Below are 55,283 nucleotides of genomic sequence, written 5' to 3'. Positions count from 1 at the left end.
CCGATAGAGGCCGGGAAATACCTGCTGGCCTTTGCGCGGGCCGCTGTTGATTCGACTGGGGTGGATAAGGGGCGCGTGGCCGTCACCGTCGCCCCCCGCCTGAGCCTCAGCCTGACCCGCGAGAAAACGCCGTGGGCCGTGGGAGAAGCCTGGGGCAACCGCCAACTCTCCATGCCTCGCCCCGGCACCTACGACAACCTGCTGACCGGGCAAACCGTGCGGGTGCGCGGCGACAAGGTGGCGCTGGGAAAAGTACTGGAAGACTTCCCGCTGGCTCTACTGGTGCGGCGCTGAGCGGGAAAAACAAATCAGGCGGTCAGAATCAGGGGCTGGCCCTTGGTGATCATGACGGTATGTTCAAAGTGAGCGGCCAGACCGCCATCGGTGGTGCTCAGCGTCCAGCCGTCGCGCAAGGTTCGGACGCGGTGTGAGCGCCCGGTGGACACCATCGGTTCTACGGCGATGACCAAGCCCTCGTGCAGCTTCATTCTGTCCCTCGGACGGTAATAGTTCGGCACATTGGGTTCCTCATGAATGGCGCGGCCAACGCCATGCCCGAACAGTTCCCTCAGAACGGTAAAGCCCCGGCGGTTGACCTCGTGCTCGACGGCCTGACCAATCGCATGTACGGGCCGCCCCGCTCTGGCCGCCGCTATCCCAGCCTGAAACGCAGCCTCTGTACATTCGATCAGGCGCATGACCACTGGTGAGGCGGGGGGCACCGCCACCGTAACCGCAGCGTCGGCAATATAGCCATCTACAAACGGCGTGACATCGATGCTCACCACGTCGCCCGCCGCCAGCGGGCGCTGGGTCGGCAGCCCATGCACAATGTCGTCGTTGACGCTGATGAACACGTTGACGGGGGCGTTGTAGGTCATGCGTGGGGCGGATTTGGCCCCATGCTGCTGGAACACTTGCCCAGCAAGGGCGTCAAGTTCGGCGGGGGTCACGCCGGGACAGATGGCCGCCTTCAGTGTCCGGAGCGTTTCGGCAACCACGCGTCCTGCACGCTGCATCCCTTGCAGGTCGGCTTCGGTATTGATCGTCATGCCTGACTGTAGCCCACCAGCCTCAGACAACGAAGGTTGAGGGACTCAGAGCGTCTGGCCCAAATCTTCCAGCCCAGAACGCAAGGACAAACTGCCCGGTCAGACTCAAGGCCGCTTCACGCATTTTGGGAACTTTTCTGGAATAAAGGTCGTATCTTAAGGCGTATGCAATCCTATCCAACCACCAATGTACAAACGGAAAATGTTGTCCGAACCTTTATGGCCAGGACGTACTCGTGGATGACTGCCGGACTTGCCCTGACCGCCGGAGTCGCCTATTTCACGGCCCAGAATGAAACGCTGGCCATGCAGGTCATGGGCCTGCGCCTGCCGCTGATGCTGGCACAATTGGCCCTGGTCTTCGTGCTGGCGGGCTTAGTGCAGCGCATGAGCAGTGCCCTTGCTGGCGTGCTGTTCATGGTGTACGCCGTCCTGACCGGCCTGACCTTCAGCGCCCTGCTGTTCGCCTATAGCCCCGCCGCCGTCATCAATGCCTTTGCCACCACCGCCGGAACCTTCGCAGTCATGAGCATCATCGGCTTCACCATCAAACGTGACCTCAGCGCGATGGGCCGCTTTTTCATGTTCGCCATCATCGGCCTGTTCATCGCCATGATCATCAACATCTTCTTCATTAGCAGCACCCTGAGCCTGATCATCAGCGTTGTGGGTGTGTTGCTGTTCGCGGGCCTCACCGCCTACGACACGCAAATGCTGCGCAAGATGGCCCTCAGCGGCGTTACGGGCGAAATGGCCGAGCGGGCTGCCATCAACGGGGCGCTCTCGCTGTACCTCAACTTCATCAATATGTTCCTGTTTTTGTTGAGACTGTCCAGCAGCCGCTAACACCAGTAGGGGCTAGAAGCTTCTCAATCGGTTCAAAGTCCACCATTACCCGGATAGATGCTGTCCGGGTATTTTGCTGTCTATCGGAGAAGTCAGCCATGAACCGTAGCCCTAGCTTGTGCATGGTGCGGTTTACCCCATCGTAGTTATCCGCTTCCAGGTCTTCAGATAGCTTGGCTAAAGTGGCCTTGATCCCCTCTGCTTGCTTGCTGATAAATGCCGCATGTAGCTGCACTGCCTCTGCCTGCTTGAGTTCCTGTATCAAGCTTCCCTCTGGCTTAAATCTATCGCCATACGCTTTTAGCTTCTCAGGCGATAAGTCAGACAGGCTGAGGTTAGTCACCACAGGCTGAGTCACATGCTTGTTGAGTTCATCCAGCGAAATATCTAGAGACTCAAACACCCTAAATTTCGTGGCTAGGTCAGCTTCACCAGCTTTAACGTCAAGGTCTATCTGTGCCAACTCACGCTGTATCTCTTTCAGGGCTTCGGAGTAAGCACCTACCAGCACAGCAAATTCATCATTACCAGCAAGCTTGATGGTTGCATCGACTAGCTTAGACTGCTTCACCTTGAGTTCATCACGCCTAGCTACACCCTTAGATACAGCAGCCTGTATCCGCCTAAGCTGTGCGATCTGCTTTGACACCTCATATTCAAACTGTGTCTCTATGTTCTCTATGTCTACGTTGACGAGGAACTGCTTCAGCGCCCTGATAAAGTGGTTTAAGGCTATCTGAGACAGACAAGCAGTCCCTTTGTCTACCACTTTGCCTAAGAAGTTGACCTCATTCCTCTGCTTCCTGAGTGATGCGCAGGTAAGGCCATACGTGCCTTTCCTCTCCCGCTTCCAGCCCGCGCTACCGCTGGCATGACTCCCACAGCAAGCACAGGTAATCAGCCTGTAGAACGGCTGTATCTCTAGGTCTGACCCTCTCACCTTCTTGGGAGTCACAGCAAGCAGTTCCTTCACTGTGTCTGCTACTACCCCTGTGATGATTGCTGGGCTAGTGGTGTATCGAGTCACACCCTGATAGACCTCCTCTCTTGGTCTACCCGCGTACATGTCCACTCTTAGCAGCATGTCCTTAAGCTGTATAGCAGTGAATACGCCATTACGCTTGGTCTTAATACCCTCTTTGTTTACCAACTGCACAGTTTGCATGATAGATCTAGTTTCTATGTATTTATCGAGTATTAGCCGTACTTTAGCCGCTTCATACTCGTTTATATCTAGGTAGTTAAACTTGAGTTTTTGGTTACCGTGTTCTACACGCTTACTTCTGATGTTGTAACCATACGGCGGGGCGAAGATAAAGCTTCCTAGTTCTAGAAAAGCGTACATCTTGCCTTCTTGCATCCGATCTACGATGGTGCTTCTTTCCCACTCTGCTACTGCTACATCGAACAGTGTGTCTTTTTTGATCTCGTTAAAGCTTTTGTAGGTCTTACCTTTAGTGATGATGGTAATTCTTCCACCACGCAAATACACGTCCCTAAAGAAGCTTTGGATGACCATAGCCTCTCTACCTGTCCGATCCACGCTATAGCAGATAACGTCCGTGACTCTCCCTGAGTCCACTAGGCTAAGTACCCTCTGGATACCAGCACGTGCCTCATAGCTTTTACCCGTTTGGGTGTCGTGGATATGGTCTATGCGTGTCCACTCGTGTTCTATACCCCACTTCTCACAGGCCTCAATCTGCCGTGACTGGCTATTGATCTCGGCTGAAGTAAAAGACGATAGATTGTGTGGGTGACCGACCATTGGCGACCCTCGCACCTTACGCGAGCTCAACTTGAAGAACGTCGACTGCACTTCCTCCAGCTGCTCGAGACCCAGCAGCATAGTTCCAAAGAGCTGGCTGAGTTCCTAGGGGTCTCGATGAGTACCCTCCGCACTTGGAGACAACGCCTGCGGCAGCAGGGGTCAGACGCCCTGCAGGCCACCGTCACTACGGGGAGAGCGCCGGCGCTCTCCCCAGAGCAACGGGAGACGCTGAAGCGCCTCCTCAACGAAGGGGCGCAGGTTCACGGCTTCCCGGACGTGAGTTGGACGACGCTCCGGGTCAGGGACGTCATCGGTCGTCAGTTCAACATCTGGCATCATCGCGATCACGTCCGCAGAATCTTGCACCAGCTAGGTTTTTCTCGTCAGAAACCCGATAAACGCGCTCTGGAACAGAACCCAGAAGCCGTGGCGACTTGGATCCAAACCACGGTTCCGGAACTGAAAAAGTAGCTGCGGGCGCGACTTTAGTCTTTCTCGACGAAGTGGGGTTCAGTTTGAAAGGCACCGTGAAGCAGACGTGGGCTCTGCGTGGGCAGACTCCGGTGGTCTTCGCCAAAGCCAGTTGGGACAAGGTGTCCACCTAGGGGCGATCACCAGTGCCGGCCAGTTTCTGCAGCACACGCAGCAGGGGGCCTTCACAGGCCCCCAGGTAATTCGCTTCTTTCAACACCTCTTGACGCACATTCCAGGCGATCTCCTGGTGGTGTTGGACAATGCCAGCATCCATAAAACGAAGGCCGTCACGGCCTTCGTTGCTGCTGAAACACGGCTGTCCTTGTCGTATCTGCCGCCATACGCTCCGGAACTGAATCCTATTGAACTCGTCTGGGCCTACGTGAAGCGCAATATTTTAGGCAATTTCTGCGCGCAAACCTTGAAGGTGTTGAAGGCACGACTCCGGGTCGGTTGGCAGCGCGTTCGATATATCCGGCTGCCAAAACAGCTGCTTCATAGCTACCTTCCGTCGTAAACTTCAGCCGAGATCAATAGTGTTCTCATCCTGTGCGCCTGTGCTAACGCGGGTGTAGATCAAATATGTCCTCACATCTTCCATGTTACACAGCATAGGGTATTTCTCTTTTAGTAGAGAAAGGCAGAAGGCGTACCGGATAGTGTATCTCTCTGGCAAATTGCTACTAGAGGTAGAACGGAGAAGTCTGCTAAAAGAAGTCCTATTGATTTTCTGCGTGGTACAGCAGCTTGACGGCTTCATGACTAGCCTCTAGGCTGTCCTCGTCACCATAGACACACCAGCAGCAGACAGGGCTACAGGGTGATCTACGCTGCCACTTCTTGTGGGAGTAAGGACATATCGCCTCGCTAGACTGAGAGGGTGAAGAAGCCCCTGCTACTTGCTGCCTTCCTGATGGGAAGTGCTTCCGCCGTGAACCTATCTGATGTAAGTGCCAAGGATGTTTGCTTTAAGCAAAGCATCTCAGCAATCAAGATTTATCCCATTGGAGGTGAGGAGTATGCAACTCCTCAACAGCCTCTTAAGGTAGTAAATACGCTATTGGAAATGGGATTTGTACCTGGTGAGAAGGAAGACTGTGAATATCATCTGAATAACTACGTCACATATGACTACTCAGATTTCGGAAATGACTATCGCTTAGAATCGTTTGTATTCCTTGAGGGTAATCCAACCAAAGAGAATCCTTACAACTATGCCACAAGCTATATGGCTACCAAAGGAGGTAAATACAAAGATAAACGTAGCTTTGACGATGAGATTAGCAAAATAGCTGAGTCTGGATATCAGCAATTTATAAAAGACTGGAAAGCCAGCCACAAGTAAAGAGGTCTTTTTCAAGCATGGGTTTTCCGCCCCTGCTTTTGCTATGGCATCTATGGCTTGTACCAGCCTATGTACCGTTGATAATACGACTTATCATCGCTGACCGTACTGTTTGTAGAGGTCATTGAGGTAGCTAAGCGTCTCAGCAACTCGTTCCAGTAGATACAGACTGTCTTCATTTACCTCTCCCTGTCCTATGAGTTCATAAGCTTCACGGGCATGGATAGCGAGTAGACCGAGTTTGTCTCCCTGAATAGCAAGGCTAGGATAGCCCCGTAGATCAGACTCAAAGATGATGGCCGTAGAGTCCTGATAAACCACTTCAATCTCAGCCTTCATAACCTCACTCTAGTGGGTTGATGCCACGCAAAGGCACGTTGCCCGCTTGTCGTCTCCAGTAGAGCAAGGTGTGTCTGAATAGCCGGGAAGTTGCCTCTGTAAGCCAAAATAAGGGCTTGAAAATCCCCAATGGTAGAGAATGCCTGACACGCACTCCTTGCCCGTGTGGTGGCTGCTATGCGCTTCTAGGGCTATGTTTTAGACTAAATTAAAGCAAATTATACGTAAAAAACAGAATAACGCGCGGGTACTTCCTACCCCCTATGGAAAAACACTGTCCAGAAAAACAACCCCCGGGGGGTATAGCAAAACAGACCCGCCTCGACAGGTTGTTTTCACTGTCATAGACGGGTTGTATTGGTTGTACTCGTTCCACCGCTGCGGGCCTGCTGGGGCCGGGGGCGCGGCGTATGGCCCTACGGGCCGGTAAGGAATTTTTCTTGTTTGTGCTGTTGTCGTTATCGGCTTACCCCTACCCCAAAAGTGCCGCTTTTTTGGCGGTTTGTCAAGAGGCAAGCCTACATTTCAGTAAATATCGGCAGAATTCAGGAGAAATCCTCTATTTTTGCCGATATTTGCGCGTGCGTGTGGGTTTATACCGCTGTTAAGGCGCATCTCCCTTTCACGTCCTATAAGTCCTCCCTCTCAAGCATAGCCACATGCGTTAAATCGACGACCGAAAACGTGTCTCTCCATGTGTACTTATCTATTAGGTAAAGCTTAGTTTCACTACTGTTAGAAGTATTCTTGACGCTGATATAGCTTCTTGGATTTGAATCTAGCCACTCCATTAATTCACCAGATTTAGCTACGTAAAATGCCTGATCTTCGATGCAGTACACCACAAAATAGAAACCTTCTGTTGACACTATTCCTGATGCTTTGCCTCTGGATTCGTATTCTATAGGTACATCATTTGATACACGTGTGCAGGTCTTTACTTCAGCAGATGTTCTAATACCATTCTTATCTATAAATCTAAAATCATGTTTGGGTTGATAGCCACTTGAACGTTCCAGCACTTCTCTCTTTTTATAGGCAAGATAGTCATTGAATCTATTCTCCACTTTCATACCGATTACGTATGTTTCACAAAAGTTGTCTTCTTTGTACTTAGTCATGTTAAATCTCCTATTAATCCTATCTAGTATGTTTATCTAATTAGACCTCCCACCCCTACGGGATAGTCAATGAGGCCTCCACTAAAGCATATATCTTATATAACACTTATCCATCAATACTGCTTCTAATCATCTCTCGTATGACTTGACTCACTGCTACACCTCTTATAGCTGCTTCCTTCTTAACAGCCTCCATAGTCTCGTCATCAAGATATATGTTTACTCTTCCTTTCTTCATACTCACCTCCTTATAGTTGAGTTGTATCAAATCTTAGTTAGCAAACCTCAGAATTAGGCTTTGTTGTCTCTGCTGTAGCGCTTGCATTGTCTGATCATAGTAATCATAAGCTAATCTCTCGTATGAACTTAACCACTTATCTTTGTCGATAGACGTAATTGTTGTATAGTTAGCCGTCACAGCTAAATCATAAATCTCTCCAGCAAGCATCATCAAAGCATCCATATCTTTTACAGCTTCATTCGCACACTCAGCAGACTCACCATCACCACCAGCAGGTGCTACTGCTACCGCCTCAGCTAACTCCACAGGTGTTGTGTCCACTGAGTTACCCAATAGAGCAGGGTGAGTTAGTACAGGTGTTGATACAGCCGCCGATGGGTTATGACTCTTTACACCCAGACTTACCACTTTGTACGTGTTAGCCGTACTCTTCAGGTTGTTACCTTGACTCGACATGCTAACTACACCCAACTTCACAAGTTCATCAATACCTTTCTTTACACTGCTGTCGCTGCCTAACCCAGCGCATTCCCGCAGTTTAGAGTAACTAGGCCATGCCGTACTCTTACCACTGTTACTGAACCTCACCAGCGCTATATAGATCTTTGTTGTTGATCCACTCATAGCCGCTAGAGTTCCACCATCTACCACATTGTTATCTATCATAAAGAATCCATCATTCTTACCTTTAGTCATTACCTTATCTCCTATACTTTGTCAATCTGCCTAAATATGCTTTACTTACCTAATCCTTAAATCACGTACTTTTCTAAACTTAAGCCTCTACACTTTCTGTAGTCTATATATTATTTTTTATAATATTTATTTATTATATTTCTTTATAGTCTACAGTTTCTGTAGAGGTTATCTACACTTTCTGTAGAGGTCTACTACAATAATTGTAGAGGCTATCCTAGACCCTCACTGTTTACCTCCCCTAATGTGCTGCCTCACTGCTTCCCTGATAACCATGCTGTATGCCTTATCGTTAGCAGCCGCGTATGCCTTGAGTTCTTCTAGTAGTTTGCTGTCCAATCTTATGTTTACTCTCTGCTCTTTCATGTCTTCTCCTTTGGATGTACTTTGTACATCTCATACTTCTATTAGACCTCTTGCGAAAGTCAGGCGGGACGTGCGCGGGTGAGGTTACAGAGCGCAGCGATCAGCTGAACCCGGAGTGCAAACCGACGTCGCCGATGTCGGTACACGCCCTTCAACACGCGGAAGATTTTCATGCGACGGATGACATGCTCGATCCCCTGCCGGGTCTGCGCCAGCACACGATTATCCTGGCGCTGTTCGGCTGACAGAGGCGACGCTCGCGTCGCCTTATGGGTGGTGATGGCATGCCCGTGGCTCCGCCAGAGTCCCTGGTATCCAGCGTCCCCGATCAGCGCCGTCTCGTTGGGCAGCCGCACGCCAGACTGACGGAACAGCTTCAGATCATGAACGGCCCCAGCACTCGTGGCGGTGCCCAGGATGCGCTGTGTCACCGTGCACATCAGCACCTGAAACTTCAGGGTATGGCGCTTCTTCTTCCCGCTGTACCAACCGCCCTGCTTTTTTTGGGCCGTTCACACGGGACCTCAGAAGCATCAATCGCGACAATGCTATAGACGAGCTGCGCTTCCTGAAATACGCGTTTCTTGGGCATCTGGAAGTGCGCACTGGCGATCAATGCCGCTTCCACGCGTTGCACCGTGCGGTGCACGGTGGTTTCATGCACACCCCAATCGTCACCCAGGTGTGCAAAGGTTCGATACTCACGCCAGAATTCTAGGGTCATCAGCAGCTGTTCAGCCACGCTCAGCGCGGCTGGGCGGCCAGATTTCTTCTTCCGTCCTTCGCGGAGGGTCAGCACCTCTTCCATCTCGGCAAACGTTTCCGGGGAAACCCCGGTGCGTCGACGAAACTGCTTGCGGTTCATCTTCAGCGTGCGTGTCAGACGGTCTCGCTCCACGCTACCAGCTTAGCCCACGACTTTCGCAAGAGGTCTATTATACGGCGCACCTAGGGTTTTTACTTTCCAAAAGTAGCGATGCACTACAACTAGTGCAGTGCATTTAAAGTACGGAAGGAGATTTTCGTAAGACCAGATCCTAGCCGACCTTTAATTGGTTTAGCCTATTTATAGTACGGGAGGAGATTTGCCTTAGGGTACGATCCTGGCCCGGTCTTTAATTAATTCCAGTCAAGTAACCAGGTGGAGTATTTAAAGTACGGCTAGGAGATTTCTAAAAGTAGTGATCCTACCCGTACCTTAATTGGTGTATCGATACGTGAAAGGGAGAAAGCCCGTCAGCCGCTGTAGCATCGGTTTTACGAGAGGGTACTGTCTATGGTTCATGCCGCTGCTATTGATCTCGGCTGAAGTAAAAGACGATAGATTGTGTGGGTGACCGACCATTGGCGACCCTCGCACCTTACGCGAGCTCAACTTGAAGAACGTCGACTGCACTTCCTCCAGCTGCTCGAGACCCAGCAGCATAGTTCCAAAGAGCTGGCTGAGTTCCTAGGGGTCTCGATGAGTACCCTCCGCACTTGGAGACAACGCCTGCGGCAGCAGGGGTCAGACGCCCTGCAGGCCACCGTCACTACGGGGAGAGCGCCGGCGCTCTCCCCAGAGCAACGGGAGACGCTGAAGCGCCTCCTCAACGAAGGGGCGCAGGTTCACGGCTTCCCGGACGTGAGTTGGACGACGCTCCGGGTCAGGGACGTCATCGGTCGTCAGTTCAACATCTGGCATCATCGCGATCACGTCCGCAGAATCTTGCACCAGCTAGGTTTTTCTCGTCAGAAACCCGATAAACGCGCTCTGGAACAGAACCCAGAAGCCGTGGCGACTTGGATCCAAACCACGGTTCCGGAACTGAAAAAAAAGTAGCTGCGGGCGCGACTTTAGTCTTTCTCGACGAAGTGGGGTTCAGTTTGAAAGGCACCGTGAAGCAGACGTGGGCTCTGCGTGGGCAGACTCCGGTGGTCTTCGCCAAAGCCAGTTGGGACAAGGTGTCCACCCTAGGGGCGATCACCAGTGCCGGCCAGTTTCTGCAGCACACGCAGCAGGGGGCCTTCACAGGCCCCCAGGTAATTCGCTTCTTTCAACACCTCTTGACGCACATTCCAGGCGATCTCCTGGTGGTGTTGGACAATGCCAGCATCCATAAAACGAAGGCCGTCACGGCCTTCGTTGCTGCTGAAACACGGCTGTCCTTGTCGTATCTGCCGCCATACGCTCCGGAACTGAATCCTATTGAACTCGTCTGGGCCTACGTGAAGCGCAATATTTTAGGCAATTTCTGCGCGCAAACCTTGAAGGTGTTGAAGGCACGACTCCGGGTCGGTTGGCAGCGCGTTCGATATATCCGGCTGCCAAAACAGCTGCTTCATAGCTACCTTCCGTCGTAAACTTCAGCCGAGATCAATAGTGCCTCTATGACCTTCCTATGCGCTTCCACACCATCTACTCTCACACTGCTCTATTGAGATGGACTATGACCAGCGTAGCGGGCATAGGACATGTGCAGCAGGAAGCACGGGCTAGGCCGGGTAGAGTGGGGGTGTGTCCTTCCAAGCACTCTTAGAAGCCCTATTACCCTATGCAACAGCTACAGCTGCAATTATTGGCGTTCTTCTAACAATCATATACAACGGCATACTCAAGACTAGGGAATTTAATAGGCAGGAAGAGACTTTAAACAGACAGAGGATACAAGCTTCTGGAGACAAAAGTATGGAGTCTCTCGCCTCGTTAAATAAAACCTACGTTAACTTCCTCAAGAAGAACGAGAGTAGTCTAAACGATATTATATCGATTCTTGAAGCTGCACACGCTAATAAGGTTATGCCAGCTGAACAAATTCACAAAATACTATTAATAGCATCCGAATACGACGAAAAGACATATAGCTGGATCAACTCCGAAGAATTTAGAGGATTGAACACAGCCCTAGAAAGTACGATTATCCTTGAAATGAATCACAGCATTGTTTGGTTCAATGATGAACCCTTTATAAAGTACAAAAATGATCTACTTGTCTCCAGTAAAGAGACTCATAACAAGCTGTATAGTTTGTATTTTAAGATACATATATTCTTTCAGAAACAAAGTATAGAAAACGCCATTACTTTTCCTGATTTGATAGAGAGTATAATGGATATCTCGAATAGCCTTCAGAAAGAGGCAAAAGAGTGTTTGTTAGCTACTAAGGATGAAATCAGCAAGCTTGAGACCGGAACATCTCAGTTGATAGCGCACATCAAAGCAGAATATGACGCTGTAGGCAAATCAAAAAAGAAGAAGCCTCGACTACCGTGGGGCAGAAGAGGCTAAAGCAGGTAGGGTAGCTTTTATGCTGTCATAGACGCTAAGAACCAGCTAGCAGCTATATCTCTACCATCTAAGGAAGATGAATATGTTCCTGTTTATCCTGCGACTGTCTAGCAACCGCTAAACGCAGCCCCGCACTCAAACGCCCCGGCCAATGCTGGGGCGTTTTTCTTTGGTCAGAAAGAGCGCTTAGCGGTAGAACTCGCGGTAGTACGCCCCCTGGGCGTTGGCATCGGCTTTCAGGCTGGCAAACGGCACCACGACAGTTTCGGCACACGCCCCCACCACATGCGGCAGGCCCGTCGGCGTCAGGTTCAGGCCCGCACGGGTCAGGTGGGCGGTAAATTCGCTCCCCATCTCACGCAGCACATCGCGGCATTCAGCGTCTACCTCGGCGGGCAAACGGTTCAGATACAGCGCCTTTTGGCGGGCGGCGGTCAACCTGGGCCAGATGGCCGGCAGGGGCACGGCACGCCCAGTCGCGCGGTCTAGCATCACGCCGACACTGAAATTGTCGGGATGTGCGCCGCCGCAGTAATACCCGGCATCCTCGCGCAGGCTGATCAATTTAACCGACGTGTAGGTGATGGCCGCGTTCAGTTCGTAACCCTCGGCCATGTCGCTGCTGCCCAACCTGTAGGCACAGTCCAGCGCGTTGGCGGCGTGTTCCAGCTCGCGGTCTTGCAGGGCGGCGTTCAGGCCAGCACTGGCCCCCGGCATACGCGGATAAACCACGCCCGACAACGGCTCGCGCACGCTTTTGCCCCCCGCCTGCGTTGTCCACGCCCGGTTCAGTTTCAGGAAGGCCAGCGGGTCAGCCGTCTTCAGCTTCAGCAGGCCGGGGGAAGGCGGCAACTTCAGGGCCACGCCCACGACATTCAGCGGGGCAAGGCGCACCGGCAGCGTGCCTAGCCCGGTGGGTTTGGCCCAGGTGCCCGTGAATCCTGCGGCGTTGTTGTCCAGGGTCAGGCGATTCAGCGTCAGGCAACCTGTGACCACGCGGCCTGCCATTGGGCCATCCCAGACCTCTTCCTGCAAGATCAGGCTCTCTCCGCTGCGAAACGGGGTCAGTTCTATATTGATGCCCTTGCGTTCGTAGTAATACCGCGCTGCACCACCATCCAGCCCCTCACCCAGTTGCAGCACCACAGACAACGTGCCCACCGTGCCCCGGTAGATGGCTCCTGCCTTGGCGGGTACCGCCGCCCACGCCGGAGCGCCCGCTGTGCCTCCGCAGGCCCGCAATTCTGGAGTCTGGGCCGCCGCGCCGGAAACCAGGCCCGTACAGAGCAGGAAGGCCAGAGACTGGCAGGCTTTGACCGGGTTCCGATGGAGTGAGAACGGTTTCATTCACCCCAGCGTACCGCCTGTATTTCGCCCGTCAACGCCCCTCCCCCACTCCGCGCCCATCAAAGGTGGCGTTGCGGAGCATGCCGCCCACAAAGGCTCCGAACGGAGAATGGGTTTCGGCCCAGCGCACGGCGGCCTCTACGTCATAGGGCACGGCGCAAAAATTCACCGACCACGCGCCTGCACGCCGCTCCAGCAGTGTCCAGCGGGCGCGGGGATCGCCATCTACCTGATCGCTGACGGCTCCAGCATTGACCAATAGTATGTTGCCCACACGGGTTGCGCCGGGGCGGTGGGTGTGGCCGCAAACCACCACGCCCGTGCCCCGCCCCCCCAAATACAGTGGTTCGAGCTGCCTCAGCACCCGGCGCGGGTCACGGGAGCGGTAAAAGCCCCTGCCACTTTGACCATGCGGGCCTGCCCCTTCAGGCTGCCATTCCCAGAGCAGGCTGTGCCACGCGCTATCGGGGGTGCCGTGACAGGCCAGCAGTTCGCCGTCCAGCGCAGAAACCGTGAGAGGCAGGGCAGCCAGGCGTGCCAGAGCGGGGGCGTCCACCTGCCCGCTCAGCCACTCGCCAAAGGAGCGCGACAGGGCCGAGCGGCGACCCTCCGGCCAGAGCTTTTCCTCGTTGTTGCCGCGCACTTCCAGCGCCCCGGCGGAAGCGAGTTCAGCCTGTACTTCTGCGGCCTGCGCCGGGTCGGCCACCCCCTCCACCTGATCGCCCAGATTGAGGATCAGGTCAGGAGAAGCCTGCCGAAGCTCTGCCAGCACGGCGTCCAGCGCAAACGCATTGCCATGCACATCCGAAATCACTGCCACACGCACCCGCACAGCCTAGCCCGCCCGCACCCTACCCGTCACCCGCTACCATGCAGCCTATGAGCATTCTTCCCGACTGGCGCATCCGGCAACTGGCCCTGGAGGGCATGATCACGCCCTTTGAAGACCGACTGGTCCGCACTTCAGACAACGCGCAGGTCATCAGCTACGGCCTCAGCAGCTTTGGCTATGACCTGCGCTGCGCCGACGAATGGAAGGTATTTACCAATGTCCACGGTGCACTGGTCGATCCCAAAAACTTTGATGACCGCTCGTTTGTGGATATTCAATCAGAAACAATTATCATTCCACCCAACAGTTTCGTATTGGCAAGGTCATTGGAATACATGAAAATTCCGGATAATGTCATGGTCGTAGCGGTGGGTAAGTCAACTTATGCGCGTTGTGGCATAGTCGCCAACGTGACCCCTTTAGAGCCCGGCTGGGAAGGTCATGTGACGCTGGAATTTAGCAATACCACGCCGCTTCCCGCCAAGATGTACGCCAACGAAGGTTGTGTGCAGCTTCTTTTCTTTGAAGGCGAGCGCCCCGAAGTCACGTATGGAGACCGTAAAGGCAAGTATCAGGGCCAAACAGGTGTGACCCTGCCGCGCCTTTAATCGAATGAAGCTTCCGCCTAAGCTCACGCCTGATCTGCTGTTCCTGGCTGCCCTGTTTACTTTTGCGGGCGTGATGCATTTCGTTCGGCCGCAACCGTTCGACACAATCGTGCCGAGTTGGGTGCCGATGCCTGCACGCACAGCCACACTGCTCAGTGGAGCCGCGGAAATCGCGGGCGGGTTGGGGTTGCTGCATCCGGCCACGCGCCCCGCCGCACGCCTGGGTCTGCTGGCGCTGCTGCTGACCGTATTTCCCGCCAATCTGAATATGGCCGTGAACGCCGAACGCTATCGCCCGCTGCCGGAATGGGCGCTGTGGCTGAGGCTGCCGCTGCAACCCCTGTTGATGTGGCTGGTGTGGCGGGCAGGAAAGGGCAGAAAAGTCGGCTAGCACGTTCTACAGCCCACACATCGCTTCCCAAGCAGTGCACTTACAGCAACACCACGTCCACATCCTCCCCCACCGCCACGCCGCCGCCTTCCGGCACCACCACCAGCGCCCCGGCTTCACTGAGAGACCGTAGAACACCGCTGCCCTGTTGGCCGTAGTCATGCACCCCGCCGCCCACGATATTGGCCCGCCAGAAGGCCATTTTGTCGGGGATGCCGCGAAAGGGTGTGGCCGCCCGCAGGCGGAGTGTCTGCACGGGCTGTCCGGTCAGGGCGGGACGCACGATGACATGAAAGACCACGAGGCTGCTGACTGGATTTCCCGGCAGGCCGAAGACTGGAAGGCCGTTCCAGCCGCCGAGGAGCGCGGGGCCACCGGGCCGCATCCGTACCTTCCAGAACGAGACGCGGCCCTGACCGATCAGCAGGTCACGCATAAAGTCATATTTGCCCATGCTGACGCCGCCGCTGGTGAGCAGCAGATCTGCGCCGCCGATGCTGTCTATGGCCGCCTGAAGCGCTGCCGGGCTGTCAGGCGCGTGGCCGAGGGGCAGCACTTCGCAGCCGGAGTCGTGCAGCATGGCACTCAGACCAATGCGGTTGCTGTCGTACACCTGACCGGGCAGCAGCGGCAGGCCGGGTTCGATCACTTCGTCTCCGGTCGAAAGGAGCGCCACACGCAGTTTGCGGCGCACTGGGATGCGGGCGTGGCCGAGCGCGGCAGCCAACGCCACACGCGGCGCGGTCAGGAGCAGTCCAGCAGGCATGACCTGTTCTCCGGCGCGAAAGTCGCCGCCTTCCGGGCGCACATCGGCGGGGCTGGCGGGACGCTGCACCATTACAAATTCGGGGCCGTCGTCTAGCAACTGTTCTACGGGCGCAATCGCGTCGGCTCCGGCGGGCATGGGCGCACCCGTGTAAATGCGGATGCACTCGCCAGGGCCAACCGTTCCGGCAAAGGGCACTCCGGCGCGGCTTTCCCCGGTCACTTGCAGGCGCGTGGGCGTGGACTGGGAGGCCGTCAGCGTATCGGTGGCGCGGCAGGCGATTCCGTCCAGCGCACTCTCGGTGGCGCTGGGATGGCTGACCAACGCGGTCAAAGGCTCGGCCAGCGTGCGCCCATGCGCCTGCCCCACACCCACCCACTCGGTTTCGGGCGGCGGCAGCAGGGCGGCCAGCATCCGGCGGGCTTCGTCCACACTGACGAACATAGGAAACTCAGGCGGGCGGGCGGCAGTCATGCGGGCAGGATACGGCAGAGCGGATTTATGCTGGCTGAATTCTTGAAGGAGTTGAGATGCAATTTCTCACGGTTCGGCCATACGCCGCCCAGTCAGGCACCCCAGAGGGTACACTTTTGGGCAATGCCCGCAGCAAGTCAGCGGGGGAACGGAGAGCGCATGAAGATTACTCAGGACAAAGTGGTGGAAGTGGAGTACAAGCTCAGGGTGAACGGCGAAACTATGGACGCCAGTGAACCCGGCGACCCGCTGACCTACCTACACGGACACAACGGCATCATTCCCGGCCTAGAGCGTGTGCTGGAAGGCAAAGGCGTGGGCGACAGCCTACAGGTGACGGTGCAGCCCGAAGACGGCTACGGCCTACGCGACGAAGACAATATAGACGTGCTGGGCCGGGAAGACTTTGACGACGATATCGAAGTCGGAGCGACCTACTACGCGCAGGACGAGGACGGCCAAGTGGTGCCGTTTACGGTGCTGGAGATAGACGGCGACACCGTGCGGGTGGACTTCAATGTGCCTCTGGCCGGAGAAGTGCTGGACTTTGACGTAACGGTGCTGACGGTGCGCGGCGCCACGCCCGAAGAACTGGAACACGGTCATGCCCACACCGCCGGAATGCACGACCACGACGACGAACGAGACATTTTGACTATTGACGCCTCGGAGTTGGGCGAGCCGGAACCAGCGGCCACAGGAGACCTCATGACCATGAAGATTGCCCAGGACAAAGTGGTGGAACTGGATTACCAACTCACCGTAGACGGCGAAATCGTTGATCGGAGCGAGCCGGGCGAGCCGCTGACTTACCTGCACGGCCACAGCAACATCATTCCCGGCCTGGAGCAGGCCATAGAAGGCCGCTCGGCAGGCGAAACGCTGCAAGTGACGGTGCAGCCCGAAGACGGCTACGGCCCCCGCGACGAAGACAACGTGGATGAATTAGACCGCGCCGATTTCGAGGACGACATTGAAGTGGGATCCACCTACTACGCGCAGGCTGAGGACGGAAGCGTGCTGCCCTTCACGGTCATGAGCATGGATGGCGACACCGTGAAAGTGGACTTTAATCCGCCGCTGGCAGGCCAGGTGCTGAACTTTGACGTGACGGTGATGAGCGTGCGCGACGCTACCTCCGAAGAACTGGAACACGGCCATGCCCACAGCGCGGGGATGCACGAGCACGATTAAAGTCTGAGCGCAGTACACCGAGAAACAGTTCTGGGGGCGACCTCAGGGCTGTTTTTTTCGTGGGCATCAGGCTGATCAATTCACCAGCGCCGCCAACCATTCGTGCCCCGGCGACGTGAGTTGTAAGGCACCTTCCAGCCATGCGCGGGCTTCGGTCTTCAGCGTGGGCAGGGTGCGGGCAAAATCGCGCTGGTCTTTGCCTCTGGGATCACGGCCTGCAGTGCGGCTCTTAAACAGAAGCACGGCTTCTGGGGCCAGATGGGGCAGGCCCTGTGCGCCGATCAGGCGGGCCTGCCCCATTGGCAAGGTCACGCGGGGGTCGCGGCGGTAAATCCACGTTTCATCATCAGAGTCGGTGAGCAGCACATCCAGCAGTTGGACGTGGGGCAACCCTGAATGGCGTGCGTGGGCCTGGTGGTCGGGGGCCTCTATCGGAGCTGTCCAAGCGTGATACGTCCCAGCCCGGCAGGCGTCCAGCCGCCATCCTGCAGACGCCAACGCTTCCCGCACTTCGCCTTGCCTGTGCCGGGGCAAAGTCACGTCTATGTCTTAATGTGGGCGCGTGACCGTGCCATGCCACGCATCCAGCGCCCAGCCACCTGCCAGCATCCAGGGCAAGTTCAGCGGGGCCAGCGTCTGGGCAGCAAACAGCGCTGGAGCAAACCCCACCGTTTGAGCATGGTAGGCATAAGCATCGGGCAGCAACACAGCATCTGCATGGGTGCGGCCAGACTGCAGAAAAGCGGCGCGGTAACGCTGAGCCGCGTCGGGCACAGTCAGGAGCAGATCACGGAGCGCCGCCTGGTCGGTGGCCCAGGCCGTGCCTTCCTCCGCAACAACGACTCGCCAACCGCCGGGATGCAGGAACGTGCCGCCGGGTTGCTGCGTGTAGCCCAGTCCAATAAGCGCCGCCTCGGCGGGCGTACCGGGCCACAGATCCAGATGCAGTTCGGGCCTGTCCAGATCGGTGAGCGCAGGCACACTGCCAGGGCCACCCAGCGAAAGGGCGAAAATGCCGGTGGTTCGGCCCCGTTCTAGGACAGAACCCAGGGCGTCGGTCAGGCGTTGGGTGGCAAGCGTTAAAGAATCCATGGTCTCTCCCCTATTCCAGATCGTCGTAGTGGTGCAGCAGCGCGGCATCCGGATCGCCTACCGGGTGATGATGGCGGGCCACCAGTCGGGCCACACGCGGCCTTGCTCCGGCGCGGGCCAGCAATTGTGCGCCCAATTCCGGGTGATTGGCCCGGATGCCGATGGCCCCCACAGGCGGCAGCAGCCGTGCCAGGCGGTTGGGAATCAGGCCCACCAGCACGCGCTCTATCACGTAATACGGGCGCAGGCTTTTGCCGCAGTCGTGCAGCAGGGCGGCGGCCACTACTTCTGGCTCGGCTTGGGGATAATCGCGCAGCAGGTGGCGGGCCACACGGCAGGCATGTTCGCGGTCACGGGCGTCCATCCCGCCGTACACGCGGGCTTCTTCGGGCGTCAGATATTCGGCGGCCCAATTGTCTTCGGGCTGGGCCGTGCGAATGCTCAGGCTCCGGCTCAGGCGAAGCGCCTTGCCCGCGTAGCCGCGCACCTTGCGAATCAGCCGCTGGAGGGGCGAGAGGTGCAGCATGGAGACAGAATAAGCGTAAACGCAGGTTTGTAACAAAAGTCTCAGAGAGTGGGAAGTCGGCCGGATGGAAGAAAGAAGGGGAAGCTGGACGCAGTGGCCCGGCCTCCCCTCTGCAACAACTGCGTCCTCAGTCGGCAGCTGTCACCGTTTCCAGTTCCAATGCGGCCAGGGCGCGTTCGGCGCTCATGGCGGCGCGTGTGCCTGCGCCGACACTGGTCGCCAACTGGCGGTACACATGGTCACTCACGTCACCTGCTGCAAACAACATCGGGACGCTGGTGTAGATCTCGTCGGTCACGTCCACGTAGCCGTCGTCGCGCAGTTTGACCGTACCCTTCACGAAGTCGGTGTTGGGAATGTGGCCGATAAAGATGAAGACGCCGTCGGTGGCAAAGTCGCTGACGGCTCCGGTCTTCAGGTTCTTCAGGCGCACATTGCTGACGCTACCGTCGCCCTGAATTTCTTCGACGGCAGTGTCCCAGATGAACTTCATTTTGGGGTTGGCCAGGGCGCGGGCCTGCGCGACTTTGTTGGCCCGCAGGGTGTCGCGGCGGTGAATCAGGGTGACTTCATCGGCAAACTTGGTCAGGAACAGACCCTCTTCCACGGCGGCGTCGCCGCCACCCACCACGACCACCTTTTTGCCGCGGTAAAAGAAGCCGTCGCAGGTGGCACAGGTGCTGACGCCCCGGCCCCAGTAGGCTTCCTCACCAGGCACGTTCAGGCGCTTGGGGTTGGCCCCGGTACTCAGGATCACGCTTTTGGCGCGGTAGGTGCCGCTGTAGCCGCGCACCGTAAACATATACGGATGGTGCTGGGGCGTGGATTCGATGGATTCCACCTCATCCATTTCAATGCGTGCGCCGAACTTTTCGGCCTGCTTCACCATGCGCTCGGCCAGTTCCATCCCGGGAATCGGATCGGGGAAACCGGGGTAGTTTTCGACTTCCTCGGTCTGGGCAATTTGGCCGCCCGGCAAGCCCTTTTCCAGAATGAGGGTGGACAGGTTGGCGCGGCCCGTATAGATGGCGGCGGTCAATCCGGCGGGGCCGCCCCCCACGATCACCACGTCAAGGTCTTGGATAGGGTTTTGGGCACTGGTCATGGCCTGAGCGTACCACCAGTCACGTTTAGAGATGGTCAGCAAGACACAGTTTACTTTATAAAGTGATTTGCGTTTTCAATTTACTTTGACAGGCATCCGGACTGTCTCAGACACAAAAAAAGCCCCCGCCGAAGCAGAGGCTTTTTCTTGTTGGTTGGGGCGTATGGATTCGAACCATAATTGACGGTGTCAGAGACCGGAGTCCTGCCGTTAGACGACGCCCCACCGTTAGCAAAACTGGATCGGCCCGCAGACCTCTACAGTTGCCCTGCCTACAGCGTCAAACGCAGCGCACGAGCGTTAGGGAGTATAAGGGGCGCGGCGGCACGCGTCAACACCCACAGCATCAGAAAGGCGTCAGGCGGGTGTGCGGGCAACATGCCCGCATAGACCAAACATTGAATGGACTGCGTTCAGACGCGGCCCTAAGCGCACGAATACACGCAAAATTCGGTTGCTGTACCCCCCCCACTCTGATACACTGAGGTGTTGCCGCGCCGACGCGCAGGTATCAGGATTGTGGTGACGGTATGTCAAGTGCCGCCACACAGGAGGACAGGAGTTCATGGAAGACAACACCCAGACCCCCGCCCATCAGGACGGGACTCAGCCCACGACGGGCACCGAAGCGATGGACACTGCAACGACGGATACGGCCACTGTAAATGAGGCTGCGCCTGCTGCCGAAGTGGTCGCCGCACCCGCCGAAACGCCCGCCGCACCCGCCCCCAGCGAGGAACGCGAATACCCCGCCATGACCATGGAGGACATCCTCGCCAGTGAGGCGCAGGAACCCCAGAGCGTCTCGCGTGGCGATATCGTGGACGGCACCATCGTGTTCATCGGTCAGGACGGCATTGCCGTAGACATCGGCGCGAAGGTTGAAGGCGTCATTCCCCTCAACCAGATCGGCGAAGAGCCCGTGACCCTCGAGCAAGCGCAGGAGCTGTACAAGTCCGGCGACAAGATCGAGGCTTACGTGGTTCGCGTAGACCTGCCCAACAGCCAGATCGTGCTGAGCAAAAAGCGCGCCGATCAGGATAAGGGCTGGCGCGTGCTGGAAAAGATGGAAACCGAGAACGAGGCCTTTGAAGTCGACGTGCTTGAAAAAGTACGCGGCGGCTTGGTCGCGCAGGTGGAAGGCATTCGTGCGTTCCTGCCCGCCTCACAGGTGGATACCCGCCGCGTGAACGATCTCGATCCCTTTGTGGGACACCCCCTGATGGTCAAGCTAATCGAGCTGAACCGCAAGCGCAACCGCGTGATCATCAGCCACCGCGCCATCATGGAAGCCCAGAAGGCCAAAGCCCGTGAAGCCACGGTTGGTCAGCTGGAAGCCGGAGCGCAGTTCGAGGGCGAAGTCGTCGAGATCACCGATTTCGGTGTGTTCGTCAACCTCGGCGGTATCGATGGTCTGGTTCACCGCAGCGAACTCACCTACGGGCGTTTTAACCACCCCCGTGACGTGGTCAAGGTCGGGGACAAGGTTCAAGTTCAGGTCATCGACGTGGACGAGGGCCGTGAGCGCATCAACCTGAGCATGAAGGCCCTGACGCAAGACCCCTGGGAAGGTGCCGTAGACCGCTACAGCATCGGCCAGAAGGTCACGGGCAAGGTCACCAACCTGACCAACTTCGGCGCGTTCATCGAGCTGGAATCGGGCCTTGAGGGTCTGGTTCACGTCAGCGAAATGAGCTGGACGAAGCGTGTGCGTCATCCCAACGAAGTCATGAAGGAAGGCGACGAAGTGGAAGCCGTCATCTTGCGAATTGATCCCAAGGATCGCCGCATCAGCCTCGGTATTCGTCAGACCACGGATGATCCCTGGAGTGCGCTGCCTGACCGCTACCCACCCGGTACGCAGGTGAAGGGCAAGATCACCGGCATGACCGATTTCGGCGTGTTCATGGAGATCGAGGAAGGCATTGAGGGCCTGATTCACATCAGCGAACTCGATACCGCCCGCGTCAACAACCCCGCCGACCTGTTCAAGAAGGGCGACGAGATTGAGGCCGTGATCCTGAACATCGACCCCGTGGAGCAGCGTGCGAGCCTCAGCCGTCGCCGCTTCCTCGGTGGCGGCGCGCCCCCACGCGACTACGTCAGCCAGGGCGGCGGCACTCGCAGCGACCGCTTCGGCGCATCCCCCGGCGGCGCTCCTGGCCGTGGTGGTCAGGGTGGCGGCGCAGGTGGACGCGGTGGCCGTCGTGGCGACAGCGACTACGCTTTCAATGCGAAGGACGCCTCTCAGGGCGGCAAGATCAGCACCAAGCTCGGCGACGTATATGCCGACTTGTTTGCCCAGTTCGGCCTGAGCAACGACAAGAAGGAAGACGTTCAGCCTGTAGTGGCTCCTGAAGCGGCAGCCCCCGAAACCGATACTCAGAAAAGCGAGTAAGTGCTGACGAGTAAGGGTTAGAGGGTCAGGCAGGACTGAGTTCTGACTGGTTGAAAACGAAAGCAGGCCCGGTATGGAGAAATCCGCCGGGCCTGTTTTGGGTTGGGAGTGGGCATTTTTCGCTTCCCTGTGGCCGCCTCACCCCGCTGCTATCACAGTACCCCTCTCTGTTTCTCACCTCTGCGAGTCCCATAGCTGGAGAGAGCAACACCAGACAAGCAAGATTCTCCAACATTCAGAAAAGCGCGGCCTACCCTTCATCCGGTAGGCCGCGCTTTCAAGGTGATTCTTAACGATCAGAGATTCGGATTTGCCTTCTCGGTTTCGGTAATCACGCTGCCCTGCGCTTTGGCTTCGACTTTGCTCTCGGGCGCGGGCACCTGGCCGGGGTGAGACTTGATGAAGCTGGCGACGCCGCCCGTGCTGACCGGAGCCACGCTGCTGGTAGGCACAGCGCTGGTACGGGTGGCCGGAGCCGGAGTTCTGAGCAGAGGTGTGGCACGTTCTGCTTTGGCCTCGGTGGGGTCTGCTGGTTTACCGATGCCCAGTTTCCCCAAGGCGGCCTTCAGCACGTCGGCTGGAGCGTCTGCGTGGCCTGCCTCGGCTTTGGGTGCACCCGGCTTGGCTGCTGGCTTGCTCACGGGCTGTCCGGCCTTGTCCAGCATGGAGTTTGCCATTCCTTCCAGGCGCGGCGTGATCACCTTGTCGGTCAGGGTCTTGACGGCCAGCGTGCCCAACGTGGCAATCAGGGCGCTACCGACGCCGCCCTTGCTCTTCTGACCCTTCTGGACTTTCATCAGGGCCTTCTGGTGCTTGACCGGGCTGGCGGCGTCCACATAAATCTTCTTGCTGCGCCGGAACTGGCGGCCCACCACCATGCCCAGCACCGCGCCCACTGCCGAAGCGCCGCCCAGCATTTTCAGCGGCTCTTTTTGCAAGTTCACCTGAAGGCTGGCCTGCTCGGTCAGGGCGTCGATGCTGGCCTTCAAGCGGGCACGGTTTTCGTCACGCTCGCTCAAGGGCGACTGGAAGTCAGCGTCAGACAACTTGGAGGAACGGTCCTCGGCCATGCTCAGCTCTCCTTTTTATTGACATTGAGACTGTCTTTGTCCATCTCATCGCGGTAGGTAGGCGTGGTGCTGACCTTGATGCCGGGCGCATCTTTCAAGACCACCGGGTGCTGGATGTTGGGGTCGTGGGCATGACCGCCGTGTCCGTGCCCGCCGCCATGATCGGCGCTGTGGTCAGCGTTGCCGTGACCGCTGCTGTCTTCGTGGGTATCGCTGCCGTCGATCTTTTTGTTCAGACCGCTGCCGTACACCTGCGCCTCACCGTCGGGCTTGCTCTCAAAGACGGGGATGGTGGTGGTGCCGCCCTCCACCCGCACCGTAGCCCGGCCCTCGCTCTCGGAGATCACGCGGGTTTCTCCGGCGGTGTGCAGATCGGGGTCACGGGTCATGTCCACGCCGCCGGTAGTATTGCTGCGGCCCGGTTCGTTTTTGGGAGTGCTGTGGGTCTGGGTGGCAGCGGGAGTTTCTATGCTTTTGCCGCCGGGCACGTAGGTGGCAGGTTTGGAACCCGTATCGGCTACCTTGTATCCGCCTGTCGTACCAGCCGTTTGCGTTACGGGCGCACCCGTGACCCGCGCTTCAGTTTTCTGGCCGTCTTTCAGCGCCTTCTGCTCGGCCTGATAACGGGCTTCCAGCATCTCGTCTTCGGTCATGGGGCCGCTGCGACGGCCAGCTGCGTCGTCGGTCTTGACTTCTGCGCCGAGGCGTTTGATCCCCAGAAAGATCAGCCCACCCGTGAGCGCGAAGCTGAACAGCGCGATCAGCAGGGCTGCCGACCACCAACCGAGGCCGAGGCGAACCAGACCGAAATACACGGCCAGAATGAGGAATACCAGACCCAAAATGAGGGGGCCTGATGCAGCCAGCAGCAGCACGACGCCGATGCCTTTGGCTTTGGCAACGTCCCCGACCCGGCGGGCGATGCCGCTGATTTCCGACTTCACGAGAGTGACGGCAGCGTCGAACACGTCGACGATGGCGCCCCCCATACTCTTGCGTTCTTCCATACCTTCCTCCGGGAATGCGGCCCCCCCTTACCGGTGCATACGGTAGCGGGGCATACGGGCCTGTCGGGAACAGCATACTGAAAGGTATGAGTCTGCCGCGTCACCTCAAAGAAACCCTGAACTCTGCCGCACACTCCGGCCCCAGCCTAAGTGTGGCCCAGCGCAGCAATCTCTGGCCTATCACGGCGCTGGGCTATGCGTGGTGGCGGGCGCGTTCACTCACCCTCTTGGGGGGGCAGGCCTTCGGGTTGGCGCGGGAAGCCAAGCTTTTTAGGAGCCTGTGCCGCCCCCAACCCGGCCAAAGTTGGCTAGATGCAGGCACCAGCACCGGCTTTTATGCGGGCGTATTGGCGCAGGTGGGCTGCCGCGTGCTGGCCGCCGACCTGAGCGCCCCCATGCTGGCAGAGGCGCAGCGGCGCGAACCCAGCGACCAAATTGACTGGGCCATGCTGAATCTGGAACTCAGCGGCCTGCCCAGCGAATCGTTTGACGGAGTGACTGTAGGGGCAACCCTGAACGAAACCAACGATCCCGCCCGCTTTTTGCAGGAACTCTCACGCCTGACCCGCCCCGGTGGGCAACTGTGGTTGATGTACCTTCCGCGCACGGCTGGCCCACTGCAAACGCTGCTGAGTAAGGCGGCGTTGGGCGGTTTGTCTTTTCATGATCCAGCGTGGGTGGCGCGGCAATTGCCCGGTTGCCAGCGCACCCACTTGCTCCACGTCGGCGCAGTCGTATTCGAGCGCTACGAAAAGGCGGGGGCAGCAGGCCTCGGCTGAAAACTCGCCGCTTTTAACTCGCCTTCATCTTTGTAGTCTGAGTGTCAGGCTTGACCCTCCACTCCTGACCAAGCGGTAGGGTGGGTATAGGCTGTTGCCGCCCGTTAAGACAGGGCCCTCCTCTTGCTCTGCTTGTGTCCTCCTGCTCGTGTTTGTAAGAAAGCGTGACGTTCTGGGAGTGAAGGCCGCCTAGACTCAACCAAAGAGAGGAATTCGACCTGTGACGATCAACGCCACCCCCCAGCCACCTGCCCAGACGTGCCTTGCCGACGCCGTGGCGCACTGCCGGGACGTGACGCGCCTGCACAGCAAAACCTTCTATCTGGGTTCACGCTTCTTTCCGGCACAGGAGCGGGCGGCGGTGTGGGCTGTGTACGCTGCCTGCCGCGACGGAGACGACATTGCCGACGAACTGACGGGCTATGACGCCGTGACCCAGCTGGACGGCTGGTGGGCGCGGATGCAGGTTGCTTTTGCTGGTTTACCTGACCCACAGCCAGACGGCACGCACCCTATAGACACAGCGCTGTCTTGGGCAGCCCAGACCTACCCGATTCCGCTCTCGGCCTTTGGGGAACTGCATGAAGGCCTAAGAATGGACTTGAACGGCCACAGCTACCAGACCATGGACGACCTGACCTTATATTGCCGCCGGGTGGCAGGCGTCGTGGGTTTTATGATCGCGCCCATCAGCGGCTATAGCGGCGGCGAGCGCACCTTGCAGTACGCACTGATGCTGGGGCAGGCCATGCAACTGACCAATATTCTGCGCGACGTGGGCGAAGACCTGGAGCGCGGGCGCGTGTACCTGCCCGCCGACCTGATGGCCGAATACGGCGTGTCGAGGGCCGATTTGCAGCGCGGAATAGTCACCCCCGAATACCGCGCCCTGATGCGCCACCTGTCGGGTTTGGCCCGCGACTGGTACAGGCAGGGCCGCACCGGAATTCCCATGCTGCACGGCAGCGCCCGCCTCGCGGTACAAACCGCCGCCCGCGCCTACGAGGGCATTCTGGACGACCTAGAGCGCGCCGACTTCGACAATTTCCGCCGCCGCGCCTACGTGAGTGGCCCCCGCAAACTGCTGATGCTGCCGCAGGCGTGGTGGGAACTGCGGGGCTTTATGGCGCGGGCGTAGGCGTCTCTACGGCTTTGGTCTAAGGGACAAGGGTTTAAGAGTCCGAGGGGGAGTGCGCTTTGGTTGTTGCTGAGACCCTGTCCACTTAGATGATGTGCCAACCGTGCTTTTCCACTGACTACTTACCACTGACCATTGACGGTCATAAGAGGTTCCCCCCATGACCCCTACTCCCCCATCCAATCCCGCCCAGCGCAAAACCGCCCTGATCATCGGCTCCGGCATCGGCGGCCTGAGCCTTGGTATCCGGCTGCAAAGTCTCGGATTTAACACCACCATTCTGGAAAAGCTGGACGCTCCCGGAGGGCGGGCCTATCAGAAACGCACCGAGGACGGCTACGTGTTCGACATGGGGCCGACGGTGATTACCGTGCCGCACTTTATTGAAGAATTGTTTGCGCTGAAACGTGACCGGGCGGCCCTGACCACGCCCGATTATCCGGCCCATGTGCTGGAGGGAGAGCGCGTGCGGGAAGGCGAAAGCGGCGGCCCGCGCACCCGCGAGTACGTGAAACTGGTGCCGATCTTGCCCTTCTACCGCATCTATTTCGATGACGGCACGTATTTCGATTACGACGGCGACCCCGAATCGACCCGCCGCCAGATTCTGGAACTGGCCCCCGATGATCTGGCAGGCTATGAGCGCTTCCATAAGGACGCCGGGGCCATCTTCGAGCGCGGCTTTTTGGAACTGGGCTACACGCACTTTGGCGATATGCCGACCATGCTGCGCGTGGTGCCCGACCTGATGAAACTGGACGCGGTTCGCACACTGTTCAGCTTTACCAGCAAGTATTTCCAGTCGCCCAAACTGCGGCAGGTCTTCAGCTTCGAGACCCTGCTGGTGGGCGGCAATCCGCTGAGCGTGCCCGCCATCTACGCCATGATCCACTTTGTCGAAAAGACCTGGGGCATTCACTACGCGATGGGCGGAACAGGCGCGTTGGTGCGGGCCTTTGTTCAGAAATTTGAGGAATTGGGCGGCCAGATTCGCTATGGCGCGGAAGTGGAGCGGGTGCTGGTGACAGACGGCAAGGGGAAGCCCGTCAAACGGCCCACAGGCGCACGGGTGGCGCGGGGCGTGGCGCTGGCGGACGGCGAGGAACTGCACGCCGATATCACGGTCAGCAACGGCGACTGGGCCAACCTATACCTGAAATTGGTGCCGCCGCAGGCCCGCCTCGTCAACAGCGACGTGCGGGTGCGGGCGGCCCGCCAGAGCATGAGCCTGCTCGTCATCTACTTCGGCTTCCGGCGCGACGGCCCCAACGACCGCCCGCTGGACTTGCGCCACCACAACATCATTCTGGGGCCACGCTACGAGGAACTGCTCACCGAAATCTTTGGTCAGAAGGTGCTGAGCAAGGACTTCAGCCAGTACCTGCATGTGCCGACGCTGACCGATCCGACTCTTGCCCCCGAGGGCCACCACGCCGCCTATACGCTGGTGCCCGTGCCGCACAATGCCAGCGGCCTGAACTGGGATGTGGAAGGGCCAAAACTGGTCGACCGCGTGCTGGGCTTTCTGGAGGAACGCGGCTACATTCCGAACCTGCGCGAGCGCCTCACGCACAGCGAATACATCACGCCCGACTATTTTGAGGGTACGCTGGACGCCTACATGGGCAACGCCTTCGGGCCAGAGCCGACGCTGGTGCAAAGTGCGTATTTCCGGCCCCATAACCGCAGCGAAGACGTTCGGAATCTGTATCTGGTGGGCGCAGGCGCACAGCCCGGTGCAGGCACCCCCAGCGTGATGATGAGCGCCAAGATGACGGCCCGCCTGATCGCGCAGGACTTCGGCATTCACCCCGATATTCTGGGTGGCCCGGATGAAGTGGTGGTGCAGGCCGAGCCGGAAGCGGTGGGCGCGGCGGACTGAAGGTTGGAGAGAAAGGACACAGGAACAGGGCCAGCAGCTGAGGCGTCCCCCGCTGCTGGCCCCACTTGATGGTGAACCCACTCTGTGTTTTGCCTCAGCGTGTTGGGCTTTAGCGGGGGTACATGAAGTTGATATTGGCCTTGTCGGTGGGGCTGTAGCCGTTGCGCTGGCCCATGCGGTTGAGGTCGATGGAGGCGTCCAGCGGCTTGATCGCCAGTTTGCCGTCGAAGGTGGCGGGGTAGTGCATGATCGAATCGAAGTCGTATGCGCCGTAGCCCTTGCTGCCGCTGCGAATCTGGTACTGAGATTGCCAGTCGGCGGGAATATTGTTCCACTGGATTTGCACGAACTGGTCGCGGTCAGGGCGGGTCTGCTCATGGAACAGGCCCAGCGTGTGCCCAAATTCGTGGATGATTGAACCTGTAGTGCAGCGGTCGGCCAGCGTAATGGTCTGCCGCCCGCCCGTCATGCCGAGGCCGCTGGCGCAGCTGGTGCCCGTGTTATAGGTGATCTGCACGTAGTTGCTCTGGGTGGTGCGCGGCTTCACGATCATGTTGGTGGTGCTGCCGATGGTGGCGGCAGCCTGCGCCACACGGTCACGAATGGCCTGCGGGACGTTGCTGGCAAAGGTATACGGAATGGTGCGGGCCGTCCAGCGCAGGCGGGTATCGATCACATACGTTCCCAGCGGCGTCAGGTCGTTCAGGTCGGCCAGAATGATGTCGTCTTCCAGCAGCAGATAGCCGTCTCTGACCATCCCGGTCACCTGCTGGCGCGTGCCGTCTTCCAGGATCAGGGTGGCGGGCCGGGTATCGGGGGCAGCGGCAGCCACAGTGCCGCCTGATGTGGTTACGGCCTCCGGGGTGCCTTGAGGAGCCGTAGAGCAGGCGGCGAGCAGTAGGGACAGGGACAGCGCAGCAGGCAGAAGTGAACGCATAGCAAAACCTCCGGGACAGGGGATGAAGTGGGTACAAACCGTTTTTTGCGGTAGGCGGAAGATAACGGCTGGGGTGTGAGCGGGGCGTGATGGAAGGCGGTCAGGTTCTCCGCTGGGGATGGCCTGACCGCCTCGTCTCCTTGTATCGAGTCTGCGTTTTACGGAGCCTGAGGCGGCTAGGCCGTGCGCTCCAACAGCCAATCCACCATCAGGCCGCGCACCTCGTCCCGGCAGTCGTCGTTCAGCAGTTCGTGGTAGCCACCCTCAATTTCGACGAGGCGCTTGTCGGCGGCGGGGGATTCCTGCATCAGGCGTCGGCTGCCGTTGATGTCGGTGATTTTGTCTTCGGTGCCGTGAACGATCAGGGTGGGCAGATTCCAGCGGGCCGTGTGCGCCCACAATTCGGCGCTGAGTTGCAACATGGACGCGCCGGTCAGGGCCGGAACCTTGCCCTGATAGATAGACTTGTCGGCCTGATAGGCGTCTATCTCAGCCTGCATCCGTGACAGGCCCGCCGTGCCAAGGTCGGTGGTGGCGAGGCCGGGCGCAATGCGGGCCAGTAAGGGAGCCAAGCGCTTCAGCCACGCTGGTTCGTTCGCGCCCACCAACAGTGCGGGGCTGGACAGGATGACGCCGCCCAGTCCACGCGGGTCGCGGGCCACGCTACTGGCCGTAATCAGGCCGCCCAGCGAGTGCCCGAAGGCAAACAGCGGCCCCGGCAGTCCCCGCAGGGCTTCCCGCGCCTTCAGGTGGTCTTCGGTGAGCTTGTGGGCACGGATGACGGCCCGCCGCCCCTCCGACTCGCCGTGCCCGCGCTGGTCGTAGCCGTACACGCCGAATCCTGCCGCCTGCAAGGTAGGAATCAGGGCGTGATAGCGGTCTACGTAGCGCCCCGCGTATTCCCCGAACCCGTGTGTCAGCAACACGGTGCCGCGTGTGGTGGGCGTGTGGGCGGCCCATTTGTAGCCTCTGACGGGGGCGTCGAATGTCCAAGATTGGGGCGCGGGGGCGGCCACCACAGATTCAGCAGTCATACGCGAGTGTACGCCGCCACATGACCCGAAGATAAAGACTGCACCAATGCACGGCCCTAGGCAAAAGCGGGAAGCTAGACGCTATGGCAGATATCGCACGGAAGGCAAACGCGCAGTGGATGGGCAACCTGCGCGAAGGCAAAGGCACCATCAGCAGCGGCAGCGGCACGCTGAAGGATGCCCAATATTCCTTCGGCACACGTTTTGAAAACGGCGTGGGCACCAACCCCGAAGAACTCCTGGCCGCCGCCCACGCAGGCTGCTTTACCATGCAGCTTTCGGCGCTGCTGGCCGCCCACGGGCACGATCCCCAGGACGTGCGTACGGAGGCCACCTGCGAAATGGTGCGCGACGGCGCGGGCTTCAAGATCAGCGCCATGAAACTGAGCGTGCGCGGCAAAGTCGGCAATATCGACGACGCCGAATTCCAGAAGCATGTGGCCGAGGCCGCCGAAGTCTGCCCACTGAGCCGCGTGATGAAGGGCAACATCGAAATTAGCTACGACGCTGTTCTGGAATAAACAATTTCATCTCAGGATGCCCCGGCTTCGGCTGGGGTTTTTTGTCGTTCAGCCTAGAACAGTTTTCCGAATGACGCGACCAGAAAAAAGACTTGTGATCGCTCCATTCTATGGATTGCTCACGAAATTCACTCGCTCCACTCGGCCAAAAAGAAACCATCTTTTGGCAAATGCTCTGGGGAGCAGGGCAGTTCAGCCACATGTTCACCAAAGCCGAGCTTCTGTCTGGCGCTGAAACCCATCGGAGCCCACGGCACTCCAGCGGTCTGAACATCTCCAGCCCTGCACACGCCAGAGATTCCTCGGCCAGCACGCCTTTCCTACCAGATCTCCGCGCCCTGAAACACCCTGTACCGGGTGGTGTAATGGCTTCAACATACCACTCGGTCAAACAGACTGGTCTTAATATAAGCCGACTGCCCTTAGTGGATAAATATGTGACAGTGCGTTTTTTATTCTTGCGGCGTTCGACCGCCAGGTAAGCTTCTATGCAGTCAAGTTGGGCGGGGGCAAAGGAGGAACCCGTCTGTCAGAGCATGTCCGTTCTCCACTTTTCCTGATTGCTGACCTTGATTCGGTGGTGCTTGACGCCCTCTACGCCCATGTTCCCGATTCCCTCGACTGGCAAATTCACTCGTTCGACACGCCAGAACACGTGACAAAACTAGACGCCCGAGAACCTCCCCAGTTGGTGGTGATGGTCTGTGCTCGCCCGGACTACGTACTGGACGCCTCTCTGATCAGCTTGCTCGACTATGCCAAACAACACTGGCCCCACACCTTTTTCATCGTTGTCAGTGGTCAGGCTCTGCCTCAGTTGGAAACGCTGTCGGAGCGTTTTGGAACTATTCCGGTGGCTGATATCACCAATTCAGCAGCACTGAGCCGCAACATCTTGCGGGAAATGGATCAACACAGCACGGGCTCGTTGCAGGGCGTGTCATTGCCCAGTTTCTTGCAAATGATGGAATGGGATCAAAAAAGCATCGCGGTTCGGGTGGCGGGCAAAGAGCGTTGGGGACGTTTAGACCTCCGTCAAGGCCGCCTGGTGGACGCCTACGCCTCTCCCTCTGGTTCAGTTGGTGAAGCGGCCGCCCTTGAAATCATGGGCTGGGAAGGCCTTGAGATCAGCCTCGAACGCTCGTATCACAATCACGCCGCCGTGATTCAGCGTCCCCTGACGACTTTGTTGATGGAAGCGATGCAGCAAAGAGATGAGGCCTTCCATGCGCAACCCGGGATTCAGGTACAAGATTTGTTGATGGACGATGACCTCGAGGAGGCCCTGATGTTTAGGAGGCCCAAACATTCTACGGCACAGCTGAACAAGCCCAGGGCGGCGCCGTCGCCCCCCACGACCGACGCGCCTCCCCCTGTGGCCTCCAAATCTTTGGAGACGACTCCCGCCCCTCTCGCCCACCCTTGGGCACACCAGGAGACCCTCATGACCAACGTAAAAGACACCCTGAACTCGGCCCTCGCCAGCATCGACGGCATCATGGCTGCCGCCCTCGTGGATTACAGCAGCGGGATGGCCCTGGGCACCGTCGGCAGCGGATTTGACCTCGAGTTGGCCGCTGCAGGCAACAGCGAAGTGGTGAAAGCCAAGATGAAGACCATGCAGATGCTGGGCATTCAGGGAGAGATCGAGGATATTCTGATCACCCTCCAGAGCCAGTATCACGTGATCTACATCGTGCCCAACCAGACGCTCTTCCTGTATCTCGTGCTCTCCAAAGAGAAGAGCAACCTCGCCATGGCCCGCTTCAAGATCAAAGCTCTGGCCAAAGACATCAGCATCAACTGAGACGATATGGACTGCAATTGAAAGCCCCGTTTAGCAGCCGGGGCTTTTTTTGCAGTAGACGAGCGGAATTGAGGGAGAGCTGTCGGAGCACGCCAAACTTAACAGGGCGAGATTTCAGGAAGCTGCCGAACGCCCACACAGCGTCCCCAACGGCAAATGTTCGATGTTTGGCTTTAAGAAACGGGCTCCCTGTCTGTATCCTGCCCCCTATGCCCACTCTCTTTTACCTGATCGGCCCACCGGCCAGTGGCAAACGCACCATCGGGCAACTGCTGGAGCGGCAGACCGGAGCCGTGCTGCTCGACAACCACCTCTGAAGCGATCCAATTTTCCGGGCGTGCGGCGTCACCGGGCATCATGAATTGCCCGCTGGCCTCAGCCTACTGCGGGAGCAAGTGCGGTTGGTAGTAATGGCGGCTGCCCGCCTCGCACCGCCCTCGGTAAGCCACATATTCACCAACTACCTGACCGCAGAGGCCAAAGAGCAGGAGACGTTTGGCAGCCTCTCGGAGTTGGCGAAGGCACGCGGGGCCGTGTTTGTTCCAGTTGTGCTGACCTGTAACCGTGAGGAACTGGCACGCCGAATAGACCGCCCTGAACGGCAAGACCGCCTGAAGCTGAAAAATCCCCAACTGCTCGCCACTTTGCTGGACACTCGCGGCGCATTCGGCGCACCCGCTGGCGTGCCTGTGCTGGACACCACCGAGCTGGGGCCGGGAGCGGCGCGGCAGATCGCGGCGTTAGCTGGCCTGTAAAGACATTCAGGCAAGCAGTCTGGCCCCCATCCACACCAGACAGGGGCCAGACTGCTTGCTTGAACGTTTACAGCGAGATCAGGAAAGGGTCTTCCAGCGTTTCGCAAATGTGGCGCACGAAGCGGGCCGCGTCTGCGCCGTCGATCAGGCGGTGGTCGTAGGTGAGGCTCAGGGGCAACATGTTGCGCGGTTCGAAGGCGTTGGTTTCCTTGTTCCACACTGGCTCGAAGCCGCCGCGACTGACGCCCAGTATCGCCACTTCGGGCGAGTTGACGATGGGCGTGAAGGCGTGCCCACCGATGCCGCCGAGGTTGGAAATCGTAAACGTCGCGCCCTGCATTTCGTCGGGCTTCAGCTTGCGATCACGGGCTTTTCCGGCCAGTTCGTTCAGCTCCAGCACGATTTCGGTGATGCTCTTGCGGTCGGCGTCCTTCAGCACGGGCACCAGCAGACCCACAGGCGTATCCACAGCCACGCCCAGATTCACGTAATCCTTGTAGATCACCTGATTGTTGCCCAGATCCAGACTCGCGCCGAATTTGGGGAACTTGCGCAGGGCGTTGGCAACGACCTTCATCAGAATGTGGGTCATGGTGAGCTTGCCGCCCGCCTTCTCCACCCGCGCTCCGAACTGTTTGCGCACCTCTTCCATGCGGGTCACGTCGGCCTTGTCAAAGTGCGTGACCATCGGAATGCTTGACCAGGAGGCAGCCATGCTGCGAACGGTGGCCTTGCGAATGCCGCTCATATCCTCGCGGCGTACCGTGCCCCACTTCTCGAAATTGGGCAGAGATGCGGGCACTTGGGCAGGAGCAGCGGCGGGCGCACTGGCCGCAGGCTGAGCGGCAGCAGCAACACCGGGCTGACCCACATTGGGTTGACCAACACTGGGCGTCCCGGCGGTGCGGCGCACGTCTTCTTCGCTAATGCGTCCGGCGATTCCGGTGCCGTGAACGTCATGGATATCCACGCCCATTTCGCGGGCCATCCGGCGAATGCTGGGCGCGGCGGGCACGAGCAGGCGGTTGTCGTAGGCCTGCGTGTTGTAGGGGCGCTCGGCACCGGGCTGCTGCGTGGCGGGCTGGGCACGTTCGGGCGATTGCTGACCCGCACCCGCAGGCGTGGGGCGTTCGGTGCTGAGGCTGGACACGGGCGCGTCGCCCTGCGCTGGGGCCTGTGTTGGCGCTGGAACTGGAGTTGCTGGGGCCGCTGCCGCCGGAGCTGCACCGCCGCCCAACGTCAACAAGACCGCGCCGATTTTCACGGTGTCGCCCACGTTCACGTTCACGCTCTGCACCGTGCCGCCAACGTTGGCAGGCACTTCGATCACGGCCTTGTCGGTTTCAATCTCGATGACCGGCTGGCCTTCGGTCACGGTGTCTCCAACCTTGACCAGAACCGTGACGACGGTGCCCTGCTCGATGTTGTCGCCCACGTCGGGCAGCGTGATCTGAGCGCCTGCGCTGGCTGGGGCAGAAGGAGCGGGGGCAGGGGCAGAAGCGGGCGCGGCTGGAGCCGGAGCCGAGGCCGTTTCCACGGGCGGCGCGGCCTGTTCTTTCTGGCTCTGCTGCTGGGCCTGCGCGATCCGGCGGGCGGTTTCGGTGTCGCTGGCAACGGTGGCCGGGTCGGGTTCAGCAGCCGGAGCAACAGGGGCAGAAGCTTCAGCAGGTGCGCCCGCCGATGCCGCCGCGCCGCCGCCGAGGGTCAGCAAGACCGCTCCAATTTTTACGGTGTCGCCCACGTTCACGGCCACACTTTCCACCGTGCCGCCTGCCGATGCGGGCACTTCGATCACGGCTTTATCGGTCTCGATTTCGATGATGGGCTGGCCTTCAGCAACGGTGTCGCCGGGCTTGACGAGGACAGAAACGACAGTGCCTTGCTCGATATTGTCGCCCACATCGGGGAGTTTCAGTTCTTGCGCCATGAGGGTGACTCCTTGGGTGCGGTGGGGATGATGGAGGAGAGGAACAGTCTAAGGGTCTGAGGGTCGAGGGTCTAAGGGGAGGTGTTGTCCTGAGATTCTGGGTGAACCCCCGTTACTGTGCAACGCCCCCTTCAAGGGAAAGAAGTGGGGCAGCCGTTCTTAGACCCTCGACTCTTAGACGCCTTTAGCGCAGGAACGGATTTTCACGCTCTGGATCGATACCAAGATCGGTGATGGCCTGCTGCACCACGTCGCCCTTGATCTTGCCGTCGCGGAGCAGGGCGTATAGGGTCGCCAGGATCACGTGTTTGGTGTCCACTTCAAAGAAGTCGCGCAGTTCTTCGCGGGCCTCGCTGCGGCCAAAGCCGTCGGTGCCGAGTGTCCAGATTTTGCGGTCGATGTGGCCGTTCAGACCGTCGGCGCTGAGCTTCACGTAATCGCTGACGCTGATCAGGACGCCGGGCGCGTTGTCTTTGCTAAGTTGCTGAGCCACATAGGAGGTGCGCGGGGCATTGGTGGGGTGCAGCATGTTGTGGCGCTGCACGGCGAGGGCGTCCTGATGCAGTTCCTTGTAGCTCGTGACTGACCAGATATCGGCGGCCACACCGTAGGCTTCCAGCTTCTGGGCGGCTTCCAGTGCCGCTCCCATGGCCGGTCCACCCGCCAAAATCTGCGCCTTCAGCTTGCCCTTGCTCTGGCTGCGCTGAAACCGGTACAGGCCCTTCACGATGCCCTGCCGAATCTCGTCGTGGCTGCGGCCATCGTCGGGCATGGCAGGCTGCACTTCGTTCTCATTGTCGATGGTGACGTAATAAAAAATGTCTTCATCGTTGACGAACATGCGCTGAATACCGTCTTCGATAATCACGGCGAGTTCGTAGGCGAAGGCCGGATCGTACACTTTGAGGTTGGGCACGACGTAGGCCTGAAGCTGGCTGTTGCCGTCCTGATGCTGCAATCCCTCGCCCGCCAGCGTGGTGCGGCCTGCGGTGGCGCCCAGCAGGAAGCCGCGTGCGCGTTGGTCGGCGGCGGCCCACACGAGGTCGCCCACGCGCTGCATACCGAACATGGAATAGAACACGAAGAAGGGAATGGTCGGCACGCCGTGATGCGCGTAAGCCGTGCCCGCCGCGATCCACGAGGCCATCGCGCCGTCTTCGGTGATGCCTTCTTCCAGCATCTGGCCGTCTTTGGATTCCTTGTAGGCCATCAGAGAGCCGCTGTCGACAGGCGTGTAGGTCTGTCCACGCGGGCTGTAAATACCGATGCGCGGAACCAGCGCGTCCATACCGAAGGTACGGGCCTCGTCAGGCACGATGGGCACGATATATTTGCCGATCTCCTTGTCGCGCAGCAACTTGGAAATGACCTGCACGGCGGCCATCGTGGTGCTGACGGCGCGGCCTTTGCTCCCGCCTGCAAATTCCTCGTAAAACTCGCCGGTGGGCACGGTGGGATGCGGGTACTCCACCTTGCGCTCTGGCACGGGGCCGCCCAGCGCGGCGCGGCGCTCCATGGTGTACTTCACTTCGGGGCTGTCTGGGCCGGGGTGGTACAGCTCCAGATGCTCTACCTGTTCGTCGGTCATGGGCAATTCCAGCAGGTCGCGCAGGTTCTTCAGGGCGTCAAATTCCAGCTTTTTGACCTGATGCGAGGCATTGCGGGCCTGCGCCGTATCACCGAGGCCGTAGCCCTTGATGGTGCGGGCGATGATGACGGTGGGGCTGCCCTTGTGCGCGGTGGCCGAAGCGTAGGCCGCGTAAATCTTGCGAACGTCGTGGCCGCCCCGATTCAGCAGCTCCAGATCGGCGTCGCTCCAGCCCTCGATCAGCACTTTCAGTTCGGGGGTATTGAAGAACTTCTCGCGCAGTTCCTTGCCGCCAAACGCCGCATACCGCTGAGATTCACCGTCGACCAAAAGTTCGAAGCGTTTGACGATTTCGCCGTTGTAATCCTTGCTCAGCAGTTCGTCCCACTTGCTGTCCCACACCACCTTAATGACGTTCCAGCCCGCACCACGGAACAGCGCTTCAAATTCCTGAATGACTTTGGAGTTGGCCCTTACTGGCCCGTCGAGGCGTTGCAGGTTGGCGTTCAGCACGAACACGATGTTGTCGAGGTTTTCGTAGGAGGCAAAGCGGAGTGCCCCGATGCTCTGCGGCTCGTCCATTTCACCGTCGCCCAGAAAGGCCCAGACTTTGGCGTCTCCGGCAGGTTTCAGGCCCCGGTTTTCCAGATATTTGATGTATCGGGCCTGATAGATGGCCTGCATTGGCCCCAAGCCCATGCTGACGGTGGGAAACTCCCAGTAGTCGGGCATCAGCCAGGGGTGCGGGTAGGAGCTCAGGCCGGGTTCGGCTTGCAGTTCGCGCCGGAAACGGCCCAGACGTCCACCGTCCAGTCGGCCTTCCAGGAACGAACGGGAATAGACGCCAGGGCTGGCGTGGCCCTGAAAAAACACCAGATCGCGGTCTTGGCCTGCACCGTGGCCCCTAAAGAAGTGGTTGAAGCCGACTTCCAGCAGTTCGGCGCTGCTAGCGTAGGTAGACAGGTGGCCGCCAATGCCGTCGCTCTTTTTGTTGGCCTTGACCACCATCGCCACGGCATTCCAGCGAATAATGTTGCGGATTTTCCGCTCCATATCGATGTCGCCAGGATAGTCGGGCTGCTTGTCTACGTCGATGGTGTTCAGGTAGGGCGTGTTCTGCTTGAACAGAATCGGCGCACCATGAAAATAGGCGTAGTGGTCGAGGTCTTCGAGCAGTTGGGCGGCGCGGTCATCTCCCCCGTCGGCCAGCACGTAGGCCAGAGAGTCCAGCCACTCCTGCGTTTCCACCGTGTTCAGTTGCTCGCGCTCCTGCGGCGGGAGGCCCGCACGCGGCGGCCCTTTCGGCGGTACGTTTGTCATACGTGCAGTCTAAGCCCCCGCATTCACCGCTTCCAACAGGCTATTGTCAGCTTACCCACCAGTTAGAATGGTAGGTGAAGGGAGTTGGGCAGGCGAATGGGGGCGAGATAGAGCAGGCCGGGGGAATAGATGCGAAAAATCATTTTTCACGCCCAGAGCACCCTCAATGGCCGGATTGCCAACGTGGAAGGCGGATTTTGGACGCCATTTGCCTGGGGCGAACCCGAATCGGCGGCCTTTAATGACCTGTTCCGCACTGCCGACACCTGGGCGCTAGGGCGGGTCATGTACGAGGCCATCGTGCCCTGGTGGGACGCGGTGGCACGCGGCGAAAACCCCGAAGATGCAGGGCAACTTTCGCCGCCCGATCTGGAGTTTGCCGCCCTGCAACACAAGATGCATAAGCTAGTTTTTTCGCACACGCTGGAAGACGGCCCAGACCGCACGGTGGTTCGGGACGCTCCGGCACAGGCGTTGGCGGCGCTGAAAACTCTGGCGGGCGGCAGCATCTTTTTGTCGTGTGGGCCTGCTCTCTTGGCTGAATTGGCGGGCGTGCCGGGCTTGATCGACGAATATCTACTGGTGATTCATCCGGCGGTGTTGGGGGGCGGGCCGCGCCTGTTTGAAGGACTGGAATCCGATTTGGCGCTGCGGCTGATAGAGGCCAAGCCTTTTGCGGCGGGCGCGGTCATGTTGCGGTATGGGACAGAACCCAACTAACATGGAACTCCGTCATCTGCGGCATTTTGTGGCGCTGGCCGAGGAAGAAAACTTCGGGCGGGCCGCCGAGCGCGTGTTTGTGGTGCAGCAAGCCCTGAGCAATTCCATCAAGAATCTGGAAGACGAGGTGGGCGTGCCGCTGGTGCTGAGAACCACCCGCCGCGTGCAACTGACCCCGGCTGGGCGCGAGTTTCTGGAGGGTGCACGGCTGACGCTGGCGCAGGCCACCCAAACGGTAGAGCGCACCCGCCGCGCCGCACGGGGCGAAGTGGGCCGCCTGACGGTGGGCTTTGTGAGTGGGCTGGCTTTTGGCGGGCTGCCCGAAATCGTGCGGAAGTTCCGCGAGTTGTATCCCAACGTGTCAGTCGATTTGCGCGAATTGACGGCGCAGGAACAGGAAGCGGCCCTGCGCGGCGGGCAGGTGGATGTGGGGCTGATGCTGCTGCCGGTGCGCGACCCCAATCTAGATTCCCGCGCCCTGTGGCGGCAACCGCTGGTGGCGGCGCTGCCTGTTGGTCACGCGCTCGCACGCAAGCGCAAGCTCAAGATTTCCGACCTTGCCAACGAACCGTTCGTGTTTTTCCCGCGCCAGTTGCGGGCCACCTACTTCGATCAGGTGATGCGCTGGTGCGCGGGCGCAGGCTTTACGCCCAACGTGACGCAGGAGGCCATAGAAATCCCGACGCTGTTGTCGTTGGTGGCCGCTGGCGTGGGCGTGTTCCTGCCGATTGCCTTCTTCGAGCGGTTGGCGTTGCCGGGGGTGGTATACCGCCCGGTAGACGGCGCACCAGTGGTAGAGATCGTGGCAGTGTGGCAGCGCAGCAATTCCACTCGTAGCCTACTAGACCCCATCGTACAGGCGTTTTTGGGTGTGGCTCAGGCAGAATTGGGCGAGCAAGTCGCCGCGCATGACCGCTAAGCAACTACCTATCCAGCGCGTACTGATCGTGGGCAGCCCTGGCGCAGGCAAAAGCACACTTGCCAAAAAACTAGCCACCCGAACTGGCCTGCCATTGATTCATTTGGATGAGTTGTACTGGAATCCCGGCTGGATCAAGGTCGAACCTGCCGTATGGCAACAGCGCCTGGCCGAGGCGTTAGCCGCCGAACGCTGGATTCTGGACGGCAATTTCAGTACCACCCTGCGGGAGCGGGCCTTACGCGCCGATCTGGTGGTCTTTCTGATGCCGCCGCGCCTGCTGTGCCTATGGCGGGCCTTCTGGCGAGAACGCCTGAATCTGCGCCCCCACGCCCGGCAAGACGGAGCCAAATGGCCTTCCCGCGCCCTGCTGCTGGACATCTGGCAGTTTCCACCGCAGGCGCAACAACAGCGGCAAGAGTTGACGCAATTGCCGAACCTTAAAGTCGTGGTACTGCGCTCAGACGCCGAGATTGGAGCCTGGCTGGCACAGCAGTCAATAGCTACAGACCACAATACTTAGCCTTTGCTGAGGGCTTTTGCGGCCGTTCCCCCTTCCATCCAAGTACGCCCAAAGCGTAAACTGGGGGGATGCTACGGGTACAGTCTGAATTCACTCCGTCCGGCGACCAACCGACCGCCATTCGCAGTCTCGTAGACGGCCTGAACTCCGGCCTGCGCTCCCAGACGCTGTTGGGGGCCACTGGCACGGGGAAAACTTACACCGTTGCCAAGGTGATCGAGGAAACCGGGCGCCCTGCCCTGATCATGGCACCCAACAAGATTCTGACCGCGCAACTGGCGTCCGAGTTCAAGGAGTTCTTTCCGGATGCCGCCGTCGAGTTCTTTATTTCCTACTACGATTATTACCAGCCCGAAGCGTATGTGCCCGGAAAAGACCTGTTTATTGAAAAAGACGCAGCCATCAACCAGGAAATCGAGCGATTGCGGCATTCCACGACCCGCAGTTTGCTGACACGGCGGGATACGATTGTGGTGGCGTCGGTGTCCTGTATTTACGGCCTCGGTGATCCTGCCGAATACACCGCCCTGAACCTGATCATGAAGGTGGGCGGGCAGATCAGCCGCGACGAAATCTTGGGCCGCCTGGTCAATATGCAGTACGAGCGCAACGATCTGGAAATGTCGCCGGGCCGCTTCCGGGTCAAGGGCGACATGGTGGAAATCTGGCCGAGTTATGATGAGCAACCCCTGCGGGTGGAATTGTGGGGCGAGGATATAGAGCGAATTACGGTGGTGCATCCAGTCACGGGTGACCGTTTGGCCGATCTTGACGCCACTGTGGTTTATCCGGCCAAGCATTACGTGAGCAGCGCCGGAAACATAGAGCGGGCCATCGTGACCATTCAGCAGGAATTGGATGAACGGCTGGAATACTTCAAATCGGTGGGCAAGTTGCTGGAAGCGCAGCGGATTAAAGAACGCACCCTCTATGATTTGGAGATGCTGAAAGTGCTGGGCTACTGCTCCGGCATCGAAAACTACTCGCGGCACATAGACGGGCGGGCGGTGGGCCATACCCCGTACACCATGATGGATTACTTCCCCGACGACTTTATTACCTTTATTGACGAATCGCATGTAACAGTGCCGCAGATTGGCGGCATGGCCAACGGTGACCGTGCCCGCAAGCAAACCCTGGTGGATTACGGCTTCCGGCTGCCGAGCGCAATGGACAACCGCCCGCTGAACTTTCAGGAATTTATGAGCAAGACCGGGCAAACCGTGTACGTGTCGGCCACGCCCGGCCCCTTCGAGCGCGAGAACAGCGACAATCAGGCTGACCAGATCATCCGGCCTACAGGGTTGGTTGACCCGCCCGTGAGCGTGAAGCCGATTCAGGGCCAGATCGACGACCTCTTGGGCCGAATCCGTGAGCGGGCCAGCAAGGGCGAGCGCGTGCTGGTGACCACCCTGACCAAGCGCATGAGCGAAGACCTCACCGAATACCTGCTGGAGAAGGGCATTCGCGCCCGCTATATGCACTCCGACATCGACAGTGTGGAGCGGCAGGTGATTATCCGCGACCTGCGGCTGGGCCATTACGACGTGCTGATCGGGATTAACCTGCTGCGCGAGGGGCTGGACTTGCCCGAAGTCTCGCTGGTGGCGATCTTGGACGCCGACAAACCCGGTTTCCTGCGTTCCGAACGCGCCCTGATTCAGACCATTGGCCGCGCCGCCCGCAACGTGAACGGCGAGGTGATCCTGTACGGCGACAGTATTACGCCCGCCATGCACAGCGCGATGGAAGAAACCCGCCGCCGCCGCGAGAAACAGACCGCCTTCAACGAGGAACACGGCATCACGCCAACCACCATCGTGAAGGGTATTCGCAACGTGATTCGCGGCGAGGAAGCCAACCTGGACGACCCGGACAACGTGACGCTGGGCGATGACCGCGACACCCTGAATGGCCAACTGACTGACCTGGAGCTGGATATGTGGCAGGCCTCGGAAGACCTGGACTTTGAACGTGCGGCCAGTCTGCGCGACCAGATTCGGGCCATTGAAGCCAAGTTGCAGGGCAAGGAATTTAAGCAGGCGACGGTGCCGGGGCAAAAGGTGCGCCAGCGCGGGCGCCGTTCGTAGCGGGTTATAGCTTGAGCTGACAACCAGACCACAGGGGGCCGCATCTGCTGGATATGCGGCCTCCTACAGTTATCTGACCCGCTACCGTAAAACCATGTTGAATTCCTCACGTCCGTTTGTGGGCTTGCTCTTGGCGGCCCTCTCTAGCGCGGCGCTGTCTACCACGTCTGCCGCCGGAATTTTGGGCACCCGCGACAGCTTTTACAACAGCGCGTTTTGCCGCCAGTACAGTTGCAGCGAGCCTTACCGCAACGGCCAGAACTGGATCTACAACCTGGATACCGGAGACCGCGCCTTTATTCGCCGCGAGAATGACGACGCGCAGGGCCGAATCGAGTTGATGGCGATTTTTATCGACGAGGACGCTTTTCACGCCGACACAGACCGCGCCACCTTTGCCGACCTGCAACGCACGGCTATCGGCTACAGCGCCTTCACGGGCCGGATCGAACCCTGCTACGGGGCCACTTCCGAGCGCATCCTCAGCAGCTATCCGGCTCCCAATGCCCGCTCCATCCTGTGTGTGCGCGACGGCGGACTGACGGCGGTAGCGCTGCTGGCCGACCTGACCTATACGAACTACAGCGCTCCAGCTCCGGCCCGGCCTGCCGCCACGAGTACCAACAATGCCGCGCCCAAGCTGCTGGATTGGGCGTTTACTTCTTGCCGCAGCAACCGGGGCGTCACAGCCTATTTGCCGCTGGGAGAGGGCGCAGCCTGCACGCTGCGGGTCAATACCGTTCCCAACGGACGGCGACTGATCAGCGCCAGCTTTGAATATGAACTGGAATATTACGTGGGCAGCGTCACCGCCAAGATTCGCATTCCGGGGCGCGACACCTACGCGGCGGGCGGGGGCGGCAACATCAAACTGACCCAGCAGGGCGGTAGCCTCAGCTTTACTCTGCCCCTGAATGTGCGTGCCCGCGCAGACCGCCGCTATGTGCGGGTGGGGGCCATCGGGACGCTGGTTTTTGATGATGGCACCAGCAAACGGGTGTACGAGCCACTGGATATTCGCTAGGGGTCAAACTAAATACCAACACAAGAAGAGGCGGCTAGAGCAAATCCTCTAGCCGCCGCCTTCTTGATTGAGATTTAGCCCTGCTTGCTGGCCGGAACCGAACGGGCTTCCTCTACGTCCTGCTTTTCCTTGTGGCCCTCATGCTCGTTGTTTCGAGGAGCGTTGGCCTCGCGGTCATTGACGCCCTTGAACGAGGGCTTGCGGTCATGCTCGATCTCGTGCACTTCCGTTTTGCTGCGGTCGTACTGGTCGGGAAGGCTGGTATGGCCCTTGTTCTTGTCGTCTTTGTCTGGCATGGGACAAGTGTGGCAGGCGCACACACGGGTCAGACAAGCCCAAGCTCAAGCGATGTTTACAAACGGGGCAAGATGAAGGGGATGCCAAGCCAGCAGGCCGCTACTTCTGGGGCGTGAGGGTGCAGCGTCCCAGTCGCAGTTCTGTAATCGCCGCCGCGAGGTCTGCCGGATTGGGAGTGGCGCTAGCAACAGCAAAGGCTTCTTCCAGCCGGGCTGCCACTTGCGGGGCGGTACCGCTAACCAGCACGCCCTCCCCTGCCCCAGCAGACAGCCTTCCCACCCGCACACACGCCAACGCCAGCCCACCGCTCGCCACTTCTTTCAAATCCAGCGCCACCACAGATTGGGCAGCGGAATCGTATAGCAGCACGCCCCGATCTGCGCGAAATGTCCATGCACCGTCCAACTCGGGGGCATCTGCACTCAGCTTCAGCACGGTCTGGAATTGCTCGCCGTCTGCGGTGGTTCCGGTCAGAACCCACGCCTGACCGGGTTGCACCGGGGCCGAAGCAGGCAGGCGCGTGGGCGTGGGCGGCAGCACCCGCACACCGCCCGAACCGCCCGCAACAGCAAAGGAAGACACCATCAGGCAGGCCAGCAGACAGGAACGCATGGCCCCAGCCTACAGGCCAGTGGGCGCGGCCCCCACGTCTATTTGCGTTCCCCAAAGCGCCGAATCAGCTCGGTGCGCGAAATAACGGCCAGCTTGGGCGTATGCGGGCGGCTCAGGTCGGACACACCGTAAGCGCGGCGCAGGGTGCGCGACCACCAGTTCAGGCGGCGCAGCATGGGCGCGGGCAGGTCCACCACTGTAAAGCCGTACAGCCGCAGCACGTCAGAGAAAATGCTGATGCTGAACACGGCGGGCAGCGTGTTCCAGGTGGGATCGTCACGCAGGGCGGCAGCGAGATCGTGGATGGAGTGCTTGACCACATGCCGCCCCGCCACAGGCCGCTCTGCGAGTTGCACCAAACGGGCGCTGTCCAAGTGAAATTCGGCTATGCGCTGGCCCGCCGCAACCTCCAGACCTTGCGGCTGCGTGGGGTCGGTCAGTGTGATGGTAGGCAGTGGATAGGGTGCAGTCCCCAGCCGGAACAGGCTGTGCGCGTGCCCCCCGATGCGCCGGATTCGGCCAGTGCGGTCATAGAGCACGTCTACCACGCCCATCAGGTCGGGAATCAGGTCGCCGGAATGTTCGGGGCGCAGGCCGGGGAGGGAAGGCAGGGGGTGGGGAACGTAGCCGCGTGCTTTCAGTTCAGCCAGGAGTGGCGGCAGGGCAGCAAGCGTGCTGGAATCTGTGCCAGACAACGAAAGCAGACGGCCTTGCGGCAGGTGGGCGGGCAATCCGGTGCTGACCGGCTCCCCCTGTACAGGCGTCAGACCGGAAGCGCGGGCGGCCTGCAAGACACTGAGCGGTGGTACGTGCGGGCCAGCCATGAAGAATTGGATTTCTTCGCCTGCAACGGTTCGAATGATTTGCTGCGTCTGCTTGAGCTTGGCAGCCAACGCCCAAGGCAACGACACCGCCGAGCCGCCTAGATCTGCCCCCAGCGCGTGTCCGGCCTCCACGATTCGGCGCGTCAGATCGGGGAATTGGGCCACAGCATCGGCATTCAGGAAGAAGGTGGCCCTCACTCCGGCAGCGTGCAGGGCGTCCAGCACGGGCGGCGTGACCGTGGAATCCGGGCCGCCCACCAGCATCAGGGCGGCAGTGGGTGTGGCGCTGCGGCCCCGGCGGGCAAACCCCAGTCCAGCCCAGCGCCACGCCAGTTGGGAACCGGCCCAAAGCAGCGCCGCTCCGGTCAGTGCCGCGCCCAGATCACGTTTGGCTCGCATCTGGGTGAATCTAACATGTGTCAGCTACGGCATCGGCACCACTTGGTCTCCCCACAAGGTGCGGCGCTTCCGCTCAGCTTCAGATTCCACACTCAGGCCAGCGAGCGACAACACATTCACGTTGGGATCTTCGGCGCTGCCGGGCTGCCAATCGGGGCCGGGGTTGCCTTCCCGCACAAAATTCAGCCATGCGGTATGCATCCGCTCAGACAGCGCCGCACGTTGGCGAACTTGCCCACCGCGCATCAGGGTCGACGACAATCCCATGGGGCGCGGCCACAGGAACAGCAGTTCCATGCCGTGCGTTGCGCCGAGGCCCGCGACTTTGGTTCCCCAGTCCAGGCGGTAGCGCCAGTGTGGGGCCGGATGCGCGTCGGCCAGCACGTCGTTTGGAGTATGAAAGAACAGATCGGTTCCCAATGCCGTCAGGCCTTCCAGAGTGTCGGGATAGGCCGACAGCAGCCTCAGCACCCACTCCGGCGAGGCTTCCTGTTCCAGCTTGTGGGCCAGATAGGTGCGGTCTATCTTCTGAAAAATGCGGTCTGGCAGGCGCACGAACAGCGAATATTCCTCGCGGTTGGCTCCGATCAGCAGCGGTATGGGGGCCAGTGGACGGGCCAGCAGTTCGGCGCGGGTGGCAGGCAGCAGCACGCCGTCAAGGAAGGGGCGGGAATTCAGGCTGCGTTTCCGCACGCCTTCCAGAGTGTGCAGCGCGGCCACGAACGCACGGGGCGGCAGTGTCCAGAGTGAATTCAGATTGTCGCGGCGTACACCCAGAGCGTTGGCATAGGCGCGGGCAATGTCCAGACTGTTCTCCAGATCGCTGACCTGATTCAACCCGCCGCTTTGCAAAATGGCACCAGCCAGCAACGGCGCAGTGGGCGCGTGCCCCAGCAACAGCGACACACCCGCCGCCCCCGCCGATTGCCCCGCCGCTGTAATTCTGGCCGGATCGCCGCCAAAGGCCGAGATATTGGCATGCACCCAGCGCAACGCCGCCACCTGATCCTGAAACCCGGCATTGGGCGCAAATCGGTCATCGGCAAACAGGCTGCCAAAGTTCGCGTAGCCCAGGGGCCCCAGGCGGTAATTGACAGTCACGACGACAATTTCTCCGCGTGCAGACAACTCGCGGCCATCGTACAGACGGCCACTGCCTGCCCGGAATGCGCCGCCGTGCAGCCAGAACAGCACCGGCCATCCCCCGGCGGGTGCGGAGCGGGCAGGCGTCCAGATATTCAGCAGCAGACTGCCCTCTACCGATGGTGTCAGCGTGACCGAGGGGTCAAGCGGTTGCAGGACATCGGGGCCAAAGGAATGGGTTTCCCGCACCCCAGCCCACCCCGTATGCGGCTGCGGTGGCCGGAAGCGTAGAGAACCTGCCGCCTGAGCCGCGTAGGGAATGCCCAGCCACGCCCAACTCTGGCCCTCACCAACTGATTTGCCGCGCACCCAGCCCGCCTCCGTTTCGCGCAGCAGGGGGTCAGGGAGGCCAGTCATACGGAGTCAATCTAGCGTGCGCCACACCCACAGCAGCCGGGGCTTGACCTTTCCCCAAGTTCAGCGGCGAACCGGCCCCACCACCTTAGACCCTTGACCCTTAGACAACCCACCCCGCCCCTCAGTCCACCGCCACACTCGCCACCCAATCGGCACTCAGGCAGGCCGAGAACACATGGTCGGGTACGGGCGGCAGGGCTTCGAAGGCGGGCCGCGCAAAGTAGTAGCCCTGCATATAGGTGATGCCCAGCGACAGTAGACAGCGGGCTTCTTCCACGGTTTCCACACCCTCGGCAATGATCATCAGGCCCACTTTGGCGGCAAATTGGGCCAAATGATCCACCAAGCTAGAGCGCCAATGATCCTGATCCAGGCTACGAATAACGGCCATATCCACCTTCACGATGTCGGGACGCAGCGCCAAGAGCAGACCAGCGGTGGCGTGTCCCGCGCCGTAATCGTCCAGAGCCGTGACAAAACCGTAGCCCCGATAAGCGTCGATAATGCGGCGCACACGGGCCTCGTTCAACACAGATTCATGCTCGGTAATCTCAAAAATCAGGCGCTCTAATGGAAAGCCCACTTCCTGCGCCGTTTGGAGGGTGGCGCGAATACAGGTAGCAGGCTCATAGACAGCGTTTGGCAAAAAGTTAATAGAAAGCCGCGTTTGCATTCCTAACCGGGCCGCCGCACGAATAGCAGTGACGCGGCAAGTCTGATCAAAGTGATACATATTTTCTGACGTGACTTGATCGAAGACCCACGCCGCAGGTTCCCCGTGTGGCCCGCGAACAAGTGCCTCGTAGGCAAACACTTCACGTGTGAGAACATTAACAATAGGCTGAAATGCCATACTTAATTGAAGGGCCTGCCCAGGTAAAACCAAACAAGCCGCGCACTTATCCTCAAAATTGCTCAAAGACATGACTGACCAAACACCGACATAGAAAACAGCATAACGTCAAATAACTCAGGCGGTGCATGAAGTCTGCCTTTAATTGAAGGGGGCACACCCTGACTCGTAATGCCGAGCTATGAGCTGTGCGGAAAGCTTAGTCTGCATGAATGACTTACGCTGCCACTCTGGGAATGACCATATTGCAAGCTAAGCCGCAGCGCACGCACCTGGCGCTGACGGTATCGGGCGCGGGCCTGAACATGCACGGAACGGCGCACGGCGGCCTGTTGTTCAGCCTTGCGGATGAGGCTTTTGCCGTGATCAGCAACCTGGAGGCGCAGGCGGTGGCCGTAGAAACCCACCTGAGTTTTTTCCGTGCCGCGCGAGAAGGCGACGTGCTGCACGCCATTGCCACGCCAGAACGGGTAGGCCGCACCTTGGCGACGTACCGGGTAGAACTGCGGCGGGACGACCCCACAGATGGCGAACTTTTGGCCCTGTTTCTGGGCACGGTATCGCGGCGGGCGCGGGACACCAGTACAGACGAACCGTCCAGCTCTTGAGGGGCCAACACCCAAGCGGAATGTTCGCTTCACCTCTGGCATTTCCGCCCTAGCCATGTTATGTTATTTACGTAGTTAGCTATCTCAGGAGGTCTTATGTTGCATATTGAATTCATTACCGATCTGGGTGCGCGGGTCACGGTAGACGTGGACAGCGCCGACAAATTGCTGGATGTTCAGCGCCAATACGGACGCCTGGGCTGGACGAGCGGCGAGTTGCCGTCGGGCGGCTACCAGTTTCCCTTCGACAATGAGTCCGACTTTGATTGGACGCTGTTGGGCGCACGCAAATACACCACGCCCGAAGGCGAGGAAATGGTGTACCACAAAGGGCATGGCTACCGCCGCCGCGAACTGGAACCCGTAGACAGCCGCAAAATGAAACTGCCCGCCGCCGTGAAGTACAGCCGGGGAGCCAAAAACAGCGACCCAGACCATGTCCGCGAAAAAGCCGACGGCGAATTTGAATACGTGACACTGGCGATTTTCCGGGGAGGCCGCCGCCAGGACCGCTACGCCGTTCCCGGAGGCGCAACCAGCGGCGCACCCCGCACAGCCGCAGCACCCGCCCAGGCAGCGCCGCAGCGTCCCCGGCCAACTGCGGCTGCCGCGCCAAGAGCCAATGCACCAGCAGTCGCCGTAGTTGAGGAAGAAACGCCGTTTTGACGAACAGATTTAGGTTCGTAGCCTGACCTGTAAAAAACAGCAACACACCAGCAGAGGGGGCAACCCCTCTTTTTGCTGTTTGTCCGTCCTAGACCCTCGACTCTTAGACGCCCTCCCTCTGCTCCGCCCCCACGAGCACTGCCCGCACATCGGCAGGCTGCCAACCTTCGGGCTTCAGTTGCTTGCCATCGGCGCGTTTGGGGCCAGTGGTTTTGGTCAGGTTGGCCCGGTGAACTTCGGTAAAAATAGCGTCGGCATCCACCCCCAGCGCGTCTAGTGCGCCGTAGGTGACGTACAGCAGGTCGGCCAATTCATGTGCCAGCGGTGCGAGGTCTAGTGCTTCGGCAGTGTTTAGGCGGGTCTTCAACGACTCAAATTCCTGCTGCACTTCGGCCCATTCCTCGGCAATCAGGGTGCGGCGCAGGGCCAGCAACTCGGGGGACGGCACGGTGGGCACACTGGGCAAGTTCAAGCCGATAGCGCGGTGAAATTCGCGCAACTTGGCGGCGTTGGAAAGAGGCACGGCGGGCGCAGGTACTTTGGACGAGGAGGCAGCATCCGAGGGTGATCTGGACATAGGGCCGATGCTACCCGCCCGCTGCCCCGCAGAGTGAAGAGCAGCGGCTTGGGAACGACTGCGGAAGCAATGGAGAGCCACAATAAAAATCAGGAGCCGCTGAGGACTCCTGTAAAGGTACTGTTTGTGGCGGGTAGCGGGACTCGAACCCACCTACGCGGCCTACTTCCGGCCCGCTCGCGCGCCCGTTGGTACAGAGGTGGGCGTCTCCCTCCGGCCCTTAGTCTGTCAAGACTGTTCTGTGCAGAGCGAACACTACAAGGAACTCATCGCTCAGGGCCGTGAACAAGTATAGGGGTCAATTGTCAGTGTTACATGTGCCGAATGTACAGACGCCTTAAGCTATTTGGCCCACCAGTGGGGGTGTTCTGCGGGGGTGCCAGATCAGCTTAAGGGCGCGAACGGCATCTAAGGTTCAAGGGTTTAAGTAGGGCCTGTCACTTAGAGCTCTAACAATCTGTAGCCGTAGACATTGACCACTTTCGAGCCACTTTCCTCGTCGGTGTAATCCTGTTTCTTGCCCTCGTACTCGTGGATGTGGCCGTGAACCACCAAGCGGGGATGACGCTGGCGAATAAAGCGCGAAATAGAATCGCAGCCCCGGTGCGCGTAATCGAGCCCCGCGTGTGGCCCCTGCGGCGGCGCGTGCGTCAGCATAATGTCCACGCCGCGCCTGGCCCGCCACGCCAGCATTCCCAGTCCGACCCGGCCTTCGGTGGCGGTGTACTGGCCCGCACCGTCTTTGCGGTAGCGGGGAGCGCCGCCCCAACCCGCAATTTTCAGGCCTGCTTCTTCCACCACGCGCCCATGTGCGCTGATGACCCCACGCGGTGGAATGCGCCCGTCGCCCTCGTTCACGTACTCGTTTTCGTGGTTGCCGTGCACGTACACGATGGGCACAGTCAGGGTACTCGCCAGAAATTCGAGGTAATACCCCGGCAAATCTCCGGCGGCCAGCACCAGATCTACGGACGGCGCACCCTGCGGAAAGCCTTCCCGGTACACGAACGGATGCACGTAATCGGCCAGCAACATCAGGCGCTTGGTGGGCGCGGCAGACACCAGAGGCGTCGTTTGCGGGCTTGCCGTCTCGCCGGGCGGAGTGAAAGGGGTGGGGGTGGGCGTATCAATCATGAAAAAATGGGGTCAAACGGGGCGGTATGGGGAACAACCGTAGAAAGAAGAACGCCGCGCAGAAGCGGAGGCTGAATTGCTGTTCTTTGGAGTTTAGCGCCGAATAGCCCCTCGCAGGCCCAAGCATCTAGCCGGGATAAAGGCTAGACGAGGGACGAACCCAGCCAGTACCCTCGGATGATGCACGTTCTGAACACTCCACGCCTGTTCCTTACGCCTCTGACCCGCGCCCTGATGTGGCGGCGGATGTCGGCGGAAGGCAAAGCTGGGTTTGAGGCAGCTGTAGACGGCCCGGATGGGAAGGTGACCGTGCAGTTGCCCGGTGAGTGGCCCGGCGACTTTTTGCCCATGTTAGCGGTTCTGCTGGCAGGCGGAGCTGACGTGGTGGACGGGGCTTATGTGGCCGTTGAACGCGCCAGCCTGACCGCTGTGGGGCAACTGAGCACCAAAGGCTGGCCCGACAAGCACGGGGCCATAGAAATCGGCTACGGTCTGACCCCGCAGGCGCAGGGGCGCGGGCTGGCAACGGAGGCGGTGGGAGCGCTGCTGGCCTCCCTAGAAGCCCGCCCAGACGTGAACACCGTGACCGCACAGACCCTACCCAGCAATCTTGCCAGCCAACGGGTGCTGACCAAACTGAACTTCGAGCGCACCGCCCAAGCGTGGGACACGGAAGACGGTGATCTGTGGGTATGGACTTGGCGCCGCCGGCCACTCCACACGTAGGCTCATGAATATACACCTGAATATTCAGTCCCTGCGTCCTGCACCTCATTCAGCCCCAGGTGCCGAAAATATTGTTGCAGACGCAAGGCATAGTCCCTGCCAGGCTCTAAGCTGGTCTGTATGAATGTGTCTATTTTGGGTATTCCGATGGATTTGGGCGCGGGTCGCCGGGGTGTGGACATGGGCGCTTCAGCCCTGCGTAATGCTCACCTGTCGCGCACGCTGCGCGAGTTGGGGCACACGGTTCACGACCTCGGAGACGTGCCAGTCGCCATTCCCGAAGCGATGGACAAACACATCGAAAGCGGATTGGTGTTTCTAGACCCGATTGTGCAGGCTTGCCGCACCACTGCCGAGCGCTTGGCGGCCCTGCCAGACGACGTGTTTCCGCTGACATTGGGCGGTGATCATTCGGTCAGCATGGGCACAGTCACGGGCAATGCGCTGCGCGGAAACGCGGCAGGCACGCGCATGGGCCTGATCTGGGTAGACGCGCATACCGACTACAACACGCCCAGTAGCAGTCCCAGCGGCAATATTCATGGGATGCCGGTGGCGCACCTGACCGGGCAGGGCGATCCCAACTTGGTGGGCTTGGGCGGCGGTTGGAACCTGCGCCCCGAAGACATCGTGATGATCGGCATTCGCAGCGTAGACCGATTCGAACGTGACTTGCTGCGCGAGGCCGGAATCAAGGCCTACACCATGAAAGATGTAGACCAATTGGGCATCACGCGGATTGTGGCAGAGACGCAGGAGCGCCTCTCGGATACGGCCCGTCTCCACGTCTCCTTCGACGCCGACGCCCTCGATCCCAGCGTGGCCCCTGGCGTGGGCACCCCTGTTCCCGGCGGCCTGACCTACCGCGAAGGCCACCTGCTGATGGAACTCCTATCGGATTCGGGCCGCGTGACCAGCATGGATATCGTAGAGGTCAATCCCGTGCTGGACGTGCGGAACCAGACCGCCGAGGTGATGGTGAGCATGGCGGCGAGCCTGCTGGGGCAACGGATTTTGTAGGAGCAGCCAGCCTCTGCAATTCCAATCTCTTGAACTCCCGCTTAGCAGAATGTGGGGGTTTTTTATATGCTTCCCTCCCTCTCTTGAGACCGAAGAATGGCTTAACCGATTCGGCCCGGCACCTTTGGCGCGGTGGGTCAGGCCTATACACAAAGCCACCATAAAGTATGCGCATCTGGACAGCCCCAAAGCTGTGCAGCACAACGCCGAGCGGGGGCTCAAGCTGCGCGAGCAACCCAGCTTTGCCAGCACCAGAGTAGGCGAAGCGACAGCCAAAGTGCTGGCCGCAGGGGGCGCGGTAACCACCGGAAAAGCACGGCATATCGCCCGCTATTGTCTCTGTCATGCCCACGACAGCCTAGACCAGACCGGAAAAGCAGCAAGTTGGGGCGGGGCCACATTGCTCGGCTAATACGGGGCGAAGACGCGGGCCAGACTTGAAATATCGGAACCCCAGAACTGCTAGAAAGAGAGGCAGGGGAAAGGAGTAGGCAACAAACGATCACTGCCAGCCGAGCCGAATGCAGGTGCTTGGTACAAACACAAAAAACCCCGTCTATGACGAGGTTTAAAGGTCTTGGTGGCGATGCGCGGACTTGAACCGCGGACCTAACGATTATGAGTCGTTCGCTCTAACCAGCTGAGCTACATCGCCTTGGGGTGGTGCCGACTGCCATTCTAGCAGGGACAATCATTTCGGTAGGGATAAAAGGTGCCCCGCTGTTGGGCGGGGCCGACTTTGGTGGAGCTGAGCGGGATCGAACCGCTGACCTTCTGAATGCCATTCAGACGCGCTCCCAGCTGCGCCACAGCCCCTCACCGTATTCTCTTGCTCGCCTCTTGTGCCGCTCTCAAGGCTCAGCTAGGTTAACAGCGAGTCCTCAACTTGTCAACCACTGGCGTAAACCGCATTCCGCCTAGGGCGCAGGCGGCGCAGAAACCCTGTGCTGAGCGGCCAAACGCACGTAGCCCTCGATCAGGTGGATGATGACCGGATTGTGGGTATGCACGCCGTGCGCGTCACCGACACCGCCCTCTTCTATAAAGTGCGCCACCAGCGCCGCCTCGCCGTCGCGGGCCAACAAGAAGGCCTGTTGTCCGGCGGCGGCAATGCTGGGCAGGGCGGTCAGAACCGTACGGTGAAGCTCGACGCCGCGTGGAGTCAGGCGCTCTAGGCGGTCGGCCAGCACCGCGTCTCCAGCCATGTAGACGCTGCGGCGGGCATTCAGGGTCAAGTCTTCGCACAGGCTGCGAATGGCAGCCTCGCCGTACAGGTGATACACGGCTTCGGGGGCTGGATCGGGGGCAAGGCGAGACAGATCACGGTCTAGGGCACTGAGGCGGTCATCGAAGGATCGGCGCGAGCGGGCCAAATACTCACGGGCGCTGAGGGGGGCGTATTCCAGCGGATTCTGGCCCACTTTGGCCGCCAGCCCACGCCCCTCCAAGCGTTCCAGCGTTTCGTAAATCTTGGGGCGAGGAATGCCCGCTTGCCGCGCAACACGGGCAGGCACAGCCCGGCCCAGCGCCAGCAACGCGGTATAGGCGCGGGCCTCGTATTCGGTCAGGCCCAACGCTTGGAGGTGAATCACGGCGCTCATCTGAGAGTCAGCATAAAGGATGGCGGCGACCTACACCCGACACGAACGCAGACAGGTTGTAGGGGAAGCCAGTTTGATCTTTGAGCGTATGCAACATGTCTGCCAGATGAAATACAACAAGTTGCAGAAATGGTGCATTGCTCTGCATCGTCACCAATTGGCTGCATCCTGCTTAGAAACACGGCAACAAGATGCAGGCGCGGCGGCATAAGCTGACGTCTACAGACTTATTTTTCCCAAGGAGAGCCTGCGTGAAACTGACCGAACGCGAACGCGACAAACTGTTGATTTTTACGGCGGCTGAAGTGGCCCGCAGGCGCAGGGCACGTGGCCTGAAACTCAACCATCCGGAAGCGGTGGCCTACATCACAGCGGAAGTGTTGGAAGGCATCCGCGACGGGCGGCGCGTGGAAGACCTGATGGGCTGGGGCACGACGCTGCTGACGCCGGATGACGTGATGGACGGCGTGCCCGACCTGATCCACGATATTCAGGTGGAAGGCACTTTCCCTGACGGCACCAAGTTGGTGACCATTCATGACCCGATTCGCGGCGGCAGGAGTGCGGTGGTGGCGGGGGAATATTTGTTGGAAGACGGCGAAATCGAGTTGAACGCGGGCAAACCCGTGACCGTGCTGATGGTGGCTAACACCGCCGACCGCCCGATTCAGGTGGGCAGCCATTTTCATTTTTTTGAGGTGAACGCCGCCCTCAGCTTTGACCGGGCCGCCGCGTATGGCATGCGCCTGAACATTCCGGCTGGAACCGCTGTGCGCTTTGAACCCGGCGAGGAACGGGAAGTGGAAGCCGTGCCACTGGGCGGAACCCGCACCGTGTACGGCATGAACGCACTGGTGAGCGGCGACTTGGAAGAGCAGCGGGAGGGGGCGCCGGAGCGGGCCAAATCGGGCGGATTCAGGGGGGCAGAATGAAGATTTCCCGCAAGGCCTACGCCGACCTGTACGGCCCCACCACCGGAGACCGGGTGCGGCTGGGCGACACGCAACTGCTGATTGAAATTGAGCGCGACCTGACTACCTACGGGGAAGAAGTGAAATTTGGCGGCGGCAAGGTCATTCGTGACGGCCTCGGCCAGAGCAGCACCGCCACCCGCAGCGACCCGAATGTGCCGGATCTGGTGATTACCAACGCCATTCTTCTGGATCACTGGGG

General features: G+C 59.5%; 58 protein-coding genes, 3 tRNA genes and 2 pseudogenes (2 of these 63 running past the window's edge). 30 read left to right on the top strand and 33 right to left on the bottom strand.

From position 1 onward, the window contains the following. Nucleotides 1-294, top strand: partial view of a malto-oligosyltrehalose synthase gene (treY, locus tag M1R55_RS10745; RefSeq protein WP_249391762.1) — the 3' end only. Its footprint begins 2,595 nt before the window's first position; 294 of the gene's 2,889 nt are visible here — the last part of the coding sequence; the start codon falls outside the window, past its left edge; its stop codon occupies nt 292-294. A 14-nt stretch (nt 295-308) separates the two neighbouring features. On the opposite strand, the gene map is transcribed toward treY, so the two are convergent. Next, nucleotides 309-1,052: a type I methionyl aminopeptidase gene (gene map, locus M1R55_RS10740; protein ID WP_249391761.1), complete on the bottom strand. Its 744-nt coding sequence runs from the start codon at nt 1,050-1,052 to the stop codon at nt 309-311. Between the two features lie 240 nt (nt 1,053-1,292). Here map and M1R55_RS10735 point away from each other — a divergent pair, with 240 nt between their 5' ends. Further along, on the top strand, nt 1,293-1,898 hold the full coding sequence (locus M1R55_RS10735; RefSeq protein ID WP_371827103.1) for a Bax inhibitor-1/YccA family protein: 606 nt from the start codon (nt 1,293-1,295) through the stop codon (nt 1,896-1,898). Here M1R55_RS10735 and M1R55_RS10730 read toward each other — a convergent pair. Continuing rightward, nucleotides 1,855-3,666: a recombinase family protein gene (locus tag M1R55_RS10730; RefSeq protein ID WP_249391759.1), complete on the bottom strand. Its 1,812-nt coding sequence runs from the start codon at nt 3,664-3,666 to the stop codon at nt 1,855-1,857. The two genes, M1R55_RS10735 and M1R55_RS10730, sit on opposite strands and share 44 nt — an antisense overlap. Here M1R55_RS10730 and M1R55_RS10725 point away from each other — a divergent pair. Beyond that, nucleotides 3,655-4,660, top strand: a pseudogene (locus tag M1R55_RS10725) (IS630 family transposase). The gene M1R55_RS10730 and the pseudogene M1R55_RS10725 overlap by 12 nt on opposite strands. Before the next feature lie 363 nt (nt 4,661-5,023). Beyond that, entirely contained in the window at nt 5,024-5,488 is a 465-nt protein-coding gene (locus M1R55_RS10720) for a hypothetical protein (RefSeq protein ID WP_249391758.1), read from the top strand. 93 nt (nt 5,489-5,581) lie between these two features. Here the strand turns inward: M1R55_RS10720 and M1R55_RS10715 are convergent, their stop codons facing one another. From M1R55_RS10715 to M1R55_RS10695, 7 genes are all read right to left on the bottom strand, one after another. Continuing rightward, nucleotides 5,582-5,827, bottom strand: coding sequence for a hypothetical protein (locus M1R55_RS10715; protein WP_249391757.1), 246 nt, complete (start codon nt 5,825-5,827; stop codon nt 5,582-5,584). A 629-nt stretch (nt 5,828-6,456) separates the two neighbouring features. Next, entirely contained in the window at nt 6,457-6,948 is a 492-nt protein-coding gene (locus M1R55_RS10710) for a hypothetical protein (protein ID WP_249391756.1), read from the bottom strand. 106 nt (nt 6,949-7,054) lie between these two features. Then, nucleotides 7,055-7,144 carry a hypothetical protein gene (locus tag M1R55_RS32100; protein WP_371827186.1) on the bottom strand — a complete coding sequence of 30 codons (90 nt, stop codon included), beginning with the start codon at nt 7,142-7,144 and terminating at the stop codon, nt 7,055-7,057. A gap of 75 nt (nt 7,145-7,219) precedes the next feature. Next, the gene (locus M1R55_RS10705) at nt 7,220-7,885 is read right to left on the bottom strand and encodes a helix-turn-helix domain-containing protein (RefSeq protein ID WP_249391755.1); all 666 of its coding nucleotides are present in this window, start codon (nt 7,883-7,885) and stop codon (nt 7,220-7,222) included. Nucleotides 7,886-8,110: 225 nt separating this feature from the next. Beyond that, nucleotides 8,111-8,251 (bottom strand): ribbon-helix-helix protein, CopG family, encoded by a 141-nt coding sequence (locus M1R55_RS32095; RefSeq protein WP_371827102.1) that lies wholly within the window; start codon nt 8,249-8,251, stop codon nt 8,111-8,113. Nucleotides 8,252-8,310: 59 nt separating this feature from the next. Then, a complete protein-coding gene (locus M1R55_RS10700; protein WP_249391754.1) occupies nt 8,311-8,697 on the bottom strand; it encodes a transposase family protein in 387 nt (128 codons plus the stop codon). A gap of 8 nt (nt 8,698-8,705) precedes the next feature. Continuing rightward, nucleotides 8,706-9,116 carry a transposase family protein gene (locus tag M1R55_RS10695; protein ID WP_249391753.1) on the bottom strand — a complete coding sequence of 137 codons (411 nt, stop codon included), beginning with the start codon at nt 9,114-9,116 and terminating at the stop codon, nt 8,706-8,708. Between the two features lie 468 nt (nt 9,117-9,584). Between M1R55_RS10695 and M1R55_RS10690 the strand changes: the two genes are divergently transcribed. Both M1R55_RS10690 and M1R55_RS10685 read left to right on the top strand, forming a co-directional pair. Then, a protein-coding gene (locus M1R55_RS10690; protein ID WP_249391752.1) for an IS630 family transposase occupies nt 9,585-10,594 on the top strand; the annotation gives its coding sequence in 2 pieces (ribosomal slippage) (nt 9,585-10,071 and nt 10,071-10,594; 1,011 coding nt in all). Nucleotides 10,595-10,748: 154 nt separating this feature from the next. After that, nucleotides 10,749-11,519 carry a hypothetical protein gene (locus tag M1R55_RS10685; protein ID WP_249391751.1) on the top strand — a complete coding sequence of 257 codons (771 nt, stop codon included), beginning with the start codon at nt 10,749-10,751 and terminating at the stop codon, nt 11,517-11,519. Between the two features lie 186 nt (nt 11,520-11,705). Here the strand turns inward: M1R55_RS10685 and M1R55_RS10680 are convergent, their stop codons facing one another. Both M1R55_RS10680 and M1R55_RS10675 read right to left on the bottom strand, forming a co-directional pair. After that, entirely contained in the window at nt 11,706-12,866 is a 1,161-nt protein-coding gene (locus tag M1R55_RS10680) for a hypothetical protein (RefSeq protein WP_249391750.1), read from the bottom strand. Nucleotides 12,867-12,897: 31 nt separating this feature from the next. Next, a complete protein-coding gene (locus M1R55_RS10675) occupies nt 12,898-13,692 on the bottom strand; it encodes a metallophosphoesterase (protein WP_249391749.1) in 795 nt (264 codons plus the stop codon). Between the two features lie 53 nt (nt 13,693-13,745). Here M1R55_RS10675 and dcd point away from each other — a divergent pair, with 53 nt between their 5' ends. Next, the gene (gene dcd, locus M1R55_RS10670; RefSeq protein WP_249391748.1) at nt 13,746-14,306 is read left to right on the top strand and encodes a dCTP deaminase; all 561 of its coding nucleotides are present in this window, start codon (nt 13,746-13,748) and stop codon (nt 14,304-14,306) included. Nucleotides 14,307-14,310: 4 nt separating this feature from the next. Beyond that, the gene (locus M1R55_RS10665) at nt 14,311-14,697 is read left to right on the top strand and encodes a DoxX family protein (RefSeq protein WP_249391747.1); all 387 of its coding nucleotides are present in this window, start codon (nt 14,311-14,313) and stop codon (nt 14,695-14,697) included. Between the two features lie 40 nt (nt 14,698-14,737). Here M1R55_RS10665 and glp read toward each other — a convergent pair whose 3' ends face one another. After that, entirely contained in the window at nt 14,738-15,937 is a 1,200-nt protein-coding gene (gene glp / locus M1R55_RS10660) for a gephyrin-like molybdotransferase Glp (RefSeq protein ID WP_249391746.1), read from the bottom strand. Between glp and M1R55_RS32090 the strand changes: the two are divergent. Continuing rightward, a pseudogene (locus M1R55_RS32090) lies at nt 15,818-16,252 on the top strand (peptidylprolyl isomerase); the annotation flags it as partial. The gene glp and the pseudogene M1R55_RS32090 overlap by 120 nt on opposite strands. 399 nt (nt 16,253-16,651) lie before the next feature. Further along, nucleotides 16,652-17,131, top strand: coding sequence for a peptidylprolyl isomerase (locus M1R55_RS10650; RefSeq protein WP_249394193.1), 480 nt, complete (start codon nt 16,652-16,654; stop codon nt 17,129-17,131). 75 nt (nt 17,132-17,206) lie between these two features. On the opposite strand, the gene M1R55_RS10645 is transcribed toward M1R55_RS10650, so the two are convergent. From M1R55_RS10645 to M1R55_RS10625, 5 genes are all read right to left on the bottom strand, one after another. Further along, nucleotides 17,207-17,671, bottom strand: coding sequence for a hypothetical protein (locus tag M1R55_RS10645; protein WP_249391745.1), 465 nt, complete (start codon nt 17,669-17,671; stop codon nt 17,207-17,209). A gap of 9 nt (nt 17,672-17,680) precedes the next feature. Then, entirely contained in the window at nt 17,681-18,223 is a 543-nt protein-coding gene (locus M1R55_RS10640) for a hypothetical protein (RefSeq protein WP_249391744.1), read from the bottom strand. A 10-nt stretch (nt 18,224-18,233) separates the two neighbouring features. Beyond that, nucleotides 18,234-18,749, bottom strand: coding sequence for an HDIG domain-containing metalloprotein (locus tag M1R55_RS10635; RefSeq protein WP_249391743.1), 516 nt, complete (start codon nt 18,747-18,749; stop codon nt 18,234-18,236). A 127-nt stretch (nt 18,750-18,876) separates the two neighbouring features. After that, nucleotides 18,877-19,854, bottom strand: coding sequence for a thioredoxin-disulfide reductase (gene trxB / locus M1R55_RS10630; RefSeq protein WP_249391742.1), 978 nt, complete (start codon nt 19,852-19,854; stop codon nt 18,877-18,879). A gap of 151 nt (nt 19,855-20,005) precedes the next feature. Beyond that, a tRNA-Gln gene (locus tag M1R55_RS10625) sits at nt 20,006-20,079 on the bottom strand. Between the two features lie 340 nt (nt 20,080-20,419). On the opposite strand from M1R55_RS10625, the gene M1R55_RS10620 reads away from it, so the two are divergent. Then, entirely contained in the window at nt 20,420-22,252 is a 1,833-nt protein-coding gene (locus M1R55_RS10620; protein ID WP_249391741.1) for a 30S ribosomal protein S1, read from the top strand. A 296-nt stretch (nt 22,253-22,548) separates the two neighbouring features. Here the strand turns inward: M1R55_RS10620 and M1R55_RS10615 are convergent, their stop codons facing one another. Both M1R55_RS10615 and M1R55_RS10610 read right to left on the bottom strand, forming a co-directional pair. Continuing rightward, nucleotides 22,549-23,322 (bottom strand): hypothetical protein, encoded by a 774-nt coding sequence (locus M1R55_RS10615; protein ID WP_249391740.1) that lies wholly within the window; start codon nt 23,320-23,322, stop codon nt 22,549-22,551. 2 nt (nt 23,323-23,324) lie between these two features. Beyond that, nucleotides 23,325-24,329, bottom strand: coding sequence for a phage holin family protein (locus M1R55_RS10610; protein WP_249391739.1), 1,005 nt, complete (start codon nt 24,327-24,329; stop codon nt 23,325-23,327). Between the two features lie 86 nt (nt 24,330-24,415). On the opposite strand from M1R55_RS10610, the gene M1R55_RS10605 reads away from it, so the two are divergent. The 3 genes from M1R55_RS10605 to crtI all read left to right on the top strand — a co-directional run bounded on the left by M1R55_RS10605 (nt 24,416) and on the right by crtI (nt 28,128). Beyond that, nucleotides 24,416-25,108: a class I SAM-dependent methyltransferase gene (locus M1R55_RS10605; protein ID WP_249391738.1), complete on the top strand. Its 693-nt coding sequence runs from the start codon at nt 24,416-24,418 to the stop codon at nt 25,106-25,108. 220 nt (nt 25,109-25,328) lie between these two features. Continuing rightward, on the top strand, nt 25,329-26,246 hold the full coding sequence (locus tag M1R55_RS10600) for a phytoene/squalene synthase family protein (protein WP_249391737.1): 918 nt from the start codon (nt 25,329-25,331) through the stop codon (nt 26,244-26,246). 160 nt (nt 26,247-26,406) lie between these two features. Beyond that, the gene (gene crtI, locus M1R55_RS10595) at nt 26,407-28,128 is read left to right on the top strand and encodes a phytoene desaturase family protein (protein WP_249391736.1); all 1,722 of its coding nucleotides are present in this window, start codon (nt 26,407-26,409) and stop codon (nt 28,126-28,128) included. Nucleotides 28,129-28,237: 109 nt separating this feature from the next. Here the strand turns inward: crtI and M1R55_RS10590 are convergent, their stop codons facing one another. Continuing rightward, nucleotides 28,238-29,065, bottom strand: a complete 828-nt coding sequence (locus M1R55_RS10590) for a M12 family metallopeptidase (protein ID WP_249391735.1) — start codon at nt 29,063-29,065, stop codon at nt 28,238-28,240. A 176-nt stretch (nt 29,066-29,241) separates the two neighbouring features. Then, nucleotides 29,242-30,099: an alpha/beta hydrolase gene (locus M1R55_RS10585; protein WP_249391734.1), complete on the bottom strand. Its 858-nt coding sequence runs from the start codon at nt 30,097-30,099 to the stop codon at nt 29,242-29,244. Nucleotides 30,100-30,182: 83 nt separating this feature from the next. On the opposite strand from M1R55_RS10585, the gene M1R55_RS10580 reads away from it, so the two are divergent. The 4 genes from M1R55_RS10580 (at nt 30,183) to M1R55_RS10565 (ending at nt 33,182) form a co-directional block, all read left to right on the top strand. Then, on the top strand, nt 30,183-30,620 hold the full coding sequence (locus tag M1R55_RS10580) for an OsmC family protein (RefSeq protein ID WP_249391733.1): 438 nt from the start codon (nt 30,183-30,185) through the stop codon (nt 30,618-30,620). Nucleotides 30,621-31,200: 580 nt separating this feature from the next. Then, the gene (locus tag M1R55_RS10575; protein WP_249391732.1) at nt 31,201-32,427 is read left to right on the top strand and encodes a DUF4388 domain-containing protein; all 1,227 of its coding nucleotides are present in this window, start codon (nt 31,201-31,203) and stop codon (nt 32,425-32,427) included. A 209-nt stretch (nt 32,428-32,636) separates the two neighbouring features. Continuing rightward, on the top strand, nt 32,637-32,744 hold the full coding sequence (locus M1R55_RS10570) for an ATP-binding protein (RefSeq protein WP_249391731.1): 108 nt from the start codon (nt 32,637-32,639) through the stop codon (nt 32,742-32,744). 93 nt (nt 32,745-32,837) lie between these two features. Further along, nucleotides 32,838-33,182 (top strand): hypothetical protein, encoded by a 345-nt coding sequence (locus M1R55_RS10565; protein WP_249391730.1) that lies wholly within the window; start codon nt 32,838-32,840, stop codon nt 33,180-33,182. 67 nt (nt 33,183-33,249) lie between these two features. On the opposite strand, the gene aceF is transcribed toward M1R55_RS10565, so the two are convergent. Both aceF and aceE read right to left on the bottom strand, forming a co-directional pair. After that, nucleotides 33,250-35,109, bottom strand: a complete 1,860-nt coding sequence (gene aceF / locus M1R55_RS10560) for a dihydrolipoyllysine-residue acetyltransferase (RefSeq protein WP_249391729.1) — start codon at nt 35,107-35,109, stop codon at nt 33,250-33,252. A gap of 184 nt (nt 35,110-35,293) precedes the next feature. Beyond that, on the bottom strand, nt 35,294-38,017 hold the full coding sequence (gene aceE / locus M1R55_RS10555) for a pyruvate dehydrogenase (acetyl-transferring), homodimeric type (RefSeq protein WP_249391728.1): 2,724 nt from the start codon (nt 38,015-38,017) through the stop codon (nt 35,294-35,296). A 129-nt stretch (nt 38,018-38,146) separates the two neighbouring features. Here aceE and M1R55_RS10550 point away from each other — a divergent pair, with 129 nt between their 5' ends. The 5 genes from M1R55_RS10550 (at nt 38,147) to M1R55_RS10530 (ending at nt 43,293) form a co-directional block, all read left to right on the top strand. Then, nucleotides 38,147-38,737, top strand: coding sequence for a dihydrofolate reductase family protein (locus M1R55_RS10550; RefSeq protein ID WP_249391727.1), 591 nt, complete (start codon nt 38,147-38,149; stop codon nt 38,735-38,737). A gap of 1 nt (nt 38,738) precedes the next feature. After that, a complete protein-coding gene (locus M1R55_RS10545; protein WP_249391726.1) occupies nt 38,739-39,656 on the top strand; it encodes a LysR family transcriptional regulator in 918 nt (305 codons plus the stop codon). Next, on the top strand, nt 39,646-40,179 hold the full coding sequence (locus tag M1R55_RS10540) for an AAA family ATPase (RefSeq protein WP_249391725.1): 534 nt from the start codon (nt 39,646-39,648) through the stop codon (nt 40,177-40,179). Before M1R55_RS10545 ends, M1R55_RS10540 begins: the two co-directional genes overlap by 11 nt. Before the next feature lie 68 nt (nt 40,180-40,247). Then, nucleotides 40,248-42,269, top strand: a complete 2,022-nt coding sequence (gene uvrB, locus M1R55_RS10535) for an excinuclease ABC subunit UvrB (protein ID WP_249391724.1) — start codon at nt 40,248-40,250, stop codon at nt 42,267-42,269. Nucleotides 42,270-42,363: 94 nt separating this feature from the next. Further along, nucleotides 42,364-43,293 carry a hypothetical protein gene (locus M1R55_RS10530; RefSeq protein WP_249391723.1) on the top strand — a complete coding sequence of 310 codons (930 nt, stop codon included), beginning with the start codon at nt 42,364-42,366 and terminating at the stop codon, nt 43,291-43,293. Nucleotides 43,294-43,367: 74 nt separating this feature from the next. Here M1R55_RS10530 and M1R55_RS10525 read toward each other — a convergent pair whose 3' ends face one another. The 5 genes from M1R55_RS10525 to M1R55_RS10505 all read right to left on the bottom strand — a co-directional run bounded on the left by M1R55_RS10525 (nt 43,368) and on the right by M1R55_RS10505 (nt 47,778). Continuing rightward, the gene (locus tag M1R55_RS10525; RefSeq protein ID WP_249391722.1) at nt 43,368-43,589 is read right to left on the bottom strand and encodes a hypothetical protein; all 222 of its coding nucleotides are present in this window, start codon (nt 43,587-43,589) and stop codon (nt 43,368-43,370) included. Nucleotides 43,590-43,689: 100 nt separating this feature from the next. Further along, complete coding sequence (locus tag M1R55_RS10520) at nt 43,690-44,202, bottom strand: hypothetical protein (protein ID WP_249391721.1); 513 nt, start codon at nt 44,200-44,202, stop codon at nt 43,690-43,692. A 38-nt stretch (nt 44,203-44,240) separates the two neighbouring features. Continuing rightward, on the bottom strand, nt 44,241-45,425 hold the full coding sequence (locus tag M1R55_RS10515; protein ID WP_249391720.1) for a polysaccharide deacetylase family protein: 1,185 nt from the start codon (nt 45,423-45,425) through the stop codon (nt 44,241-44,243). Nucleotides 45,426-45,449: 24 nt separating this feature from the next. Continuing rightward, nucleotides 45,450-46,925: a carboxylesterase/lipase family protein gene (locus tag M1R55_RS10510; protein ID WP_249391719.1), complete on the bottom strand. Its 1,476-nt coding sequence runs from the start codon at nt 46,923-46,925 to the stop codon at nt 45,450-45,452. A 121-nt stretch (nt 46,926-47,046) separates the two neighbouring features. Next, on the bottom strand, nt 47,047-47,778 hold the full coding sequence (locus M1R55_RS10505) for an EAL domain-containing protein (protein WP_249391718.1): 732 nt from the start codon (nt 47,776-47,778) through the stop codon (nt 47,047-47,049). A 212-nt stretch (nt 47,779-47,990) separates the two neighbouring features. On the opposite strand from M1R55_RS10505, the gene paaI reads away from it, so the two are divergent. Both paaI and M1R55_RS10495 read left to right on the top strand, forming a co-directional pair. Continuing rightward, nucleotides 47,991-48,386: a hydroxyphenylacetyl-CoA thioesterase PaaI gene (paaI, locus tag M1R55_RS10500; RefSeq protein ID WP_249391717.1), complete on the top strand. Its 396-nt coding sequence runs from the start codon at nt 47,991-47,993 to the stop codon at nt 48,384-48,386. Between the two features lie 96 nt (nt 48,387-48,482). Then, nucleotides 48,483-49,052, top strand: coding sequence for a single-stranded DNA-binding protein (locus M1R55_RS10495; protein ID WP_249391716.1), 570 nt, complete (start codon nt 48,483-48,485; stop codon nt 49,050-49,052). A 103-nt stretch (nt 49,053-49,155) separates the two neighbouring features. Here the strand turns inward: M1R55_RS10495 and M1R55_RS10490 are convergent, their stop codons facing one another. Continuing rightward, on the bottom strand, nt 49,156-49,629 hold the full coding sequence (locus tag M1R55_RS10490) for a hypothetical protein (protein WP_249391715.1): 474 nt from the start codon (nt 49,627-49,629) through the stop codon (nt 49,156-49,158). A 441-nt stretch (nt 49,630-50,070) separates the two neighbouring features. Continuing rightward, on the bottom strand, nt 50,071-50,664 hold the full coding sequence (locus M1R55_RS10485; RefSeq protein WP_249394192.1) for a metallophosphoesterase: 594 nt from the start codon (nt 50,662-50,664) through the stop codon (nt 50,071-50,073). A 279-nt stretch (nt 50,665-50,943) separates the two neighbouring features. Between M1R55_RS10485 and M1R55_RS10480 the strand changes: the two genes are divergently transcribed. The 3 genes from M1R55_RS10480 (at nt 50,944) to M1R55_RS10470 (ending at nt 52,921) form a co-directional block, all read left to right on the top strand. Further along, the gene (locus M1R55_RS10480) at nt 50,944-51,489 is read left to right on the top strand and encodes a GNAT family N-acetyltransferase (RefSeq protein WP_249391714.1); all 546 of its coding nucleotides are present in this window, start codon (nt 50,944-50,946) and stop codon (nt 51,487-51,489) included. A 120-nt stretch (nt 51,490-51,609) separates the two neighbouring features. Further along, complete coding sequence (gene rocF / locus M1R55_RS10475; RefSeq protein WP_249391713.1) at nt 51,610-52,509, top strand: arginase; 900 nt, start codon at nt 51,610-51,612, stop codon at nt 52,507-52,509. Nucleotides 52,510-52,702: 193 nt separating this feature from the next. Continuing rightward, entirely contained in the window at nt 52,703-52,921 is a 219-nt protein-coding gene (locus M1R55_RS10470; RefSeq protein WP_249391712.1) for a hypothetical protein, read from the top strand. A gap of 166 nt (nt 52,922-53,087) precedes the next feature. On the opposite strand, the gene M1R55_RS10465 is transcribed toward M1R55_RS10470, so the two are convergent. The 3 genes from M1R55_RS10465 to M1R55_RS10455 all read right to left on the bottom strand — a co-directional run bounded on the left by M1R55_RS10465 (nt 53,088) and on the right by M1R55_RS10455 (nt 54,110). Continuing rightward, nucleotides 53,088-53,164 (bottom strand) — tRNA-Met (locus M1R55_RS10465). An 85-nt stretch (nt 53,165-53,249) separates the two neighbouring features. Then, nucleotides 53,250-53,325, bottom strand: a tRNA-Ala gene (locus tag M1R55_RS10460). Nucleotides 53,326-53,426: 101 nt separating this feature from the next. Then, on the bottom strand, nt 53,427-54,110 hold the full coding sequence (locus M1R55_RS10455; protein WP_249391711.1) for a TrmB family transcriptional regulator: 684 nt from the start codon (nt 54,108-54,110) through the stop codon (nt 53,427-53,429). Between the two features lie 251 nt (nt 54,111-54,361). On the opposite strand from M1R55_RS10455, the gene M1R55_RS10450 reads away from it, so the two are divergent. After that, a complete protein-coding gene (locus tag M1R55_RS10450; protein ID WP_249391710.1) occupies nt 54,362-55,042 on the top strand; it encodes an urease subunit gamma in 681 nt (226 codons plus the stop codon). Next, a protein-coding gene (ureC, locus tag M1R55_RS10445; RefSeq protein WP_249391709.1) for an urease subunit alpha crosses the window boundary here: on the top strand, nt 55,039-55,283 show its beginning. The gene runs 1,462 nt beyond the window's last position; 245 of the gene's 1,707 nt are visible here — the first part of the coding sequence; the start codon lies at nt 55,039-55,041; its stop codon lies beyond the right edge, outside the window. Before M1R55_RS10450 ends, ureC begins: the two co-directional genes overlap by 4 nt.

The sequence above is a fragment of the Deinococcus sp. QL22 genome (assembly GCF_023370075.1).
In the GTDB taxonomy this organism is placed as follows: domain Bacteria; phylum Deinococcota; class Deinococci; order Deinococcales; family Deinococcaceae; genus Deinococcus.
Note: the sequence above shows the minus strand (reverse complement) of the source record. Positions and strands in the feature narration are given on the sequence as shown.

Coding starts and splice junctions, on each gene's coding strand:
- M1R55_RS10490 (WP_249391715.1), bottom strand. CDS start 49,629: ATGTCCAGATCACCCTCGGATGCTGCCTCCTCGTCCAAAGTACCTGCG.
- crtI (WP_249391736.1), top strand. CDS start 26,407: ATGACCCCTACTCCCCCATCCAATCCCGCCCAGCGCAAAACCGCCCTG.
- M1R55_RS10520 (WP_249391721.1), bottom strand. CDS start 44,202: ATGCGTTCCTGTCTGCTGGCCTGCCTGATGGTGTCTTCCTTTGCTGTT.
- aceF (WP_249391729.1), bottom strand. CDS start 35,109: ATGGCGCAAGAACTGAAACTCCCCGATGTGGGCGACAATATCGAGCAA.
- M1R55_RS10635 (WP_249391743.1), bottom strand. CDS start 18,749: ATGCTGCACCTCTCGCCCCTCCAGCGGCTGATTCGCAAGGTGCGCGGC.
- M1R55_RS10650 (WP_249394193.1), top strand. CDS start 16,652: ATGAAGATTGCCCAGGACAAAGTGGTGGAACTGGATTACCAACTCACC.
- M1R55_RS10590 (WP_249391735.1), bottom strand. CDS start 29,065: ATGCGTTCACTTCTGCCTGCTGCGCTGTCCCTGTCCCTACTGCTCGCC.
- map (WP_249391761.1), bottom strand. CDS start 1,052: ATGACGATCAATACCGAAGCCGACCTGCAAGGGATGCAGCGTGCAGGA.
- M1R55_RS10715 (WP_249391757.1), bottom strand. CDS start 5,827: ATGAAGGCTGAGATTGAAGTGGTTTATCAGGACTCTACGGCCATCATC.
- M1R55_RS10480 (WP_249391714.1), top strand. CDS start 50,944: ATGCACGTTCTGAACACTCCACGCCTGTTCCTTACGCCTCTGACCCGC.
- M1R55_RS10585 (WP_249391734.1), bottom strand. CDS start 30,099: ATGACTGCTGAATCTGTGGTGGCCGCCCCCGCGCCCCAATCTTGGACA.
- M1R55_RS10455 (WP_249391711.1), bottom strand. CDS start 54,110: ATGAGCGCCGTGATTCACCTCCAAGCGTTGGGCCTGACCGAATACGAG.
- aceE (WP_249391728.1), bottom strand. CDS start 38,017: ATGACAAACGTACCGCCGAAAGGGCCGCCGCGTGCGGGCCTCCCGCCG.
- M1R55_RS10610 (WP_249391739.1), bottom strand. CDS start 24,329: ATGGAAGAACGCAAGAGTATGGGGGGCGCCATCGTCGACGTGTTCGAC.
- M1R55_RS10540 (WP_249391725.1), top strand. CDS start 39,646: ATGACCGCTAAGCAACTACCTATCCAGCGCGTACTGATCGTGGGCAGC.
- M1R55_RS10665 (WP_249391747.1), top strand. CDS start 14,311: ATGAAGCTTCCGCCTAAGCTCACGCCTGATCTGCTGTTCCTGGCTGCC.
- M1R55_RS10485 (WP_249394192.1), bottom strand. CDS start 50,664: ATGTTGCTGGCCGATTACGTGCATCCGTTCGTGTACCGGGAAGGCTTT.
- M1R55_RS10640 (WP_249391744.1), bottom strand. CDS start 18,223: ATGGATTCTTTAACGCTTGCCACCCAACGCCTGACCGACGCCCTGGGT.
- M1R55_RS10730 (WP_249391759.1), bottom strand. CDS start 3,666: ATGGTCGGTCACCCACACAATCTATCGTCTTTTACTTCAGCCGAGATC.
- dcd (WP_249391748.1), top strand. CDS start 13,746: ATGAGCATTCTTCCCGACTGGCGCATCCGGCAACTGGCCCTGGAGGGC.
- M1R55_RS10615 (WP_249391740.1), bottom strand. CDS start 23,322: ATGGCCGAGGACCGTTCCTCCAAGTTGTCTGACGCTGACTTCCAGTCG.
- M1R55_RS10710 (WP_249391756.1), bottom strand. CDS start 6,948: ATGACTAAGTACAAAGAAGACAACTTTTGTGAAACATACGTAATCGGT.
- M1R55_RS10580 (WP_249391733.1), top strand. CDS start 30,183: ATGGCAGATATCGCACGGAAGGCAAACGCGCAGTGGATGGGCAACCTG.
- paaI (WP_249391717.1), top strand. CDS start 47,991: ATGACTTACGCTGCCACTCTGGGAATGACCATATTGCAAGCTAAGCCG.
- rocF (WP_249391713.1), top strand. CDS start 51,610: ATGAATGTGTCTATTTTGGGTATTCCGATGGATTTGGGCGCGGGTCGC.
- M1R55_RS10570 (WP_249391731.1), top strand. CDS start 32,637: ATGCCCACTCTCTTTTACCTGATCGGCCCACCGGCCAGTGGCAAACGC.
- uvrB (WP_249391724.1), top strand. CDS start 40,248: ATGCTACGGGTACAGTCTGAATTCACTCCGTCCGGCGACCAACCGACC.
- M1R55_RS10505 (WP_249391718.1), bottom strand. CDS start 47,778: ATGGCATTTCAGCCTATTGTTAATGTTCTCACACGTGAAGTGTTTGCC.
- M1R55_RS32095 (WP_371827102.1), bottom strand. CDS start 8,251: ATGAAAGAGCAGAGAGTAAACATAAGATTGGACAGCAAACTACTAGAA.
- M1R55_RS10530 (WP_249391723.1), top strand. CDS start 42,364: ATGTTGAATTCCTCACGTCCGTTTGTGGGCTTGCTCTTGGCGGCCCTC.
- M1R55_RS10510 (WP_249391719.1), bottom strand. CDS start 46,925: ATGACTGGCCTCCCTGACCCCCTGCTGCGCGAAACGGAGGCGGGCTGG.
- trxB (WP_249391742.1), bottom strand. CDS start 19,854: ATGACCAGTGCCCAAAACCCTATCCAAGACCTTGACGTGGTGATCGTG.
- M1R55_RS10705 (WP_249391755.1), bottom strand. CDS start 7,885: ATGACTAAAGGTAAGAATGATGGATTCTTTATGATAGATAACAATGTG.
- M1R55_RS10525 (WP_249391722.1), bottom strand. CDS start 43,589: ATGCCAGACAAAGACGACAAGAACAAGGGCCATACCAGCCTTCCCGAC.
- glp (WP_249391746.1), bottom strand. CDS start 15,937: ATGACTGCCGCCCGCCCGCCTGAGTTTCCTATGTTCGTCAGTGTGGAC.
- M1R55_RS10695 (WP_249391753.1), bottom strand. CDS start 9,116: ATGAACCGCAAGCAGTTTCGTCGACGCACCGGGGTTTCCCCGGAAACG.
- M1R55_RS10515 (WP_249391720.1), bottom strand. CDS start 45,425: ATGCGAGCCAAACGTGATCTGGGCGCGGCACTGACCGGAGCGGCGCTG.
- M1R55_RS10735 (WP_371827103.1), top strand. CDS start 1,293: ATGACTGCCGGACTTGCCCTGACCGCCGGAGTCGCCTATTTCACGGCC.
- M1R55_RS10620 (WP_249391741.1), top strand. CDS start 20,420: ATGGAAGACAACACCCAGACCCCCGCCCATCAGGACGGGACTCAGCCC.
- M1R55_RS10605 (WP_249391738.1), top strand. CDS start 24,416: ATGAGTCTGCCGCGTCACCTCAAAGAAACCCTGAACTCTGCCGCACAC.
- M1R55_RS32100 (WP_371827186.1), bottom strand. CDS start 7,144: ATGGAGGCTGTTAAGAAGGAAGCAGCTATAAGAGGTGTAGCAGTGAGT.
- M1R55_RS10680 (WP_249391750.1), bottom strand. CDS start 12,866: ATGAAACCGTTCTCACTCCATCGGAACCCGGTCAAAGCCTGCCAGTCT.
- M1R55_RS10495 (WP_249391716.1), top strand. CDS start 48,483: ATGTTGCATATTGAATTCATTACCGATCTGGGTGCGCGGGTCACGGTA.
- M1R55_RS10550 (WP_249391727.1), top strand. CDS start 38,147: ATGCGAAAAATCATTTTTCACGCCCAGAGCACCCTCAATGGCCGGATT.
- M1R55_RS10545 (WP_249391726.1), top strand. CDS start 38,739: ATGGAACTCCGTCATCTGCGGCATTTTGTGGCGCTGGCCGAGGAAGAA.
- M1R55_RS10565 (WP_249391730.1), top strand. CDS start 32,838: ATGGCGGCTGCCCGCCTCGCACCGCCCTCGGTAAGCCACATATTCACC.